The following is a 54583-nucleotide window of genomic DNA, read 5'->3' on the forward strand; positions in this document are numbered from 1 at the left end:
GTCTCGGTGCTCTTAAGAATCGCGGCCGCCCGGTCTGGCGATAGGGGCCAAAGCAAGAGCTTACAGGCTGGGTCGTCCCTGATGTCCGGTGGTGGAGGAGGAGCCTTCTCCGCGTTCCCAGTCGTCAGGCTTGCCGGCGGAGCGACAGCTTCTACCGTGCAGGCCAACAATGCTGAGGCAACGATGACCACGACGATGGTCCGCATAATGTCCTGTCCGGCTAACGCCCCGGCTAAGCTGCGGCGCGCGTGCTCAGCCTCTCACTCCGCCACCGGCCTCCCGCGCGCCGCCAGCTTCAGCCGGTTGTTAGACCGCTCCGCCTACGCATAGCCATTTGAGTCGAATTCCATGAACTGACCGGTGTCCACATCGTACTGAATGCGCCAATAGCGGAACCCGCCATCAAGAACCAAGACTGGTTGCTGGCGCCAATAGGCGTAGAAATCTGATGGGTCAACACTCGGCCCGGGAAAACAATTTACTAGAATCCTTCTGCTCCCACCGTCTACGACGATGCCGATGTACTGTCGCCTGTACGTGACAAGCTCATCAAGAATCTTGCCAACCTCCCGTGTCAGGTATGAACGGCGCTGTGGGGAGGCTTCGGAGGATGGGTCAAGCAACTCGGGGTCCGTCAACCCAAGCTCTAGGGCGCCTCGAAGGCTCACTTCGAGACTGGCGATCATATCTGGGCTGGGGGTCCAAAAAGCTGATGCTCGGACGCCCAACACCGTCGACCTGCCTTCCAAGCTCTCCTTCGGAAAGATGACTCCGGTGTATGAGGGCCCCTCAAGGACCGGAAGGTCATGCGCGAAGCCTGTACGGACGGGCGACACAACCGCGGGCGCACAGCCCACGCTAATGAGAATCGCAGCCAATCCGACACGAAGCACTGTTCCCCCGCGACCAAATGATTTGTCGGTCTAACGCTCCGGCTAAGCTGCGGGCCGCCCCGGCGCGGGCCTTGCGATTTCTGCAAGGCACGTGACGGGGTGGACCGTCAGCTTCAGCCGGTTGTTAGGCTGCAAGTCGTGCATAGACCCGCCGCCACGCGTGAACAGCCCACCAATGGAACCCACCGAGTAAGAAAGCAGCACCAAGTGCCTGCACCAGTGCGACCCGGAGTGTCGCGTCAGGTCGCACGGTGCCGCTGACCAGACCAGCCAGCCCACCGGCCACGATGAACCAACACACGCTCGGAGCCTGTGACACCGTCACGGCGCGCCGTCCGATCGATGGCCCACCAGCGAGTACGACGAGATAGATTGCACTGGCAAGACCAACGCGTAAAGCCTTCGGCCAGTTCGCATCGACAATCAGCAGAAGCGTCGCCGTGAAGCCCAACAAAGCGAATAGGCCGAGGCTCGCGGCAAATTCGATCGACCCGATGTTGGCTAGTCGGCCGCTCAGGATGCACCAACGAGTCGCCTTACTATGACCACCGTCTTGACTCGCGAACATGTTGATCGACTTCCCCTGATCCATTGCAGCCTAACGCCCCGGCTAAGCTGCGGCGCGCGTGCGCCGCCTACCACTCCGCCACCGGCCTCCCGCGCGCCGCCAGCTTCAGCCGGTTGTTAGCCGGCATGTCTCGACTTACTCGGTTCTTTGCCGACATTCTAGCTCTCGCGGCGCGCAGGGACGAGATATTCCAAGCATAGTGCTATCGCCACGTATTCACCGCCAGCGAGAGCGCCCAAGAGGATTAACGGGAAGGCCGAGAGTCGCCATACCACATAGATGCCCATCGCGAGGTGGCCCACTGCTAGCACGCCCAGTGCTACCCAAAATTTCGGGTTCCGCCAATTTCGACGCTGCCCCTTAATCACGTACCCGAAGGCTATGGCGGTTACAGCTGCGAACGCGAACCACTTCATCGGCGGGTCGGGCGGGCCGCCTGTCTTGGCTTGATAATAAGCCCACCCGATCATCGCCCCGACGGCCGCTACGCCAATCAGAATGTAGAGAATGAAGTCCCTGGCGCGTGCGAGCGTTGCGCCGCGATTCACTTTTCTATCCGTCATAACTATCTGTCCGGCTAACGCCAATTATCTCGTTCGAGAAAAGCCAATAAATCTGCGAAATTGCGATCTAGTTCGGAAAAGGGCGGTCGGCCTCTTCCAGTTATGACTGCAGGACTGTCGATTCGTTGACGAGTTGCGTGCCATCCACGGGCGCGCCTGAGCCCCGAACCTCTCGCTGACCACGGGGAGATTCATGGAATCACGCTCCTTGAGGACGCTTGGCCGATGGCGCTTGGGCGTGATTATAGGCCCGGCGGAGGCCCTTCATCAAGATTCCGCTCTGCCCGGGCCTTGAGGGCGGCGTTCATCTGCTCGAAACCGGTTCGCGTGGCGGTGAGGTGTGTCCGCCTCAATATCGGAACGAGCAGGCCCCGGAACCTCTCTCGCTGGGAAAAGCGCACGCGGCCCGGCTCGAGGGGGGCGATGTTGAAGACGTGCTCCCCTTCGAACATACCCGGGACGCGCGAGCGGCCCCACCAGCGCAGTTCCCGGCGCGGGTCGGCTCGCAGGATGAGCGGACTGAATCTCATCAGGCGGCCGTCGGGGAATCGCGTCGCAACGGCGAGTCTCGTCCCGGGCCGGAGATCGCCTTGAATGGCGATCAGGAACGGGTTCCAATCCGGATAGGCGGTGAAGTGGGTCAGCACCTCCCACACGCGGCGAGCGTCGGCGGCGATCTCGATGTGGGTATGGATGGCGCCGGACCAGAGCCGCGCGGGCGGAGCGGGGAGGACGGGGAACGCGGCGGGGTCGTGATCGATCGCGCCCGTCGCCGCCATCCGGCGGGCCATGTCCTGCCGCGCCCCGACCGAGGCGAGCAACGAACGAAGATCGAGGCGGCGCGCGAGGTCCGGACCGACGGCGGCCAGCTTCTCCGTCCCCTTGCTGAAGAGGGCGACGGCGCCCCCGGGCCGTCCGCACTGGAGCTTGTGAAACCCTGCGGCGACCTGGATCAGGCCGTGAAGCAGGAGGCGGTCTTCTCCATCTGCGGTGCGCCAGGCGTCCTCCCAGACTTCATGGGCTTCGAAGAACTGGCGCTCGTTGAACAGGGCGATCCCTTCATCCAGGGCCTCGATGAGGGAAGTTGGCAAGCGGGAGCCCTCGGCCGGCGGCGCGCGCGACGTCCATCGCACGGGTCGCGGCGGATTGTATCAGGAGGCTCCTGGGGCGGCGCGACCCGATCCTGATCTACAATCAGCGCACCGTGAGACGCCACTTTGTACTGACCGCCATCGGAAAAGACCGGCCCGGGATCGTCGCGGACCTGGCGGAGATGGTGTTCGATCTCGGCTGCAATCTCGAGACCAGCAGCATGATCAATCTCGGGAGCGAGTTCGCCACCATGATGCTGTTCTCGGGCCAGGGCGACGACCTGGGGCAGCGCCTGCACATGGCGTGCAAGCACCTGGAATACGAGAAGGAGATGACCATCTTCGTCAAGCCGGTCGGGGAGGGGGCGTCTCCCGCCTCGCCTCCGGGGGGGCGCGCCTTCCGCATGCGAACCATGGGGGAGGACAAGGCGGGTATCGTGGCGCGCACGGCGCGGCTGATCGCCGATGCCGGCGGCAACATTCTCGAGCTGACGTCTCATCTGAAAGCGGCGCCCGCGTCGGGGACGCCGCTGTACGAGATGGAGATCTTCTTCGAGCTGCCGCGCACGGCCGATATCGAGTCGCTGCGCGGGCGCCTGGCCGCCATCGAGCAGTCCCTGCACATCGACATCACGCTCTCGCCCGCCTGATCGCTGCATGACGAGCGACGGGGTTCCGGCGCCGGCGGAAGACCGCGGCGCGCGGCCTGGGCGCTGGTACACGCACGGCTGGAACCGCGACCTGTCCTGGCGCCTGATCCACGCCATCATCCCGCGCGTGCCGCGCGTCCTGCGGCCCCCCATCCACCTCGTGACCACGCTCATCTGCTTCGCCGCCATGTCGCGCGAGAGGAGTGCGGTGCGGCGGAACCTCGAGCGGGTCACCGGACGCACGGGGCCGGGATCCATGCTGCAGGCCTTCCGGCTGTTCTACAACTTCAGCAAGTTCATGGTCGGCTACACGGATCTCATGCGCCTGAGTCCCGAAGAGCTCCGTCTCCGGATCGAGTGCGGCGAGGAGCTGACCCGCCGGTTCATGGCACTCCTTTCGGAAGGGCGCGGCCTGATCGTGCTGACCCTGCACCTCGGGAACTGGGAGGTGGGGCTGGCGCACGTGGCCGGCCTGGGGCCGCCGGTCAACGTCGTGCTGCGGCAGGAGGACTCGGAGGCGGCCCCCTTCGAGGCTGAGGCGCGCGCCCGGGCCGGCGTGCGCGTCGTGTCGGCGGGGGAGTCGGCCTGGAACGGGCTCGACCTGCTCCTGTCGCTCCGGCGCGGCGAGATCGTGGCGATCCAGGGGGACCGGCCATTCGGCCCGCAGACCGAGCGGATCGATCTGTTCGGCGCCCCGGTCGATCTGCCGGCCGGTCCGTTCGTCCTGGCGCAGGCGAGCGGCGCGCCGATCCTTGCCGTCAGCGTGCCAATTCGGGGGCACTCCCGCTACCTCATCGCCCTGGAAGGGCCCCTGCGCGTCGGGCCCGGCCCGGAAGGGGTGCGCGCCGCCATGGAGGCGTTCGCCCGCATGATCGAGCGGTTCGTCGGCGCCTGGCCGACGCAGTGGTTCAATTTCTATGAAGTGTGGGGCGGGCCGCGCGCTGACGGACCGGAAGGACGGCGCTGACGAGCGCCCGGTACTCGGTCTTGCCCCGGGCGTTGGTGGGGATGCGGTCCAGGAGCTCGATGTGGCGCGGCACCTTGAACGGCGCCAGCCGCACGGCGCAGGCGGCCAGGAGCGCCTCGCGCGTCAGGCCGCGCGCTCCCACGATGCAGGCGCAGACGGCCTGCCCGCGATGGCGGTCGGGGACGCCCAGGACCACCGCCTGGCGCACGCCGGGCACGGCGCGGAGCACCGACTCCACCTCCGCCGGATTCACCTTGCGGCCGCCCACGTTGATCATCCGATCGACGCGGCCGACGATTCGAATGCGTCCCTCGGCGTCGATCCGCCCGAGGTCGGAGGTCAGGAAGCGCCCCGGCTCCAGATCGGTCCCATCCTCGGGGTAATAGCACTCGGCCACGGCCGCGCTCCGGACGCAGACGCGCCCCGTCCCCTCCTCGTGGCCGCGCTCCGGGCGCACCGTGACCTCGACTCCGTCGAGAGGAGTGCCGACCCAGCCGTCCCCGACGATCCCCTCACGCGATCGATCGTACGAGATGCCGCCGCACTCGCTGGCGCCATAGAAGGTCCGGAGCGGCAGCCCGAAGCGCTCCTTGAAGGCGCGCGACAGCTCCTCGGGCAGGAGGGCCCCGGCCGACACGCACAGGCGCAGCCCCTTGAAGCTCTTCCGCCCCGCGGACTGGAGCAGCAACTGGAACAGGTACGGCGTGGCCGGCATGACCAGGGGGCCCGGGGACGACAACGCCTCGACGAGGAGCGCCGGCAGGGGCTGCTCCAGGAGGATCGGCCGCGTCCCCTGCAGGACCAGCATCATCAGGACGTGCGTGAACCCATAGGCGTGGCCGAGGGGGATGGCGGTCACGAGCGTGTCGTTCGGCCGGATGCCGACGGTGCGGGCGATGTGCTCCGCGTCCGCCAGGAGTTGATCGGCGGTGACCACGATGCCGCGGGGCCGGCCGGTCGTTCCGGAGGTCAGGCGGACGATGGCGGCGCCGGGACGGCCGTCGGGCCGCGCCCCGTCGCGCCCGTCGTCCGGCCTGGCGCCGCGGCGCGGAGGGATCCAGGCGTGCAGGCCGGGGAGGGAATCGCCCAGGGGCTCGGTCTCGCCCCCCTCGGGGTCGACGCGCCGATCGAACAGGCAGAACCCGGGGCGGAAGGCGCGGACGAGGCGGGAGACTTCCTCGCGCGCCAGGTCCGCGTCGGCCAGAAGCGGCACGAAGCCGCGCTTCCAGAGGGTCGCGATCGCCACGAGGTAGGCGTCGATGTTGCGGCAGGAGAGCAGGACGAGCTGACCGGAGTCGGGCTCGGCCACCTGGCGCCCCGAGGCCGTGCCGGCGCGCACCAGGCGCCGCTCGGCCCCCAGGACCAGCCGCTCGAACGAATCGACGTCGAACGCGCGTCCCGCGGGCAGAAAACGGGCCGCGTCCCTCCGGGGGGAGGCCGCGAGGCCGGTCATCAATTTGTCGTGGAGCGCCCTCGTGGGCACGCCGGACATGGGGCGCATTATAGGGTATTATCAGCCGGTGAGCGAGATCTCCAGCGGTCCCCTCCACGCCTCCGCGCTCCGACGTTGCGACCTCCACGTGCATACCCGCCACTCCTGCTGGCGGTCCGGCCGCATCCTGCGCGCCCGGGATTCGCATGCCGATCCGATCGAGGTCTACGAGCGCGCCAGGAGAGCCGGCATGGACTTCGTGGCGATCACCGACCACGAATCGATCGACGGCTGCCTGGCCCTCCTCGATGCGCGACCCGAGCTGGAGCCCGAGGTCATCGTCGGGGAGGAGGTGGAGACCCGATTCCCCGATACCGGGCAGTGGGTCCACGTCAACGTCTTCGGCTTGGACGAGGCGTCGCACCGCGAGGTGCAGCGCCTCCGCCCGAGCGTCTACGACCTCGTCGGCTACCTGCGCCGGCGGCGCTTCCTGCACGTCCTCAACCATCCGTTCCTGTCGTACCGTTTCCAGAAGCGGCCGCGGGCCTATGTCGAGGAGATCCTGGATCTGTTCGATCACTTCGAGGCAGGCAACAGCACGATGTCGCCCGGGCACACCGAAGCGGCCGAAGCGATGCTGGCCTACGCGCGGGCCGTCGGTCTGCGCAAGACGGCGGTCGCCGGGAGCGACGCGCACCAGCCGGACGACATCGCGACATCGTTCACCCTCGCTCCCGGCGTCACGGCGGCGGAATGGCTCGCGAGCGTGGCGCGCGGCGAATGCTTCATCTCGACCGCCCCCATCGGGTTCCCGCGCCTCCTCGGCAACGTCTACCGCGCGGTGGGCTCGTACTACCTCGATCTCGCACGGGGGCCGGGGCGCGCCGGCATGACACCGGGCAACTACCTGGCGGCCGCCACCTTCCTTCCCGCCGCGACCGTCCTCGGTCTCCCGGCGATCCTGACCTGCCTGAACGAGGCGAGGCAGCGCAGCGTCCTGGCGCTGACGCGCAGGAGCCTGGCCCGGATGGCCGCCTCCGAGTCGCCGGCCCCCGCCGAAGCGCTGGACTGATCCGCTGTCCGTCAGTACAGGTAGGGGTGTCTCCCGGCCCGCTGCATTTTTCGGAAGATCAGGTTCGCCGTCAGGTAGTGCATCTGGATGGCGAGGTTGCGCGGGGCGGGCGGGAAGAAGCGGCGCAGGATCGAGCGCATGCTGAAGAAGTCGCGGTAGGTGGCCCAGAATTTCAGCTCGGCCATCTCCGGCGTCATGCGGTTCGGACGGATGACGGCGCTGCCGTAGTGGTAGCGGTTCCAGTCCCGCGTCAGGATCCGCCCCTCCTTCTCCATCCGGTCGTGGAACGGCGTCCCGGGATACGGGATCGGCAGGTGGAACTTCGCCATCGGCACCTTGTTGCGGATGAGGAACTCCAGCGTCCGGTCGAAGTCGGCGGGGTCGTCGTCGTCCAGGCCGATCATGATGAGGGCGACGATCTGGATGCCGCGGCGGCGCAGCAGGCGGATGAGGCGGGCGTACTCGCGCGCCGTGGCCCACGGCTTGTTGATGCCGTCGAGGTTTTCCTGCTTGATGGTCTCGAAGCCGATGGAGAGGAGAAAGCATCCGCTCTTCGCCGCGAGGTCGAGCATCTCCTCGTCCTCGGCGACCTGGACCGTGCACTGGCTGCACCAGCGCATCTCCTTCGGGATCATGGCGCGGAACAGCTCCTTCGCGTACCGCCGGTCGGCCACGGGGTTATCGTCCATGAACAGGATGTTGCGCGACCCCCTGGCGCGGATGGCGTCGACGTCCTGGAGCACGTCGCCGATGGGCCGCTTGCGATAGGTCCCTTCGTGGAACTGGGTGATGCAGCAGTAGTCGCAGCGGAACGGGCAGCCGCGCGTCACGTAGAGCGGGAACTGGAAGTAGTAGTCGCGGTACACCTTCTCGCGCATCAGCTCGGGGCGCCAGAGCGGCAGGTGGTCCAGGTTCGGCCGCGGCAGGCCCGCGAGGTCGTGGAGCTTCTCTCCCCGGTAGACGCGGCGGGCGAAGCCGCCGCTCTGGAAGTCGGCCAGGAGAGCCGGCCAGGCGAACTCCGCCTCCCCCTTGACGACGGCGTCGCAGTGCTCGAGGGCCTGCTCCGGGTTGAGCGACACCCATTCGCCCCCCATGACGACGGGGATGCCGCGCGCGCGGTAGCGATCGGCCAGCCGGTAGGCCCGGCCGATCTGGAGCCCCATCGCCGTGATGCCGACGAGGTCGGCGTCGGTGTCGAGCGGGGGCTCGCGCATGAAGTCGTCCACCATCTCGACCGCGAAATCGGGCGGGGTGAGCGCCTCGAGGTGCACCAGCGTGAGAGCCGAGGTCCAGTAACGCTCGACGCGCGCCACCCGGCCGTCCGCCTCGAAGTGGCTCGCCGAGATGAGGAGGATTCTCGGCCGGCCACGGCGGGCGTTCATCGGCGGCCCATCCAGAGACGCAGGACCGTCCCGACGATCCGGAACGTGTCGCGCAGCGGGCGATAGTGGCTGGTGGCCCTGCCATCCACCACGCGCAGCCGGATCGGGACCGAGGCGATCGGGAGCTTTCGGGCCGTCGCCTGCATGAGGGCCTCCATCTCCGCCTCGTAGCGCCGTCCCGAAAGGCGCAGGTCCTCGAGAAAGCCGGCGTCGTAGAGGCGGAAGCCGCTCTGCGAATCGGGCAGGTTGGCCCCGGTGAAGAAGCGCAGCGACGCCGAGGAGAATCGGTTCATGGCGCGGCGCGGCCCCCACATCTCGGCGAACTGGCGGTCGCGCGATCCGACGATGATCGCGGGGCGCTCGCGGCGGTGGAGCTCGACGAACGCGGGGATATCGTCCGGATCGTGCTGGCCGTCGGCGTCGAGCGTGATGACCGCGTCGAGCGCCCGCTCCCCCCCGGCCCCGCCGGGCCGCGGGGCGCAACTCTCCGCCCGCAACGCCTCGAAGGCGGTCGTCAGCGCGGCCCCCTTGCCGAGATTGGATGGATGGCGGATGACCTCGGCCCCGGCCCGGCGGGCGGCCTCCGCCGTGTCGTCGGCCGAGCCGTCGTCCACCACGATGGTCCGGGGGACATGGCGCCGGGCCGCGGCGACCACGGGGCCGATGGTCTCCTGGGCGTTCAACGCCGGAATCACGACCACGAGGTGTCTGTCCGCGTGGGGCCTGCGGCCGGGATCAGGAATCGGCGCGCTTCCCGGCCACGAACTCGGCGAGGCTGTCGACCGATTTCAGGATGCGCCGGCCCTCCGCGACGTCGGCGATCTTCAGGCCGTACTCCTTCTCGATCCCCACGACGAGCTCGAGGAGATCGATCGAGTCGAGGTCGAGCCCGCCGCCGACCAGGGGCGCGTCGTCCGCGATGGATTTCGGATCGACCTGCTCCAGGCGGAGCCGGCGGACGATGAACTGCTTGAGCTCTTCGTGGAGCGCACCGTTGTTGCCCGACATGGCGGAATCGCCCTTATACCAGAGACGGCGGGCGGTTGCAATGACGCCGACCGTCGTCTAGACTGGCACGCGCCTCTCCGAACGCCCGCACAGGCTCCGGCCGGGGCGCGGGAGGTCCGCGCTTGAGCCAGGCCGCCGGTCCGCCGCACGCCCACCCGTTCCGGATGATCGACCTCGTGCTCGAGCTCGATCACGGCATCTGCACCACCGTGAAATCGGTCACCTCCGGCGAGGGGGTGCGGGACGACCCCGCCTCTCCCGCGGGCTACCCCTTCTCGCTGCTGCTCGAGGTGATGGCGCAGGCGGCCATCCCCCTGGCGGGCGAGGACGGGACCGGACATCGCGGCGAGCGCCCTCCGGGGTCTCCGGCGGGCGGAGCCCTGGTCGCCATCGACGAGGCGCGGCTGCTGGGGCCGGTGCACTACGGCGATCGACTCCTCGTCACCGCGTCCCTCGTCGGGGAATTCGGCGACATGATTCGCCTCAAGGCCCGGGCCGAGCGATCGGACGCTCCGCCGGGGGAGGGGATCGTGGCCGAAGCGGAGTTCACCATCGCCCTGGAGGGGGCGTCTTGACGCGGCGCGTGGCGATCACCGGCGCCGGCGTCGTGTCGGCCCTCGGCGCGACGGCCGCCGCCACGTGGGAGGGGATCGTCGCCGGCCGGACCGGCATCGGCCCCGTGACGCTCTTCGACACCTCGGCGGATCGCACCCACACGGCGGCCCAGATCACCGGCTTCGATTTCGACGGGCCGTTCACTCCGCGGGAGCGCGCCCGCCTGTCGCGCGGGGACCGGCTCGGGCTCCACGCCGCGCTCCGGGCGCTCGAGGACGCCGGGCTCGACCCGGCCCGCGTCGGCGGGCGCCGATCCGGCTTGCTGATGGGGGGCGGCGGGACCGGACTCCCGCAGGGGGAGGAGTACTTCAGAAGGACGCTCGCGGGGGTTGAGCCGAGGCCCTCGTCGGCCCTCGGGTTTTTCCAGGCGGCCACCGCCGACGTCATCGCCCTGCGGCTCGGCCTGCGCGGCCGGGTGCAGACGATCATGAACGCCTGCTCCTCGTCCACCATCGCGATCGGGGTGGGCGCCTCCCTGATCGCCCGCGAGGTCCAGGATCTCGTCGTGGCGGGTGGAGTGGAGACGCTGTCGCGCACGACGTTCTCGGGATTCAACTCCCTGCGGCTCGTCGACCCCGATCCGTGCCGCCCCTTCGATCGCGACAGGCGCGGGCTGTCGCTGGGGGAATGCGCGGCCTTCCTGATTCTCGAGCCGCTGGACGCTGCGCGGAAGCGCGGGGCCCGGGTCTACGGCGAGGTGGCGGGAAGCGGCATGTCGGCGGACGCCTATCACCCGACCGCGCCCGACCCCGGTGGGGCCGGCCTGGTCCGCTCGATGCGCGCCGCGCTGCAGTCCGCGAGGGCGGGCCCCGGCGAGGTCGACCACATCAACGCCCACGGAACCGGCACCGAGCAGAACGACGCCGCCGAGGCCTGCGCCATCAGGGCCCTGTTCGGCGCCCGGGCGCCGCGCATCCCGGTCGTCTCGATCAAGGGGGCTGTCGGTCACTGCCTGGGGGCCGCGGGGGCGATCGAGGCGTTCGCCGCGGTGATGTCGCTCCACCACGGGATCATCCCGCCGACGACCGGGCTGCGCGAGACCGGTCCCGACTGCGATCTCGATGGCGTCCCCGGAACGTCGCGCCCGGCCGCGCTGCGCCTCGTCCTGTCGAACTCGTCGGCCTTCGGCGGCAACAACGGGACCCTCGTCCTGCGGCGGACCGAATCGTGAAACCCAAGCAGCGGCCGTTCACCGTTCTGTTCGTGTGCACGGGAAACGCGGCCCGCAGCCAGATGGCGGAAGGGCTCGCCGGGCACCTGGGGAAGGGGCGCATCGAGGCGCACAGCGCCGGCACGCGGCCGGCCGGCATGGTCATGGCGGCCGCCCGGGCCGTCATGAAGGAGCGCGGCATCGAACTGGTCAGGCACTTCTCCAAGGGGCTCGACGCCGTGCCGGGGCCGTTCGACCTGGTCATCACGCTCTGCGACTCGGCGGTCCAGGAATGCCCCGCCGCACTCGTCGACGGGGCGCACGAGCACTGGTCCACACCCGATCCGACCTTCACCGAGGGCGGCCCGGACGAGGTCCTCGAGGCGTTCCGGCAGGTGCGCGATCGCCTGGAGGCGCAGATCACGGCGCTGATCCAGAGGGTGCGGCCCCAGGAGAAAAAATCGTAGGCGATCGGGGCGGAGCCATGAGACCGATCGGATGCCGGGTGATCGTCACGGGGGGAGGTGCGGTCAGCCCGTTCGGGGCCGGCGTGGAGCCCCTCGTCCTCGGTGTGTCGTCTGGCCGGAGGGCGCAAGGGCGGACCGACGGCGGGCGCGTCGCCCGCGTGCCACCGGCCGCGGTCGCCGCCTGTCCGTTCGGGGCGAACGCCTGGCGCCGCCTCGACCTCGGATCGAAGATGGCCGCCGCCGCGGCGTACGAGGCGCTGCAAGCGGCCGGATACCCGGCGGAGATCCCGCGCCCCGCGGACGACGCCGGGATCGCCACCCTCCTCGGAACGATGACCGCCGGGATCGAGACGCTGCGCGCCTTCCTCGGGGCCCTCTTCCGCGAAGGGCCCGAGAGCGTCTCTCCGATGCAGTTCCCGTTCACGGTCCCGAACGCTCCGGCAAGCCAATGCTCGATCCTCCTGGGACTCCAAGGGCCCAACCTGACGATCTGCGAGATGGAAGCCTCGGGACTGGCGGCGGTCGCCACGGCCGCCGACCTGATCCGCAGCGGCGCGATCGAGGCGGCCGTGGCCGGCGGCGTGGACGAGCAGTCGGAGACCTTCGGCCGCGCCTGGGCGCGTCTCCGCCTGACGCACCGCGGCAACCCGGAGACATTCCCGGGCCCCTTCGCCAAAATCAGGCGGGGCTTCATGCCGGGGGAGGGGGCGTACCTCCTGGTGCTCGAATCCATCGATCGGGCGCGCCGGCGCGGCGCCGAGCCCTGGGCGGAGGTGGTGGGGGAGTCGATGACCCACGGACGCGCGGCGGCCCACGCCTGGTCGCGCGACGCCGAGGAGGTCGCCTCGGCGATCCGGGAGACGGTGACGCGGGCCGGCCTGCGGCCGCGGGAGATCGGCTATGTCGCGGCGAGCGCCAACGGCACCCGCGACATCGATGCGGCCGAGGCGCGCGCCCTGCGCCTGGCGTTCGGCGACGAAGCGCGCCGGGTGCCGGTGACCTCGGTGAAGGGGTCGATCGGGGAATCGGCCGCCGCGTCGGCCTGCTCCGCGCTGGTGGGGGCGGTGTCGATCCGGGACGGCTTCATCCCGCCGCTGGCGGGCCTCGTGGAGCCCGACCCGGACCTGGGGCTCGACCTGGTCACACGGGACGCGCGTCGTGAGCGTGTGCCGTCGGTCCTGGTCCACGCGCTCGGAACGGGCGGCAGCGCCTGCTGCGTCATCCTGACCCGCGCCGAGGCGTAGGGCTTCTAGGAGCGTGTCCTCGGGGCGAACGAGTCCTCAGGTCCCCGCCTCGGTGTCGGGCCGCTCACGGCGGGCGTCTTCCAGGATCTCCCCCGAGTCCTTCGCCTCCCCCTCCGGCACGTAGATGGCGAACGAGGTGGTGACCGGGACCATCAGGCCGGCGGACAGGAGGAAGTTCTCCTCCGCATCGATCGGATGGGGGACGCCGCTCTCGTCGTAGTAGGCGAGGACGGGGTGGAGCCCGGCGCTCTGCAGGAGACCGTAGGCGACGGCGGCCTCCTCGCGCAGCGACTCGACGGCGATCGGAAGCGAGCCTGCCAGCAGGCTGCCGCAATCAGGGCAGGGGGTCACGCTGCGCGGAATGGAGGCATCGCAGGTGGGACAGCGGCTGCCATTCTCCATGGACCGCATGCTACGCCGCGCGGCGCATCACGTCAATCGGAAGGCCCGCTCCAGGTTGCGGGTGGTCGCCTCGCCGACCTGCCCGGGGGAGAGGCCCTTCAGGGCCGCGAGCTTCTCGACGACGTGGACGACGCGCGCCGGCTCGTTGCGCTTGCCGCGAAAGGGGTGCGGCGTCAGGTACGGCGCGTCGGTCTCGCACAGGAGCCGATCGATCGGGGCGCGGGCGGCGGCCTCGGCGAGGCTCCCCGCGTTCTTGAAGGTCAGGGGCCCGGCGAACGACAGGTAGAAGCCGAGGTCGAGGCAGCGCGCCGCCTCGTCGGGCCCGCCCGAGAAACAGTGGAAGACGCCGCCGATCTCCGAGCCGCGCTCGTCGCGCAGGATCGACAGCGTGTCGTCCCACGCCTCGCGGGTGTGGATGACGATCGGCAGGCGCACCTCCCGCGCCAGGGCGATCTGATCGCGGAAGGCCCGGCGCTGGTCCTCGCGGGGCGAGAAATCGTAGTGATAATCGAGGCCGATCTCGCCGATGGCGACCGCCTTGGGGCGCGCCGCCGCCTCACGGATCGTGGCCGCGATCGCGGGCGTCCAGTGCTTCGCCTCGTGCGGGTGGACCCCGGCGGTGAAATGGATGAAGTCGTGCCGCGCCGCCAGGTCGGCGCACGCCGCCGCGTCGCCGATGAACGAGGAGACCGTGACCAGGCGCTCGATCCCCGCCGCCCGAGCGCGCGCGATCACCTCGTCGCGGTCGGGGTCGAAGTGCTCCAGCGTCAGATGGGCGTGGCTGTCGCTCAGCAACGGGCGCTACTTCACCTTCCAGCCGGGCGGCACCGGCTCCTCGGTCGTCAGGATGTAGGGCTGGCCCCCCGCGTCGGAGGCCGCGAGCAGCATGCCCTGCGAGACGACGCCCCGGAGCTTCGCCGGCTTGAGGTTCGCGACGACGACGATCGTCCGCCCCACCAGGGACTCGGGGCTGTAGCGGGCGGCGATGCCGGCCACGATGGTGCGCGTCTCGCTGCCGATGTCGACCGTGAGCTTGAGCAGCTTGTCGGCCCCCTGGACCTTCTCGGCGGCGACGATCTTCGCCGTGCGCAGGTCGACCTTCGCGAAGTCGTCGATGGCGATCTGGGCCGCGCCTGTCCCCGCCGCCTGCGGGCCGGGCGCCGCCGGCATCGCGGGAGCGGGTGCGGGGGGTTGCGGCGTCGTGCCTCCGGGCGTGTCCATGGGTGCCTCCTTCAGGTACGCGGCCTTGTCGATGCGCGGGAAAAGCGATTCGCCGCGGGCGATGGCGATCCCCGGCTTCAGCTCGCCCCAGGTGACGTGCTCCAGGCTGGCGGCCCCCGGGTCGGAGCCGAGGCCGAGGCGTTTCCACAGCTCGGACGCCGAATGCGGCATGACCGGCGCCACCAGGACGCCCACGATCCGGAGCCCCTCGGCGACCGTGTAGAGAACCGAGTCGAGCGCCCAGCGTCGTCCGGGGTCCTGGGACAGTTTCCACGGCTCGTTCTGCACGATGAAGCGGTTCAGCAGGCCGATGAAGCTCCAGACACGCGCCAGGCCGGTGCTGAAATCGAGCGCCTCGAACCCCTTCACCAGCCCGGCGACGGTGTCCTTCGCCGCCCCCTTGAGCGGCTCGTCTTCGCGGAAGCGCGGGTCGGACCGGGGGATCCGCCCGCCGCAGTAGTCCTCGATCATCTTGAGCGTCCGGCTGAGCAGGTTCCCCAGGTCGTTCGCCAAGTCGGTGTTGACCCGATCGATGAACGCTTCGTCGGAATAGTTCGCGTCCTGGCCGAACACCATCTCGCGCATGAGAAAGTAGCGCACGGCATCGACGCCGAAGGCCTCGATGAGCGGGATCGGATCGACGGCGCCGCCGCGCGACTTGGAGATCTTCAGGGCGTCCCGCAGCCACCAGCCATGGGCGACGATCCGTCGGGGCAGGGGCTCGTCGGCCGACATCAGGAAGGCGGGCCAGTAGACCGCGTGGAAGCGCAGGATGTCCTTGCCCACGAGGTGCATGTCGGCCGGCCAGTATCGCGCGTACAGCTTACGGTCCGAGCCATAGCCGAGCGCGGTGATGTAATTGCTCAGCGCGTCGAACCAGACGTAGAAGACGTGCTTCGGGTCGCCCGGAAGCGGGATCCCCCAGGTGAAGCTGCTGCGGCTGATCGACAGGTCGCGGAGCCCCGACTCGACGAACGACACGACCTCGTTGCGCCGCGACTCGGGGAACACGAAGCCGGAGTTCGCCCGGTAGTGCTTCAGGAGCGGCTCCTGGTATTTCGACAGCCGGAAGAAATACGACTCCTCCTCGGTCCAGTCGACCTTGTGCCCCTGATCGGGGCAGCGCCCGTCGACGATCTGGCTTTCCGGGAAGAAGGACTCGCACGACGTGCAGTACCAGCCCTTGTAGGCGTCCTTATAAATGTCCCCCTTCGCCACGATCTTCTGGTACAGCTTCTCGACACCGCGGCGATGGCGCTCCTCGGTCGTTCGAATGAAGTCATTGTGGCTGATCCCGAGCGTCCGCCAGAGGCCCCGGAATCGTTCGACCACGGAGTCGGCGAGCTCGATCGGCTTCAGCCCCTTCCCCCCGGCGGCGCGCTCGACGTGCTGACCATGCTCGTCGGTGCCGGTCAGGAAGAAAACGTCCTGCCCGACCATGCGGTGAAAGCGCGCGATCACGTCGGACACCACGGTCGTGTAGGCGTGGCCGATGTGGGGAACGTCGTTGACGTAATAGATCGGCGTGGTCAGGTAGAAGTACTTGCGGGCCACGACAATACCCCTCTCCGGGAGGCGACGGCGACTACGAGCGGTCGCCCGGCTCCAGGTAGATCTTGAACAGACGGTAGAACTCCGACTCGAAGCTCTTGTGATGGTGCCGCTCGAGGCTCGTCCCGAGCGTCGGCCCCAGCCGCAGGAGCTGGAGGTATTCGTTGTACATGGCGTCGACGTCCCCCTTGGCGGCGAAGGTCCGCATCGTCTTTTCCGCCTCCATGGCGGGCAACCGCAGCGCCATGTCCCCGCCCGCCCGGGTCGCCAGGTCGAGCGCCCCCTCGGTCACGTCGAGAACGACCCGCATCATGCGCGCCGCCCGTGTCTTGTCGTAGATCACCGGTTCCTCCTGCGATGCTCTCCGCGGTCCCGGCCCAGGGGCTCGGGCGGCAGGGCCCAGGCGGCGAGCGTTGTGGGCGTCCCCCGCGGGGGCGTGTAGGCCGCCGCGGCCTGCCGCATGACCTCCTTGAGCGGCGCGCCCGCCTTCAGCGCCGCGCGGCGGCAGTCCTCGTATTCGGGCGTGACCTGCACCACCTCGCCATTGTAGACGGACACCTTCATCCGGATCGGCCCGTAGGGCGTCTTCGCCGTCACGGTGCGCCGCGCCAGCTCGATCCGCCCCATCGGCTGGTAGCGGAAGCCGATCGTCGTCGTCTCGCGAAAGATGACCGCGGAGACCTCTTCGAGCTGTTGCTCGGGACAGATGATTTTCACCATGGTGCCGGGGCGGCTCTTCTTCATCTGGATCGGCGTGTAGAAGACCTCCAGGGCCCCCGCGTCGAACAGGCGCTCCATGAGATGGCCGTACAGCTGGGGGTTCATGTCGTCGATGGTCGTCTCCAGCACCAGGACGGTCTGGCGCAGCACCGCTTCCTTGAGCAGGTCGCCGTACAGCGCGCGCAGCAGGTTCGGGTGGTGATCGAACTGCTTCGAGCCGGCGCCGCAGCCCACCTTGATGATCCGCATGGGCGGCAGGGGGCCGAAGTCGGCCGAAAGCGACGCGGCCAATGCCGCGCCGGTCGGGGTCACCAGCTCCCCTTCGACGTGGGTGGCGTACATCGGGCGTCCCTTCAGGATCTCCACCACGGCGGGTGGAGGGACGGGAAACGTGCCGTGCTCCATCGTCGTCATCCCGCGCCCGACGTGCAGGGGGGAGCAGACGACGCGAGGCCAGCCGAGCTTCTCCAGCCCGATCATCGTGCCGACGATGTCCACGATGGCGTCGGTCGCCCCGACCTCGTGGAGGTGGACCTTCTCCCTGGAGATCCGGTGCACGCGGGCCTCGGCGTCGACCAGCGTCGTGAAGGCCGCCATGGCGCGGCGGCGCACTTCGGGCGAGAGCCGGCTGCGCTCGACGATGCGGGCGATGTCGGCGAGGCGCCGCTCCGGCTGCCGTCCGGCCGCGACCTCGACGTCCACCTTCGTCCCCGACAGGCCGCTGCGCGTCACCCGGCGGGCCGACAGCGTGTACCCTCCGACTTTCAGCAGGCGGAGCCGGGATCGCAGCCAGGCCGGCTCGACCCCCAGGTCCACGAGGGCCCCGAGGAACATGTCGCCGCTGATGCCCGAGAAGCAGTCGAGATACAGTCCGCGCATCATCAGGCTCCAAGCAGATCCGGCAGGGCTTCGGCCGCCGGCGCCCTGATCACCTCGTCGGCCAGCGAGGACAGGGGCGTCGGCTCGATGTTGATCTCCACCAGGTAGGCGCCGCTCCCCCCGGCGATCTCCGGAAGTGACGCGGCAGGATACACTACCGACGAGGTCCCGACGGAGAGGAAAAGCTCGGCCTGCCCCGCCGCCAGGGCCGCGTCGCGCACGGCGTCTTCGGGCAGGCGCTCCCCGAACCAGACGACGTCCGGGCGCAGGAGCGCGCCGCAGGCACAGCGGGGCGGGATCTCGGGAAGCGGCACCCGGCGGTCCTCGCCCGCCGTCCCCTCGCGCGTGCAGCGGACCCGGAAGATGTCGCCGTGCAGCCGGATGACCTCGGCGCTCCCCGCCGCCTGGTGCAGGCCGTCCACGTTCTGCGTGATCAGCCTGAAATCGGGATGCCCCGCGCCATAGCGCGCCAGGGCGAGGTGCCCGGCGTTCGGCGCGCAGGCGCTGATCTGCCGCCGCCGCGCGTCGTACCAGGCCCAGGCTCTGGCCGGATCGCGCGCGAAGCCTTGAGGGGTCGCGAGGGCCATGAGAGAGTCGTTCTCCCAGAAGCCGTCCTGGCTTCGGAAGGTCGGGATGCCCGACTCGGCCGAGATCCCGGCGCCGGTGAAGGCGACCACGCGCCGTCCGCGGGCCACCAGATCCCGCAGACGCTTTGATATGGCGACCATGGGTCTACCCCGAGCCCAGATCGCCGGCGCGCAGAGGCAGACGGCGGACGCGCTTGCCGGTGGCGGCGAAGATGGCGTTGAAGACGGCGGGGGCGACGACCGGGACGCCCGGCTCGCCGACGCCGGTGGGGGGCGCGCCGCTGGTCACCACATGGGTCTCGACCTGGGGCATCTCGTCGATGCGCAGCATCTCGTAGTCGTCGAAATTCCCCTGGGTCACGTGCCCCTTCTCGATGGTGATGCCCGACTTCAGGGAGGCGGTCAGGCCGAAGACGACGCCCCCCTCCATCTGCGCCGCGATGATGCCGGGGTTGATCGGCCGCCCGCAGTCGACGGCCGAGACCACGCGGTGGACCCGCACGTTCCCCGGGCCGTCGACAGAGACCTCGGCGACCTGGGCGCAGTAGCTCTGGTACGAGAAGTGCGCCGCGATGCCGCGGGCGCGGCCCTTGGGAAGCGGCGTCCCCCATCCTGACTTCTGGGCGGCCAGCTCGATGCAGGCCCTGAGGCGCCCCGTCTCCAGGACCAGGTGCCCGCCGGCGGAGCGGACCTTGCGGCCGCCGGAGAGAAGGTCGAGGCGCAGCCGGCAGGGGTCCCTGGACGCGGCGGCGGCCAGCTCGTCCAGGAAGCACTCGACCGCGAAGGCGTTGAACGAGTTCTCGACCGATCGCCACCAGCCGCGCGGCACCATCGATTTCGCGGCGGCATACTCGACCCGCACGTTGGGGATGGCGTACGGCAGGTCGTCGGCGCCTCCGGTCTCCTGCTCCTCGGGGTTCTTCGCATCCGGCTCGTAATACGTCTGGATGGCGGTCGAGACGATCCGGTGACGCCACGACACCGGGACGCCCGCGGCATCCAGGCCGCCGGCGAGGCTGTGAAGGCTGGCGGGGCGGTAGAAGTCGTGCTGCAAATCCTCCGTCCGCGTCCAGGTCGTCTTGACCGGAGCCCCCACGGCCTTGGAGATCTCGACCGCCTCGACGACGTAGTCGGGGTTGATCCGCCGGCCGAAGCCGCCGCCGAGCTGGGTGATGCGCAGCGTGATGGCCGACTGGGGAAGCCCGGTGGCGCGGGCCACGTCCTCGAGCGCCCAGCTCGGCGTCTGGACCGGGGCCCAGATCTCGCATCGATCCTTCTGGACGAAGGCCGTGGCGTTCTGCGGCTCCATCGTGGCGTGCGCCTGGAACGGGAGCTCGTAGACCGCTTCGATTTTCCTGGCCGCCTTCGCGAGCGCCGCGGCGGCGTCACCGTCGCTTCGCACCGCCCGCCCCGGCTTGCGCGCCAGGTCGGCGAGCTGTCGCCCCAGCGACTCCGTGCTCTCGGTGACGCCGGGCCCTTCGTCCCATTCGACCGTGAGCGCCTCGCGCCCCTTGAAGGCGTGCCAGGTGGAATCGGCCACCACCGCGACGCCGTTCGATATCGGGACCACCGCCTTGACCCCGGGTGAGGCCCTGGCCTTGGTTTCGTCGAAGCGGACCATTTTGCCGCCGAACACGGGGCAGCGGGACACGACGGCGTGGAGCATCCCCGGGACCCTGACGTCCATCCCGTAGATCGCGCTGCCGTCGACCTTCGACGGCGTGTCGCTGCGCGGCAGGGGCTTGCCGATGATCCGGAAGTCCCGCGGGTCCTTGAGCAGCGCGTCCTGCGGCACCGGCAGCGCCGCGGCCCTGGCGACGAGGTCGCCGAAGGGGATCCCACGGCCGCTCGGCGAGTGGATGACCCGCCCCTTCTCCGCGCGGCAGGTGTCGGCGGATACCCTCCACGCTTTCGCCGCGGCGGCGATGAGCATGGCGCGCGCCGCCGCCCCCGCCTTGCGCATCGGCTCGTACTTGGTGCGCACGCTCGCGCTGCCGCCGGTGTCCAGATCGCCGAATTTCGGATCGGCCCAGGCCTGCTCGACGCGCACGCGGCTCCAGTCGGCGTCCATCTCCTCCGCCACGATCATCGGCAGGGCCGTCCGGACGCCCTGGCCCATTTCCGACTTGCTCGCCCAGATCGTCACGTCTCCCGTCGCGTCGATCTGGAGGAACGCGTTCGGCGCCAGCGATCCCGCCGCCGCGCCGGCCGCCTCGGCCCCTTCGAGATCGCCGCCAAGGCGCACCCCCAGGACGAGGCCGGCCCCCGCGGTGGGGACGATGATGAGAAAATCGCGGCGGCTGACCCTCGTGAGGGCGCTCATCGTGTCCGTCCCCGGGCGGCGCGGTGCACCGCCATGCGGATTCGCTGGTACGTGCCGCAGCGGCAGATGTGGGTGCCCAGCACCGCGTCGATGTCCTCGTCGGTGGGCTTCGGCTTCTCCGCGAGGAGCGCCGCGGCCGTCATGATCATGCCGGATTGACAGTAGCCGCACTGGGGCACGTCCTCCGCCACCCAGGCCTGCTGCAGCGGATGGCTGCGGTTCGACGACAGTCCCTCGATGGTGGTGATCTTCTTTCCGCCGGCCTCCGAGATCGGCGTCACGCACGATCGGATGGCCCGGCCGTCCAGGTGAATGGTGCACGCCCCGCACAGCGATGCCCCGCAGCCGAACTTCGTCCCCGTGAGGCCCAGGCTGTCGCGCAGGACCCAGAGGATCGGCGTCTCCGGCTCCGCCTCCAGGGTGCTCTTCTTGCCGTTGATCGTGATGTTGAACGAAGCCACGGAACCCTCCTGCCCGCGTTGCGCCGTGTGAACCAGGTTCCCCGCGCCGTCCGACTGTGGCAAGGATGGGCTATCGTGTCAAGTGACGCGACCGCCGGGCGATCCCGCGGTCGGGAGGTCAGCGCTTCCTATGATCGCCGCCCGATGTAACGAAGTTACCCTCTTCGCCCGGGCAACCCTCTTCACACGATGAGGGCTCGGAGGGCATCGGCACCACCTCCGTTCCGAATCCGGTCGGTCCGTGGCCGTCCCGGTACTGAACGAGGTAGAAGAGCGCCCGACCGGCCGACGGAGTCGCGCCCGAATCCTCGAACGAAGTTAGGAGAGTTCGCCGCGCAGGGACGCGCACAGCTCCCAGGGAGATTCGGTTGCTCTCCGCCCGCAGGGAGGACACGTCTCCCGCGATGAGGTCGTACGAGGCCGCCCCAGTGACGGCATTCCAGTAGATCCGGGCCGTGCCCGCGGATGCTCCGGGCTCCAGCCGGAGGTGCAGCGGCTCCGGCCCATCCCCCTCATCGTGGGGCACCCGCACCACGGAGAGCGCCGTGGTGGAGTTCCCCGATGCGTCGGTCGCCGAGTAGAGCAGCTCGTATGTCCGTCCCGCACCGTCCCCCGAACGCTCGGCGCGCAGCAGAAGCTCCGCATCGGGCAAGCCGGCGTCCATTCCGGCGACGTCCCCCGTCGTCCGACCGTCTCCGTCGCCGGGGGCGTCATCCGGCTCGGAGCCGGCCACTGAGACGAGTCGCACGCTCACCGCCCCGTCGCATCGGTCGCCGGCCTGCCACCCCACGCGCACAGGGACGAGACGGTGATTCGGCGGCCACAGGACCGACGGGTCCGTGGCCAGCGTGAGCGAAGGGGGAATGGTGTCCTGCACGACGATCTCCGTCTGGACCATCCCCGTCGCGCCCGCGTGGTCCGTGACCCGGACCCCGATCGCATGCCTGCCCAGCGGCAACGTGGTCTGGAGGACCTGGCCCGTGCCGATAGCCTGCTCGTCCGCCTGGCCAGGGTTTCGCAGCCACTGGAACAGCACGATGTCGTCGTTCGTGCCGGGAGTCGAGTCCGCGTCGGTCGAGGCCGAACCGTCGAGAGTGATCGCCCCGCCCGCCGGGCCGGTGCACTCGATGGTCGTGGGCGCAGCGATGGCCGCGAGGGGCGGGGCGTTCGGTCGCACGAACACCAGGCGCGACTCTCCCTGCGACTCGAAGGTTGTCTCGACCTTCACGGGGACCGTGTTGCCGTCGGTCAGCGTGAGCACCAGGTGGTAATGGCCGCCCGCGTGAAGGCTCGAAATGTCGATCTGCGACGGCAGTCCGGAGTCCAGGATCACGCCGAGGACGCTCGTCTCCTCCTGGGTCGTCATCCGGAGCGAGGAGTCGTCGAAGCTTTCGATGATCAGGTCGATGTCCGCCGCGCTGCCACTGGTGGCACGCGCGCAGATCGCCGCAGGCAAGGGCCGATCAGTGAGGGGCATGACTGGGTCGAACACCGCGCCCGGGTCGCCGCATGGGCCGGGCGCCAGGAGATAGTCTGGGACCCGATCCCCGCAGCCGAGAATCGAATCGAGATCGAACAGGTACGGCGCTCCCGTCGCGCCGAAGGTGAATCCGATGCCTTGTCCCGAGACCCCCGACGGAAGGAGTCCGTGGCTGCAATCCGGAATGGCCAGGACGTCCGGGAGGACCACCGTGTGCGGAGCGAACGCCAGGATGTCCAGCGATCCTCGGAGCGTCTCGTTCTGTGGATCGGTCGCGGTCAGGGAGACTTTCAGGGCGTCTCCCGCGTGCTCGATGCCGAAGAGGACGAGTGTCGGCTGGCACGCGTCTCCGGACCCGTCTCGATCGGCATCGGCCTGATCGGAGTTGGCGGCCGCTGCGCAGTTGTCGCAGGCGTTTCCCAGGCCGTCGCCGTCCGTGTCGAGCTGGTCGGGGTTCGGCACCGGGCAGTTGTCGACCTCGCCGCACGCGCCGTCGCCGTCCTTGTCGTCGAACGGGTCGTGCGGGCAGGGGTCGCACGCATCGCCGAGGGAATCAGAGTCGGCGTTCTCCTGGCCTGCGTTGGGCACCAGAGGACAATTGTCGGATGGGCAGGAATTGTTGATGTACCTCGGGTCGTGCAGGCCGTCCCCATCCCTGTCGGTGCACGGGTCACAGGCATCCCCGAGGCCGTCCAGGTCTCCGTCCATCTGGTCCGGGTTGTAGTGCTGCGGGCAATTGTCGGCAGGGCAGGTGTTCGCGGGAACCGAGGGATCACCACGTCCGTCCCCGTCGCTGTCCGAGCAGGAATCGCAGGCGTCACCGATCTGGTCATGGTCGCCGTCGGCCTGGTCGGGGTTCGGCACCGTCGGGCAGTTGTCGCGTGCGCAGGTCATCCCGATAAAGCCTGGATTGCCGAATCCGTCACCGTCGGTATCGGTGCAGGAGTCGCAGGCATCCCCAACACCGTCACGGTCGTTGTCGTCCTGGGACGTGTTCCTGACGTTCGGGCAGTTGTCGAGGTTGCAGGTTCGTCCGGTGGACGGATTTCCGAACCCGTCCCCGTCCGGGTCGGTGCAAGGGTCGCAGGCGTCCCCGATGGTGTCGTGGTCGGTGTCCTCCTGCTGAGGGTTGGTCACGGCCGGGCAGTTGTCGAGCATGCATGTCCGGCCCGCGCCCGGGCTGCCGAACCCATCGGCGTCCTGGTCGTTGCAGGGGTCGCAGGGGTCCCCCGTGCCGTCCTGATCGGCATCCTCCTGCTGGGGATTCGCAACCTCCGGACAATTGTCCGGCGCGCAGGTCAGGCCGGGGCCGGGGCTTCCGAGACCGTCGCCGTCCGGGTCGTTGCAGGAATCGCAGGAATCTCCCGTGCCGTCGTGGTCCGAATCCTCCTGTCCGGAATTCGTGATGGCGGGGCAGTTGTCGCAGGCATCGCCTGTTCCGTCACCGTCCGTATCGGCCTGCGATGGATCCGCCGCCGTAGGGCAGTCGTCCGCTGGACATGTATTGGCCGGGAAATCCGCATCGCCGAATCCATCTCCGTCCTGATCGGTGCAGGGGTCCATCCCGTCCGGCAGACCGTCGTGGTCGGTGTCCGCACCGTTGTTGACGAGCACCATTCGAGCCTCGTCGCGATAGAGGAAGGACTTCTGCGAGGTTATCGCGGGGGTCGTTCCCTCGAGGAGCGTGATCTTCAGAGAGACGTACCCGGGGGGTGTCATGCCGGCCCTAAGGGCGGAGAGGTCGACGGTTCTGGGTAGCCCCGAATCAAACTGGATGCTCACGTACGGATCGAATCGCGTGAGGGAAACGATCCCGGAAGGGTTGTTGGGGTTCGTGTCGATCCTGAAATCGTATGTCCCGCCGTTTGGCCCAAGCTGCTTGATGCAGAACTGCTCGCGAAGGGACGCGGCCGTCGAGCCGAACGTGATATTGGTGCTGTTGGCGCAGGTCTGGGAGGTCATGACGAAGTCGGTCTGGCCGTCTTGGCAGATCACGCCCCGTGTCGCCAGGAGCGCATCGATGTCGAACAGCGTGTAGACCGTATAGCCGAACGAAGTGTCCTTGCTCAGCCCGATCCCTGCTTTTCCGCCATGGGGGAAATACCCCGTCGTGCAGTTGGGGCTGACGAGCCCCTGGGTCGGCATCTGGAAGGCCCCCCCTCCGGTCGACAGGATTGACAACGACCCCTTGAGGGGACGCTGGTACGGGTCGCGCGCGAACACCGTGACTTCCAAGTCGGAACCGCCGTCCTCGTTGATGCTCTGGATGACCAGGGTCAGGTGGCACGCGTCACCGTGGCCGTCGTGGTCGGTGTCAGTCTGGTCGAGGTTGGCGACGTCCGGGCAGTTGTCGCAGGTGTCTCCGATGAGATCGTGGTCGGTGTCCGTTTGCGAGGGGTTGGCGAGCAGCGGACAGTTGTCCACATCGCCGCAGATTCCGTCCTTGTCGGTGTCGTTGAGGCGGTCATGAGGGCACGGATCGCAGAGGTCACCCAGGCCGTCATGGTCCTCGTCCGCTTGATCGGGATTCCCGATCAGCGGGCAGACGTCGCATTCGTCGCCGAGTCCGTCCGCATCACCATCCCGCTGAGCCGGGTTGAATGCCGACGGGCAATTGTCCACGGCGCAGGTATTCGGCGGGAAGAGCGGCGAACCGAACCCGTCACCGTCGGCGTCCACGCACGGGTCGCACGCATCCCCCAGGCCGTCGCGGTCCAGATCCTGCTGCGAGGAATCCGGATCAGCGGGACAGGAGTCGCACGCGTCCCCGACACCATCGTGATCGGCATCCGCCTGGGAGGTGTTCGACGTCCCGGGGCAATTGTCCGGCGCACACGAAAGGGGGGAGTAGGCGGGATCCCCGAAGCCGTCGGCGTCGGTGTCGGTGCAGGAATCGCAGGCGTCTCCCGCCCCATCGCCGTCGGCGTCCTTCTGGAGCCGGTTGGAGGCGCCCGGACAGTTGTCGCACGCATTTCCGAAGCCGTCGGTGTCGGTATCGTCCTGGGCAGGGTTCGCGACACCCGCGCAGTTGTCCGGCGGGCAGGTATTCGCCGGGAATCCCTGGTTGCCGAATCCATCGTGATCGGCGTCCGTGCACGGGTCATCCGGATCGAGGATTCCGTCACCGTCCGTGTCGCCCGGGTGGACCGTGTTCAAATGGATCGAGACGACTCCCTCGTCTCCAAATGGCGAGGTCGCAATCGCCAGGTCCGGTCTCCCGTCCAGGTTCAAATCGGCGGACGTCATGAATCGACCGCCGTCCCCGGTGACGAACATCGCCGGACGGCCGAAGTGCCCATCTCCTGTTCCGAGGAACAGCGCGATCTCGCTCCGCGGGTTGTAGCCCCCGTCGGAAGCGAGGACGGCCAGATCGTCCCGGCCGTCAAGATTGAAGTCACCGACCGTCACCGACCAGGCGAAACGGTCCACCGAGAGCACCAGTCCCGGGACGAAGGTTCCGTCGCCGCGCCCCATGAGGAGAGTGATGTCGCCCGATCCTGACTGATACGGCCCCCCTCCGCAGGACACGGCCAGGTCGACGGAGCCATCACCATCGAAATCGCCCACGGCCATCGAGGAGGGACTCCAGCGCGCCTCGTACCTGACGGGATCGGAGAATGTCCCATCTCCCAGCCCCATCAGGATCGACACGCTGCTCGATTCGGCGTTGGCCAGCGCGAGATCGATGCGACCATCCCGATCGAAATCATAGGCCGTGGCGAAGCTCGGAGCGTCGCCGTCGGCGGTCGGTAGCCGCAACCGCGCCTGGAACGTGCCGTCGCCAAGGGCCAGAAGGATCCACGCCTCGATCCCTGACTGGAATCCGCTCAGGGCCACCAGGTCCGATTTTCCGTCCCCGTTGAAGTCGGCCGCCGCAACGGAGAAGGGGTTGGTTCCGGCCAATACGCGGGGCGTGGGGGTGAAGATGCCATGGCCGTCACCGAGCTCCACGGACAGGTCAGCGGAGAGGACATTGGCCGTGGCTACGTCTTCATGACCGTCGCCGTTGAAATCGGCCACAGCAACGGAGAACGGATTGTCGCCGGTCGGGGGGGCCTGCGGGTGGTCAAACGTGCCATCCCCTCTGCCGATCAGAATCGAGAGGCCTCCCGTGGTGTACTCGCCGCCCAGGCCCGAGTTCGATACCACGAGATCAGGAACACCATCGTGGTTGAAATCTCCATTGGCCAGGGCAATCGGACCGATCCCCGCTGCCTCCTCGCGCAGGGACCCGAGGGCCATGTTCCCCAGGTTCAGGAAGCTGACGAGTCTCCAGTGGCTGTCCGATGCGCCAGCCCAGACAGCCGCCACGTCCCTTCTTCCGTCGCCGTTCAGGTCGGAGATCGCCAGCTCGCCCAGATATCCGCCAACGGGGAAGCGGCCCGTCTCCTCGAAGGTTCCGTCACCCACGCCACGCAGGACGACCAGGTCAACGGGAAACCTCGTGCTCAGGACCAGATCGATCGTTCCGTCTCCGTCGAGGTCACCGGCTGCGGCCGAAATGACATATCCATTGAACACCACAGAGGGCGGGCCGAAAGTCCCGTTGCCGTTGTTCATCGATACGGCGTTGTACCCGGGGAGTAGAGAATCCGGTGCCCCGTCGCCGTTGAAGTCGGCAAAGATCACCGGCTGTCCATTGTCCCCCCCCCAGGACGCATGGGGACCCAGGGTTCCATCACCTCGTCCAGGGAAGAACAGGACGTTCCGCCCGAAGATACCGGATTGTTGGCGAGGTGCGGCCACGACGTCCTCCGCCCCATCAAGATTCAGGTCGATGATCGTGAGGGAATCAATCGGGTCCTCGGCGTTGAATGGCCCGACGGAATGAAACGTCCCGTCCCCCTGGCCCAGGAGGACGAGGATTTCGGCGAGCAATCCACCGCTCGTGAACACACCGGAAACCACTAGGTCTTCGTTGCCGTCACGATTCAGATCGCCTGCCGCGACCGCGTACGGTGGATACAGCGATACTGAGATGGGGCGGGGATCCTCGAGTAAGCCCGATGAGGTTCGTAAATGGAGCCTGAGCTCATTTGACCACTGGGCGACGACCAAGTCGATCCTCCCGTCTCCATTGAAGTCCCCGCGCGCCGCGGAACTCCCAGGCAACGACTGCCGGGGCTGGAATGTGCCGTCGCCATTCCCAGCGAGTAGAGAGATGTTCAAGACGTAGCCCCCGTAATATTCCCGATTCAACACGAGCCCATCCTCGGCGCCGTCTCCCACAGCATCACCCAGCTGAAGTCGATAAGGCTGGATCCCGGCATCGAATGCCGGAGCGGGGAACAACGGGCCCGTCAGCGCAGGTTCGCAGGCGTCTCCGATTCCGTCGGCGTTGTCGTCCACCTGGGCCGGGTTGAAGTCAGCCGGGCAGTTGTCGCACGTATCCCCCTGGCCGTCGCCGTCCCGATCCTCCTGGCCGGCGTTCGGCTCATCCGGACAGTTGTCCTGATCGGAGCAGGCGCCGTCCGCATCGGCGTCGTTGCCGGGGTCGAAGGGGCATACATCGCACGCATCCCCCTTCCCATCCAGATCGATGTTCTGCTGCTGGGGATTGGCGAAGGTCGGGCAGTTGTCGCAGATATTCCCGAAGCCGTCCTGGTCGGTGTCGGTCTGGGTCGTGTCCTGGACGCCCGGACAGTTGTCTCTCGGGCACGTGTTGGCCGCGTATCCCGGATCTCCGAACCCGTCCCGGTCGGAATCCGTGCACGGGTCGCAGGCATCGGCGAGGCCGTCGGAGTCGAAGTCCGACTGGGAGGGATTGAAGGCCGAGCAGTTGTCGCAGGCGTCGCCGACCCCGTCGCCATCCGAGTCCGACTGCGAGGCATTGGCCCTATACGGACAGTTGTCGGTGGCGCAGGTGCTGGCGGGGAAGCCGGGCTCGCCGAAGCCGTCGCCGTCCGGATCCGTGCAGGGGTCGCAGGCGTCGCCCGTACCATCATGATCCCGGTCGGCCTGCGAGGGGTCGGAGGCCTCGACGCAATCGTCGCAGGCGTCTCCCACGCTATCCCCGTCGCGGTCGGCCTGCGAAGCGTTGCCCAAGGACGGGCAGTTGTCGCGCGGACAGGTGCTGGCCGGGAATCCGGGTTCCCCATATCCGTCGCCGTCGAGGTCGGTGCATGAATCGGATCGGTCGTCCACGCCGTCGTGGTCGCCATCGGGGAACGGTCCGCGGTTCAGAAGGAGCGAAATTCCATTCTCGTGCGCGACGACGAGGTCGGCCCGGGTATCGGTGTTGAAATCGGCCGAGAAAATTGCCGCGGCCCCAGCGGAAACCGCGTAGCGCGCGTTCGGATTTAACGTACCATCTCCCTGTCCGAGCAGGATCGGGATGTCTCCGGATACCGTATCGGCCAGGGCCACATCGAGCGTGCCGTCGCCGTCGAGGTCGGCCACGACGATCCCCCGCGACGACCCTGCCAAGGGATACTGGACGATGGGGTCAAACGTGCCACCGCCGCGGCTCAGGAATACGGAGACCGTCGAGGCGACCCCGGCGATGTCCGAGCTGGAGACAATAAGATCGAGCAGGCCGTCCGAGTCGAGATCGCCCAGTGCCGCGCTCCGGGGAATTGCGGGCAAAGGGATGAGGCTCGCGGCTGCGAATTGCCCGCCACCCATCCCGGGGAAAATGGCGATCGCGTCACCCGGCGAATTGATGGCGACGATATCCATGCGGCCGTCCCCCGTCACATCGCCGAGAGTCACGGAGCTTAGAAAGTTGCCGGCCGCATAGTCGACTCGCGGCATGAACGTCCCGTCCCCCCGGCCAAGGAGGACGGAGACCGTGTTCCTGCTCGTCCCCGAGCCGGACGTCCCGCCGTTGGCCGTCACCACGTCCGGAGCCCCATCTTCGTTCAGGTCACCGACCGCCAGGCCGATCGCCGTCGCCGGGACGATTGAATTGCCGTATGGCGAGAAATACTCGTCGCCGCGGCCGAGCGAGACCTGGATGTTCTTGGGTGATCGCTGCAGCGTCACCACGTCTTGATGGCCGTCCCGGTTGAAATCACCCGTTCCGAGCGCATCGAACGAGCTCGAATAGAACTGGAGCCCGGGGGATCGGAAGGTGCCGTCCCCGTTGGAAAAGTGAACGAAGAAGAAGTTCCCACTCCCCACGACCAGATCGAGCCGGCCGTCAGCGTCGAAATCAGCGGAGGCGATCGATGCAAGGATGCCCTTGAACGTCAGCAGGCGCCCCTGGTCGAGGTGGCCGTCAGCAGTCGCTGAAAGAATGAAGACGTTGTTCGAGACCAGGTTCGAAACCGCAAGGTCCGCATGCCCATCCAGGTTCCAGTCCGCCACGGCCAGGGAGATGGGGCCCCTTCCGGTTAGAATGGAGTCAAAGTCATCGAAGGAGCCGTCGCCTCGCCCGATGAACACTGTGCCCGAGTTGTCACCCGCACCGACCGTGAGCAGATCGAGCTTGCCGTCCGCATTCCAGTCGGTGGCGCGACAGAAGGTCGGAAACTCCCCTGAGGAAAGCGGCAGCAGCGATGCGTACGAGCCGTCGCCGCGCGAGGTCAGCACGAGAATCTGTCCCTGAACTGTGGCGAGCGCGACGTCCAGGAGTTCGTCGGAATTGAAATCGCCCCCCGCAGCGCACGCCGGAGGCTGGAACGTGATCACGCCGTTCCCCGGTCGCAAACTGCCGGTCCCGTCCCCGATGAAGACGGAGAGGGTCCCACGATTCACCGTGACGAGATCGGCCTTCGAATCACCGTCCACGTCACCGATCAACGCGGTCACGGGGCTCACGCCGACAGGGAAAAGCGACGGGGGCCCGAACGTTCCGTCGCCCTGTCCCAACAGGACGGAGACGCTCCCGTTCGCGCAGGAGGAGTCCGCGCAACCCTGCAACAGCACCAGGTCGGTGTGCGCGTCGGAGTCGAGATTTCCCGCAACGAGGGCGGCGGGCATCCGGTCGGCGGCGATCAGATTCACCGGATCAAAAGTCCCGTCCCCCCGGCCCTGAAGGATCGCGACGACCGGTGCGTTCGACACCATGTTGCTCACCGCCAGGTCGGGCCTGCCGTCACCATTGAAATCGGCGGATGTCTGAACGGCGGATAGGGTTGCGAGAGCGACTGGAGGGCGCGAGGTGAACGAGCCGTCGCCGTTTCCGAGAAAGATCAGGACCTGGCCGAAAGTGAAGGACTGGTCCAGGCTGAGCACGGCGAGATCGGGCACGCCGTCCCCATTGAAATCAGCGGTGAGCGTGGCGCTCGGGCGGGTGATCCCCTCGAGGACCGGGTTCGCGAAGAGCCCGGTTCCCTGGCCACCGGCCGAGGACCCTCGAGGGGAAGTGAACAATGCCAGCGAAAGGCAAAGTGCCGCCAAGGCCGGCCTACGGAGCCTGGGTCCCATGAGTCCTCCGCTCTGCGGGGCACTGCCGCGCGGGCTTTATTCCTCGGGAGCAATGATTCAGGATGACCTGGAGGGAATCTACCCCGTTTCCGGTCCGCTGCAAAGGGAAATCAGATTGGCCTGCCCTTGACCTTCCGGAATGGCAGCGGCTAGGCTCCGGCGCGGACGTGGAGGCGCGTGGCGTGGAAGCGAAGGATCGGACGGTCAGAGTCTGGGGAGCGTCGCCGGCCGGGGCGATCTATGCCGGCGGGGCCGAGCCGGGGACGCGGGAGTTTTTCGAGACGGCGCGGCGGCGCCGGAACGATTACGAGATTCCGTGGCTGGCGGAGCTGGTGCCGTTCGGCGCCACAGCCGGGCGGGACGTCCTGGAGATCGGCTGCGGCGCCGGCTTCGACGCCTACGATTTCTGCAAGGCGGGGGCGCGCTACACCGGGATCGACATCACCCCCGAGAACCCGCGGCGGACGCGGGCGCACCTGGCTCTCTACGGACTGAAGCCGAGGGTCGCGCGGGCCGATGCGGAAGACCTGCCGTTCGGCGCCGACGGCTTCGACGTGGCGTTCTCGAACGGGGTGCTGCACCACACGCCCGACATCGCGAAGAGCCTGCGCGAGCAGCACAGGGTCCTGAGGAGCGGGGGGGAGATCTGGGTCATCCTGTACCACAGGAACTCGGTCTACTACTGGTTCACGCTATTCCTCGTGGAGCACCTGCTCTATCGCGGCTACAGAACGCGGAGCTTCCGGGAGCGTCTGTCGATGATCGAGTTCACCACGAGCGATGCCCGCCCGCTGGTCAACGTCTACAGCCGGGGGGAAGTAAAAAGACTGCTGCGGGACGCCGGCTTCGCGGTCGAGTCGCTCCGGGTGAGAAAGCTCGTGGTCGAGGACCTGCCGGGCCTGCCGCTCGTGGGAAGGCTCTGGAGGCACGTCCCGCGATCGTGGCTCGACGCGCTCGGAACGCTGTTCGGCTGGTACGTCATCGCTCGGGGGCGGCGGCCGTGATGCCCGAGGCGAAGAGGGTCCACACCAGGGCGGCCGGAAGCAGGTAGCGCCCCTCGAGGTGCAGAAGGACGGCCGTAGAAATGAAGGCCGCTGCGACGCCGAGAGTCGGCAGGAGATCCCGCCAGCGCCGCTGGTGCATCCACAGGGATAGGCACGCCATGCCGAGCAGGAGCGGGCCCCACAGCCGCTGCAACGCTTTCACCGCGGCCGCCAGCGGCTCGGCGGCGGCGTAGGCGAGCGGGCCTCCGCCCGTGCGGGCGCGGAACTCGGCGAGACTGTGGCCGGGTCGCTCCGCGGAAGGGATCCCCCAGCGAGCGTCGGGCATCAGGAGGCCGCGGAGCAGCCTGTGCACCGCGAGCCGGACGAGAAAACCGGGCCGGGTCCTCAGGACCTCGAGCACGTGCGGACGGATCAGATCGTCGTACTCGGGCGAGGCGTAGGCGATCTCCGGATGGCCGGCGGTCATCGCGGCGTAGGTCGCCCGGTCGTCCAGGACGGCGCCGAAGTCGTTGCCGATCTCCCCGAACCCCTCCCACACCGTCGCCCAGAAGAAGGTGTTCGTCAGGATCGGCCGGTGGTAGATCCGCTCGTTGCGCACGGCCCACGGAAGAAGCGCGAGGAGCGGCAGACCCGCCGCCAGGGCGCCGCGGAGCGCCGCCCGGCGCAGGCCGAGTCGCGGTATCGTCGCGGCCGCCACGAGCGGCGGCAGGATGAGAAAGGTGGACTTGAAATAGACGCCGGCCGCCGCGGCCACGCCGATCCACGTCCAGTCCACGAGCGGCTGGCCGCGCCCGTGGGCTCTCGCCAGAAGCCAGATGACCAGTCCGGCCACGAGCAGGACGAAGCCGTCGTAGAGCGGTACGACCGACAGCCACGCCAGGGGCGGGTTGAGGGCGGTGATCGTCCCGGCGATGACGCCTGCCGTCCCGCCGAAGAGCCGCCTGCCGGCCCCATAAAGAAGAAGGGGCAGCATGGCCCCCAGGACGACCTGCACCCACTGGGCCGGCAGGTACGTTTGTCTCCCGGTGAGACGCCACACCGAGGCCAGGAAGAGCGGATATCCGGGCATCCTCTGGATGAGCGGCTTGGTCGGCGGATCGGCGGGGTCTGGAAACTCCTCGATGTCGATCAGCCGCCCCTCCGCCTGCTGGCGGTCGTACAGGCGCAGGATCTCGTCCGGGCCCATCGTCTCGACGAGCCCGCGGCCGGCGAGAACGTTCCGGGCCACGAGCCCCATGGCGGTGGTGATTCCGCCCGAGGCGTAATCGTCGTGCTGCGTGAGGAGCATGGGGACGCGGACGGCGAGCGCCAGGAGGAAGAGCAGAGCCGGAATGCGGCGGCTCATGTCGCGGAGTTCCGGCCGTCCTTGCGCGCGACGGCCAGAAGGGACACTCCGAAAGGCAGGTCGATCAGCCGCAGGAAGACCCGTTCGCCGCCGAACAGCCCCGCCAGGAAGGCGTTGAGGGGGCCGGGGACCACCTTGAAATCGGACTCCCCTTCGGTCGACGCGGCCGCGTCGCGGCGGAGCAGCCGCGCGAGCAGCACGGCGGGAAACAGGAACATGTTGAAGTAGGAGACCCGCTCGACGCCGAGCCCGGCCTCGCGGATTCGGTCGCGCAGCTCGCGGCGAGCGTAGCGGCGGCGATGGTGATTGATGACGTCGTGCGGGGACCAGAGGAAGCGGTGCGCCGGCACCGTGGCGATCAGCAGGCCTCCGTCCGCCAGGAGCGATGCGGCGCGGCGGAGCGCCAGGACGTCGTCATCGAGGTGCTCGAGAACGTCGAACAGGGCGACGACGTCGTAGCCTCCGCCCGGCGGCATCTCGGCGGGGAAGTCGACCCGAAGAAGCTCGGCGTCCCGCCCGTGTCGCTGCGCCGAGTAGCGGATGGCGTCTTCGGAGGGATCGATCCCGGTCACCCGGCCATGGGCGGCAAGAATGGGGAGCATGCCGCCGGTGCCGCAGCCGATCTCGAGGAGCTTCAGGTCGTTCCGGCCGCCCAGAAGCGATCGAAGGAGCGAGGCGACGATGCGGCGTCGCCCCTTGAACCACCAGTGGCGTTCCTCGTGGACCTCCGCGAAGTCGCGGTACATCGAGAGGTCCATTGAGGCGGGCTCCTAGGATCGAGTCTCGGTCGTGTGCGACACCGGCTGGGGCGCCTCGTGGGGAAAGCCGATCGCCTCCTCGACGATGTAGAGCGGGCGCTGCTTGACCTCCTCGTAAATCCGCCCGACATATTCGCCCAGGATCCCGAGCAGGATCAGCTGCGTGCCCCCCAGGAACAGGACGATGGCCGCCAGGGACGTCCACCCCGCCGGGGTCTGGTACAGGAGATGGCTGATGAAGGCGAACAACAGGTAGAGGAAGCCCAGCCCGGCTGCCATGAACCCGATCCAGGTCGACACCTGGAGAGGCACGGTCGAAAAGGCGAAGAACCCGTCGAGCGCCAGCTTCATCAGGTGCCGGATGCGGTATTTAGGCTCGCCCGAGCGCCGCTCCATCCTCTCGTACTCGATCTCGGTCCGCCGGAAGCCGACCCAGGAGCGCAGGCCGCGCACGAAGCGGTTGCGCTCGGGGAGCGAGCGCAGGTGCCCCACCACGCGCGCGTCGAGGAGCGAGAAGTCGCCCGAGTCGAGCGGGATGTCGATGTTGCTGATGCGACGTAGCAGGCGGTAGAAGATCGCGTACGCGGCGCGCTTCAGCGGCCCTTCCTTGCGCTGGCGGCGCACCGCGCACACGACGTCGTACCCCTCGCTCCACCGCGCCAGGAGGTCGGGGACCACCTCGGGAGGGTCCTGCAGGTCCGAGTCCATCACCACCGAGGCGTCGCCGTCGGCGTGCGCCAGCCCGGCGCTGATCGAAATCTGGTGGCCGAAGTTGCGGGAGAACGACAGCACCCTCACCCGCCGGTCGGAGGCCGCAAGGGCCCGCAGCCGATCGAGGGTGCCGTCCCGGCTGCCGTCGTTGATGAAATAAAAGACGTACGGGATGCCGCGGCCGTTCAGGGTCTCCGACAACCTCCGGTACAGCTCGGCGACGTTCTCCTCTTCGTTGTAGAAGGGGACGACGACACTGAGGTGCGAGGCCAGTCGGCGCGGCGGATTCATCCAGGCTCCTAGGCTCCCGGCGAAGCGGCTGATTATAGCGTGCCGTCCCTGCGGACTCCCCCTGTCTATCTTGCTTCACCGGGGGCGAAGGCCTATCTTGAACGGGCATGTCGCCGGCTCCCTCCCCGTCGCAAGAGAGATTCCCCGGGATCCCCGGGTTGTCCCTGCCTTCCCTGTGGTCGGCGGGGGCGGCCTTCTGGCAGCGGGCGTTCGCCTCCGACTTCGCCTGGAAGGTGGGGGAGACCTTCGCCACCCGGGTGTTCCTGCTCGGCGCGGGGGTCGCCGCGGGCGTGCTCGTGGCCCGGAGCCTCGGCCCGGAGGGGCGAGGGCTGTTCGCGGTGGCGACGGCGCTCGCGGGGATGTGCGTGCAGTTCGGCAATCTTGGCCTGCACACGGCCAACGCCTACTATGTCGCCCGCGACCGCAGCCTGATGCCGCGCCTCGCCGGCAACAGCCTGGCGGTGAGCGCGGTCGTGGGAGGCCTGGCGATCGCCGGTCTCTGGGCCCTCGCGTCGTTCCGGCCGGACATCGCGCCGCTCCGGGGGGCCCTCCTGGTCCTGACCTGCGTCTCGGTCCCGGTCGCTCTCGGCTACATGCTCCTGCAGAACCTGCTCATGGGCGTCCAGGACGTGCGCTCCTTCAATCGCATCGAGATCCTGGTGCGCCTGGTGTCCCTCACCCTCATCGTGCTGGTCATCCTCGAAAAACGGGTGACGCCGGAGGCCATCTTCGCCGCCGGGCTCCTGGCTTCGGGCGTCGGCCTGGTCCGCGTCCTGAGGCGGCTCGGCCGCTTCCTGCCGGAGCGGCCGAGCCCGTCCCTGGGGCTCCTCCGCGAGCACATGGTGTACGGCCTGAAGTCGTACCTGGCGTGCTTCTTCGCCTACCTGGTCGTACGCCTCGATCTCCTGATGGTGTCCTCCATGCTCGGGACGAAGGAGGCGGGGTACTACTCCATCGCGGCCTCCATGGCCGACCTGGTCTACATGCTGCCGTCGGTCATCGGCACGCTGCTGTTCCCCAGGCTGGTGGCGCGCCCCACGCAGGAGGAGAAATGGCGGCTGACCGCCGGCGTCGGGGCCGCGGTCCTGGTGGTGATGGTGGGCGTGTCGTCGTTGTCGGCCCTCCTGGCCCGGCCTCTCATCCAGATGCTCTTCGGCGCCGATTTCCTGCCGGCGACCCCGGCGTTCGTGGTCCTCGCCGTCGCCATGATCTTCTACGGCGTGAACAACATCGTCTCGAGCTACCTCGCTTCGATGTCGTTCCCCTGGTTCTCCGTCGGCGTCTGGATCGCGGCCGCCGGGCTGAACGTCGTCCTCAACCTGCTCCTCATCCCGGCCCGCGGCATCCTGGGCGCGTCGATTTCCTCGCTGGTGTGCTACGTTCTCGTCCTGGTGGCGCATGTCCTCTATTGCGCGAGGACGGCCACCTGGAGGCGGCGCCCGGCCCATGAGAGTTAAGCGGGACTTCAACCAGATCTACCGGGACGAGGACGATCCCTGGGCGATCGGCGCGGCCGACTCCGATCGCTATGCCCTGTACCGCAGCTACATCCGCGAGCGCAAGCCGTCGGGGGGCGCGGTGCTCGACATCGGCTGCGGCTTCGGGGCGTTCCTGGCCCACTACAAGGACGCGTTCCAGAGGCTCGACGGTGTCGACGTCAGCGCCCTGGCGATCGAGAAGGGGCGGCGCCGCTTTCCGTTCCTCCGCTTCTTCCAGGGCTCCGCCGCCGGGCTCGATCGGATACCCGGCCTCGCCGGACGCTACGACCTGATCGTCTACAGCGACGTCATCTGCTACCTGAACGAGGCCGACCGGAACGCGTCCCTCCGCTGGATCGCCGATCACCTGGCGGACGACGGCCTGGCCTTCGTGGCCGCCTGGACCCCCGGCGGCAACTACCTGGCCCCCGACGAGCTCGAGCGGCTGGTGCGCCGGCACCTGCGGCTCGAGCAGGAACGCATCCTCCGGACCGGGCATGCCGTCTTCCTGGCCCGGCGCAGGCGTCGCCTGGTGGCCGTGACCCTGGACTACGAGACCTGGCACCCGATCCCGGAGGGGCGGACCATCGACTGGGAGTCCGACGTCTTCCGCCCCACGACCGAATTCCTGAGGGTCGCCGGCGGCGCGAAGGCGCCTCTCACCCTGATGGCCGAGGCCGGGGAGTACCTCTGGCTGCGAAAGAACGAGCCCGCCATCGCGAGAAGGATGGAAACCCAGTGGCAGGAAGCCCTTCGCGGAGGGCACGACGTCCAGCTGCACCTGCATCCCTCCTGGCTTCCCGAGCTCGGGGCGCGGCATGAAGGGGACGTCTGGACCTGGGACTGGTCGAAGGCGAAGGCGGCCGACTACCCGTTCGACCTGGGGGCGAAGATCGCGGAGTGCCGGACGGCCCTCGAGTCGACGCTCCGTCCGATCGATCCCTCCTACCGCGTCGTCGCCTTCCGGGCCGGCGGCTACCAGGCGCAGCCGTTCACCCGACTGTACGACGTCCTGACGGCCGCCGGGATCTCCTGCGACTCCTCGGTGCACGCGGGCGGCCACTCGACCGAGCGCGGCTACGATTACCGCCTGGCCTTCTCGCGCCACCAGCCGTACTTCGCGGCCCGGCACGACCCGCAGCTCCTGGCCCCTCCGGACGAGCGGGGCATCGTCGAGCTGCCCCTGTTCGCCTGGCGGCCGGGGGAGAGGTGGTCGCTCGACGGCCCGGAGGGAGGGCGGTTCGCCGACCGACTGCTGCAGCATCTCGAGGACGAGAGCGCGAGCTTCCGGCCGACCGAAGCCTATCGGCGGGCCCGAAGAATCCGGGCCTGGCTGGGCCTCAGGTACGCCTCGCTGAGGCCGCTGCGCGGCGTGCTGAACCGCCTGATCCCGCGCGGGCTGGCGCACCTCCTGCCCGACTATCCTCCGTCCGCCGTGGGGCACGAGTACTTCGTGCTGATCGGACACACCAAGGGAGAGCACGACTTCGAGGCGATCGCGGCCGGGTTGCGGCGCCTGGAGCGCGATGGCGGCGCCGAGATCGTGTCGCTGTCGGACATGGCGCGCATCGCCCGGGCCGAGCTCGTGGACTCGTCGCCCGACGATGCGAGCGACAGCGCCGCCTGGCAGGTGCGCCGCGAGTACCAGTCGATCATGGGGAGCGATCGCAACGAGACGCAGTCCCGTCGGCTGCAGGACATGATCCCGCTCGATCGGGAGAGGATCCTCGACCTCGGCTGCGGCGCGGGCTACTGGACGTCGGCGATCGCGCGGCGTTACCCGTGGATGCAGGTCGAAGGGATCGATTACGGGGCGGAGTTTCTCGCCAAGGCGGGGCGGGAGCAGCGCCTCGACCGCGCCCGTTTCCTGCGCGGGGACATCGCGCGGCTGCCGTTCCGGGACGGCGCCTTCGATTGCGTCTACGCCGACAACACACTGGAGCACTCGTTCTCGGTGAGCGCGACGCTGTCGGAGTCCCATCGCGTCCTGCGCCCGGGCGGAGTCCTGGTGGCGGCGCTGCCGAGCGACGCCCGGAATCCCCGGCGCATCTGCGACAACCACACCTGGAAGACCGCCCCGGACGACGTGCGGACACGGCTTCTCGTGGCGGGGTTCCGCGATCTCTTCATCGAGGAGGTCGACACCTACCGCGACCTGGGCATGCCCCCCTACCCGCCGGCGGACGACCGGATGATCTACCTGCGAGCCACCCGAAGGCCCTCGGACGCGACCCGGCTGGAGCGAGCCAGGGAAGCGACCGCCTGGGTCTACCGGGCCCTCAGCCCCGAGAAGTCCTCGGAGGGGAACGATCCCGTCGCCATCCTGTCCGGCGGCGTGGCCTTCTGCTGGGGGTACGCGGTGGTCCTGGGCGCCCTCCTGCGCCGGGAAGGGTTCGACGTGCGCTGGCTGTCGATGCTCGCCCGCGATCACCCGCGAGGCCGCGGGAAGGAACGGACCGACTCGCACGAGGTGGTCCTGGCGCGCTGCGACGGAGCCGAGGTGATCCTCGACCCGATGTCGAACACCGTCATCCCGCACCCGTTCCTGGAGGTCCTGCGGCGTCCGGCGCTGGCCGCGCCGAAACCGGACCCCGACGAGCGCTATGCCGCCCGCGGCTACTCTCTCTATTCGACCGCCTTCTGGTACGAGCGGATCTTCGAGTACGCCCTGCGATCCGATACGTCCGAAAGGCCCCGCTGGCGCCGCCGTCCCATCGAGGCGGCGCCGCGCTGAAGCGGTCCCGCCGCCGGCGCCCGGCTGATTGTTGACTCCCCCGGGGCCCTCGCGTATATTTCCGCGGCCATTCGCTTTCCATCGACAAGAGATGCTTGGGGGATGCAGGGGATGAACGTCTCTGCCCTGTTCCGCACGAAGAGCGTCGATCGGATCACCCGCGAATCCGAGGCCGGCACCGGCCACACCCTGAAGCGCACCCTCACCTGGCTCGACCTGACCATGCTCGGCATCGGCGCCGTCATCGGCACCGGGATCTTCGCCGCCATCGGCACGGCGACGGCGGGGAACGCCGACCGTCCCGGGGCCGGGCCGGCGATCATCGTATCGTTCGTCCTGACGGCCGTGGCGTGCATCTTCTCGGCGCTCTGCTACGCCGAGTTCGCGGCGATGATCCCGATCTCCGGCAGCGCCTACACCTACGCCTACGCCACGCTCGGCGAGATGATCGCCTGGATCATCGGCTGGGACCTGATCATCGAGTACGCCGTCGGGAACATCGCGGTGGCCATCTCGTGGGCGAAGCATTTCAACGACGTCCTGCAGCATGCCTTCGGCCTGCGCATCCCCGAGTGGCTGACCATCGACTACGAGACGGCGACGCGGACGCCCGAGATCATCGCCGCGGCGCCGAGGATATTCGGCATACCGGTCGTCATGAACATCGCGGCGGTGGCGATCGTCGCCCTGATCACCTGGGTCCTGGTCATCGGCGTGAAAGAGAGCGCCGTCTTCAACAACGTCATGGTCGGGATCAAGCTGGTGATCCTCCTGATGTTCGTCTGGGTCGGGTTCAAGTACGTGAAGCCGGAGCACTTCACGCCGTTCATGCCGAACGGCTGGCTGGGGGTGCAGGCCGGGGCGGCGCTGATCTTTTTCGCCTACATAGGATTCGACGCCGTCTCGACCGCCGCGGAGGAGACGCGCAACCCGAAGCGCGACATCCCGATCGGCATCATCGGGTCGCTGTTCATCTGCACGGTCATCTACGTGGCGGTGGCCGCCGTCCTGGTCGGCATCATTCCGTGGCAGGACCTGGGGGTCGCCGACCCGCTGCCGAAGGCGCTGGCCTTCATCAAGCTCGACTGGGCCGCGGGAGTGGTGTCCTTCGGCGCGGTGGTGGCGATGACGGCGGTGCTCCTGATCTTCCAGTACGGCCAGCCGCGCATCTTCTTCTCGATGTCGCGCGACGGCCTGCTGCCGAAGAGGTTCGCCGCCATCCACCCGCGCTACCGCACGCCGCACGTCACGACGATCTGGACCGGGGTGTTCGTGGCCTTCTTCGCGCTGATCTCGCCGCTCGACAAGATCGTCGAGCTGACCAACATCGGCACGCTCTTCGCCTTCGTCCTGGTCTGCCTGGGCGTCATGATCCTGCGGCACACCGATCCGCACCGCCACCGGCCGTTCAAGACGCCGTGGATCCCCCTCCTGCCGATCTGGCTCGTCATCGTCTATTACCTGCCAGGTGAGATCCTGCACGCCGACTGGAGCAAGCGCGCCGAGTACACGGTAGTGCTGCTGCTGGCGGTGACCGGTGCGGTCTTCTCGGTCATCGGGCTGACCGCGTGGATACGCCGCCGCAAGATACCCGAGCTCGTCAAGACGGAGTTCGCACTGGCCGGGATCGGTTCCTGTGTCTGGCTGATGGCCGGCCTCCCGGCCCTCACCTGGTGGCGCTTCGCCGGCTGGCTGGCGATCGGCATGGCGATCTACACGCTCTACGGCTACCGCCACAGCAGGATGGGAGACGGCGTGACGCCGATGCCGAAGCAGCTGAACTTCCTCGCGCCGATCGCCGCGGTCGCCGCGTTCGCGACCTGGTGGGGCTGCCCGCACCCGTGGAGCCTGATCGTCCCGATCCTGATCCTTCTCGCGATGTCCTTTTATGCGCTGCACGTCACCCAAAGACGGACGGCTTAGCAGGCCGGAGGTTGCCATGAGGAACGCCCTCGGTGCGACACTCGTGCTCGGCGTACTCCTTCTCGCCGCGTCCGCGTCGAGCCCGGCCTCCGCCGCCCCGCCCCCCGCGCCGGCCGCCCCCTTGCGGACGATGGTGATCCGCTGCGGCCGCCTCCTCGACGTGCGCACCGGGGCCCTCAAGGAGGGGGCCCAGGTGGTCGTCGTCGGGGATCGGATCGAGCGCGTCCTGGACGCCTCCGCGAAGGCCCCGGACGGCGCCGTCGTCCACGACCTGTCGGCGTACACCGTCCTGCCCGGCCTGATCGACGCGCACACCCACACTTTCCTGCAGCCCGGCGATTACGACGTGCAGCTCCTGAAGCAGTCGCTCCCGCGCCGCACCCTGCAGGCGGCCAACTCGGCGCGGGCGCTGCTCCTGGCCGGGTTCACCGCCATCCGCGACCTCGAGACCGAAGGGGCGATGTTCGGCGACGCCGCCCTGCGCGATGCGATCACCGACGGGATCACGCCGGGACCCAGGATGCAGGTGGCGACCCGCGCCATCTCGACCACCGGGAACTACGCCCTGCTCGGCTATGCCCCGGGCGTCGCGGTGCCGAAGGGGGTGCAGATCGCCGACGGCCCGTGGGAGATCCGAAAGGCGGTGCGCGAGCAGATCGAGGGGGGCGCAGACTGGATCAAGTTCTACGCCGACTACCGCAAGTTCCAGCCGACCGGCGAGATCATCGACCTGCGCGTCACCATGACCCAGGAGGAGATGGACGCATTGGTCGACGAGGCCTCCCGCCGGCACCGCCCGGTGTCGGCCCACTGCTACGGCGACGAGGCGACTCGCGCCGCCGTCCGCGCGGGAGTGCGATCCGTCGAGCACGGCCTGTTCCTCGACGACACGACACTCAAGATGATGCTCGACAAGGGGGTCTACTACTGCCCGACCCTGACCGCCTACCAGACGTCCTACGACGAGACGCCGACCCCCGCCTGGAAGAAGGTCGTGGACGGCCACCGCGACACGTTCCAGCGCGCCCTGAGGATGAAGCTGAAGATCGCCTCCGGGAGCGATGCCGGCGACTTCCCGCCGGGGGACGCCGCCCGCGAGCTCGTGCTGATGGTCGAAGCCGGCATGCCGGCGCTCAAGGCGATCCAGGCCGCCACCATCGTGGACGCCGATCTGCTCGGCTGGCAGGACCGCATCGGCGCCGTCGAGCCGGGTAAGCTCGCCGACCTCATCGCCGTCGAGGGGAACCCGCTGGCCGACATTTCCGCCGTCCGCCGCGTCCGCTTCGTCATGAAGGGCGGCGAGGTCTACCTGAATCCCTCAGGAATTCGCTAGCCTCGATCCGCCGCCGGCCGGTATCCGGGGCCGCGCAGGATGCGGCCGGGCAGGCGGTCGGTGATCTTCCCCTGGTCGACGACCGGCGCGCCGTTGACGAAGACGTGGACGATCCCCGCGGAGTACTGGTGCGCGGCGTCGAAGGTCGCGAGGTCGATGACCTTGTCCGGGTCGAACACGGTGATGTCGGCGAACATCCCCGGACGCAGCAGGCCGCGGTCGCGCAGGCCGAGTTTCTGGGCCGCGAGCGACGTCATCTTGCGCACCGCATCCTCCAGGCGCAGGACCTTGTCCTCGCGGACGTAGCGGCCGAGGATTCGCGGAAAGGTCCCGTAGGCGCGCGGATGGGTCGAGGACAATCCGAGGACCCCCTCCGGCGACACGCCGCCGGCGTCGCAGTTGAAGGCCACCCAGGGCGTCGCCATGGCCGTGCGCACGTCCTCCTCCGACATCGCGAAATAGACGCAGCTGACCGCTCCGTTCTCCTCGACCAGGAGGTCGAACATCGCCTCGAAGGGATCGACCCCGCGCATGCGGGCGATCTCGGAGAGGCGCTTCCCCTGGTACTTCTTGTTGGCCTGGGTGCTGACGCCGACGACCAGGACGCCTTCGGGACCGCCGACGTTGTGGAACAGGCTCTCCCATCCGCCCGCGGGGTTTTCGATCTCCTTGCGGATGCGGTCGCGCTCGGCCGGGTCCTTGAGTCGGGCCACGAGCCTGGCGACGCCTCCCTCCGACGCCGTCGGCGGCAGGCTGGCGGCGAGGCCGGTGGCCGCCGCGGGATAGGGATAGATGTCGGCGGTGATGTCGATGCCGCGCGCGCGGGCCGATTCGATTTCGGCGATGATCTCCTTCATCCGCCCCCAGTTCTGCCGGCCGGCCGCCTTGAGGTGCCAGACCTCGACCGGGATCGAGGCCTGCTCGCCGATGGTCTCGGCCTCCTTCAGGGCGGGGATGATCTCCTCCGCTTCGTTCCGGATGTGGGAGGCGTAGATGCCGCCGTACTTCGCGGCGACCTTCGCCATCTCGACCAGCTCGTGCGTGTCGGAGAAGCTGGCCGGCGGGTAGATCAGGGAGCTGGACAGGCCGAAGGCGCCGGCCTCCATGGCGCGCGCCACGTGGCGCTTCATGGCTTCGAGCTCCTCGGCGTTCGGCAGCCGGTTGTCGCTCTTGATCACCGCCTGGCGGACCTGGGTGGCCCCGACGAGGTGGGCAAAGTTGATCGAGGATCCCTTGGTCTTCAGGCGCCTGAAGTAGCCGTCGAAGTCGCGCCAGTCGATGGTGAGCCCGTACTCGGCGATGCCCGGCATCATGTCCTCGATGGTGAACGCGGTCTGCGGCGCCACCGAGCCCCCCTCGCCGGTCAGCTCGGTCGTGATCCCCTGGGTGATCTTGCTCCGCACGTGCGGGTCGACCAGGACGGTGATCTCGGACTGGCCGAGGAGGTCGATGAACCCGGGCGCCACGACCAGCCCGCGCGCGTCGATCGTGCGGCGCGCCCGGGCCTTTCCGAGGCCGCCGACGGCGGCAATCCGATCGCCTCGAATCGCCAGGTCCCCCGTGAACCAGGGGTTGCCGGAGCCGTCCACGATCCGTCCTCCGCGCAGGATGACGTCGTAGGTCTCGGGGGGCCTCGCGGCGTCGGTCACGCCCGCACGGGCCGCGGCGGGAGCCGCCCCGGCCGGCGCCTCGGCGCGCGCCCCCCCGACTGTCGTCGCGGCGGCGAGCAGGACGAAGGGAATCACCGCGTTCGCTGTCCTTGGCCTCATAGGGTCTCCTTGTCGAACTTCGGGCCCGACACGACGAGGACATGGCGGCCGAGCGTCAGGTACCGTTCCGCCGCGTCCTCCACCTGCGCTCTGGTCACCTCGCGTATGAGGCGGGGGAGTCTCTCGGGATAGTCGATCCCCTGGCCGAAGAACTCGGCGTCGGCGAGGACCGACGCCGACTCGGGGTTGGTCTCCATGCGGCGCGGAATCGAGGCGGCGAGGGCGCTCTGCGAGTCCTTCATCTCCGCCGCGGTCACTCCGCGGCGCCGCAGCCGCCCGATCGTCTTGCGCATCAGATCGATCGCCTTTCTGATGCCCTGGGGCGCCACGCCGGCCCGGACCGCGAGCGGGCCCGCCCCGATCCCCGCGGTGAAGCGGGAATAGACATAGTAGGCGAGGCCGGCCCGATCGCGGATCGCGTTCCCGAGGCGGCCGCCGAGGGCGAACTCGCCCAGGATGTTGTTCAGCACCAGGACCGCCGGCAGGTCGGGCGACAGGCGCCTGATTCCCGGGAAGCCGAGGCCGATATCGGCCTGCGTCTTCCCCTCGATCGGGCGCGACACGACGATCTCGCGCGTCCGCGCGGGCGGGTCCGGGATGGCGGCGCGCACCACCCTGGCCCCCGCCCAGGAGCCGAACAGTCCGGCGACCAGATCCATGGCCCGGCGCGGATCGAGGTCCCCCACGAGGCTCAGGACGGAACCCCCGGGGCCGATCCGGGCGCGGTGGAAGGCGGCCAGGTCGCGACGCTCGATGCTCTCGATGCTGGCGCGCGTCCCGAGGCGCGGGCTTCTGTAGGGGTGCCCTTCGGGGAAGAGCGCCTCGGCCAGGGCCATCTCCGCCACGGCCGCGGTGTCCTGGTCGCGCTCGGCGATCGAGGTCAGGACCTGTCCCTTCTCGCGCCGCAGCTCCTCCTCGGGAAAGGTCGGCTCGGCGATCAGGATGCGCAGGCGCTCGAGGACGCCGGGCAGGTGCTGCGCCAGCAGGCGGATCTCGACCTCGAGCGTGTCGCGCCGTGCGCCGCACTCGAAGGCGACCCCGAGGTAGTCGAAGTAGTCGGCGATCTGCTCGGCGGTGAGCGACCCGGCGCCGCGATCGACCAGGTCCCCCGCCAGGGCCGCCGTCCCCTCCCTGCCCGGAGGATCGAAGGCGGCGCCGGCTTCCAGGACCAGCCGGATGGCGATCGACTTCGCGGCGGGGTTCTGGCGTGCGACGACGACGAGGCCGTTCGAGAGGGCGGCGCGCGACGTCTCGGCGCTCATCCGCGCGGTCCCCGGGACGGGCCGGCCGCCGGAACCTCCGAAGGGCCGGCCGGCAGGAGGATTCCCACGGTCCGCCCGTCGGCCCGCAGCCGGGCGCGGGCCAGCCGGGCGACGTCCTCGACGCGGACGGCGGCGACCCGGCGCGGCAGGTCCAGGAAGATCGTATGGCTGGCCACGGTCTCGAAGAAGCCGAGCTGGTGGGCCGCGTCGGTGGCGCTTTCCGACTCGAGCGCGTAGCGCGCCTGGAACTGGTTGACGGCCCGCTCCAGGTCGCGGGCGGGGATGTCTCCCTTCGACAGGCGATCGATCTCGGCCGAGAGGGCCGCCTCGATCCGCCCGGGATCGACCCCCTCCTTCGCCGTCGCCGCGATCCGGTAAAGATAAGGATGGCGCGTCGGCAGGACCGAAGTCGAGACGTCGCTCGCCAGGTTCCCTTCGATGAGGGCGCGATACAGGCGCGACGACTTGCTCGACCCGCGGCCGCCGTGCCCCGCCCAGGGGTTCACCGTCGGGCCGCCCGCGAGGATGCCGTCGAGGGCCAGCATCACGGCGAAGTCCGGGTCGGTCACGGCCGGGGCGTGGAACGCGACGTCCAGATAAGCGGCGCCGGAGGGGCGGCGAAGGGTCAGCCGGCGCTCCCCCTCCTGCCGCGGCTCGACGGTCCGGACCGCCGGGAGATCGGCCCCGCGCGGCAGGCGTCCGAAAAGGCGCCGCACCAGACGCAGAGCCTCAGGCGTTGCGAAGTCGCCGGCGACCACGAGGATGGCGTTGTTGGGCACATAGTACCGGCGGTAATGCGCGTACAGGTCGTCGCGCGTGATCGCCTGCAGGTCCGACAGGTAGCCGATCGTCGGCCAGCGGTAGGGATGCGCCTGCAGGGCGGTCCCCGAGATCTCTTTCTCGAGAAAGGAGCGCGGGTCGTTCTCCCCCCCCTGCAGCTCGGAGATCACCACGGTGCGCTCGCGATCGACCTCGGTCTTCGAGTACAGGCACTCGGTCATGCGGGACGCCTCGAGTCGCAGCATCGCCTCCAGGGAGTCGCTCTGGACCGTCTCGAGATAGGTCGTGACGTCGAGCCAGGTGTATCCGTTCCAGGTGCCGCCCGCCAGCTCGATCAGGCGGGTGATGTCCTTCTTGGGGATCGTCCTCGTTCCCTTGAAGTTCATGTGCTCGACCCAGTGGGAGATGCCGGTGATCCCGGGCCGTTCGTCGCGCGAGCCGACGCGGTACCAGCACCAGACCGAGACGACCGGCGCCTGGCGCATCTCGCGCAGGATGACCGTCAGGCCGTTGGGGAGCCTGGTCGCGGTGATCCCGCCCGGCTTCCCGCGCGGTTTCGCGGCCCTGGCCCCCGCCCGCAGGCCGCCGCGTCCCCTCGTCCGCCTCCTGCGGCTGGTCATGGGTGTCTCCCCGTCGGGGCCGTGGCGAAGCGGGCGGCGCCGCTGCGCCGCGCCAGCACGCCGGCGTGCAGCGTCAAGGCGAAGTAGATGCAGCCGCCGATCAGGAGCGTCGCTCTCAGGTCGATCGCCGTCAGGGCCCCGCACAGGATAGGCCCGAGGGCCCCGCCGAGCATCGCCGTGCTCGACAGGACGCCGTATCCCAGGGCGCGCGAGGCGCGCGGGATGAGGCTGCCGCCGAGCGTGTATCCCAGGGTCATGGCTCCGCCGACCGCCAGCCCGAGCAGGACGCGCAGGATGGCGAACGAGACGATCGAGCGGCAGAACGCCATCGGCACGATCAGCAGGGACGCCGCCCCCAGGCTGAGGCGCAGCAGGCCGGCCGGTGCGGCCTTGCCGGCCTTGCGGCCCAGGGCGTAGGCGGACGCGGCGCTGGCGAGGGCCCCGGCCGAGACGACGATGCCCGTGAGCGCCTCGGCCCCCTCCCGTCCGCCTTCCAGGGCCGGCACGAAGAGGGGCACGACCAGGAACAGCGACCGGTCGACCAGGTTGATGAGGAAGAGCTGCGGCAGCAGATGCAGGAACAACGGCAGCGCCAGGATGCGGCGGAACCCCAGCGGGGCGGGGGAGGCCGCCGCGACGGCCGGCGCCCCGGACACGACGGCGCGCACGCCGGCCGAGACCGGCCCCTCCTGCTGGACGACGATGGTCTCCGGCTCCGCCGGGTCGGTCTCCGGGCCGGTGTCGCGATAGAGCGCCAGGACGAACAGGAACGCGGTCGAGCAGAGGACGCAGGTGATCAGGAAGGCGCGCTGGATGCCGATGGTGTCCGCCAGGACCCCGCCGACGAGCGGCCCGACGGCGGTGCTGACGATCTGGGTGGCCTGCAGGAGCCCGACCGCCCGGCCGATCCGGTCCCCCGGGCAGCCGTGCGTCACGAGCGCCACCGACATGGTGCCGAAGCCCGAGAACAGCCCCAGGAAGATTCGCAGCCCGAGCATCTGCCAGACGTTCGTCACGAAGTACATGAGTCCCCAGTGGATCGCGATCACCAGGAGGATTCGCTGCACCATGATCTTCATCCCGACGCGGACCGCCAGGCGGGCCCACAGTGGCCCGAGGATCGCCGCGAGGAGCGGCGTCACCGTCAGCATCACGCCGGACCAGAGGGCGACCTGCCGGACGCCGTGGATGCCGAGGGTCTCGATGTAGAACGGCAGGAAGGGCGTGACCAGCGTGAAGCCGAGAAAGACCATCGCGGCGGCGACGTTCACCGCCACCTGGTTGCGGCGCCACGGCTCGCGCGGCAGCAATGTTCCCGCTCGGGCGGGACTCGATCGCGTACGGGTCAACGGGCTCCCTGGACCGCGGCCCCCGGGCTTCGGAGTCGCGGGGCTGCGAGGCGGGCGCATGGTATTACACGGGCCTCTGCACCGGCAACCAGCGGTCGGCGGCCAGCGACTCCACGCACCTTGCCGGTTCAGATGCCCTAGAATGAACCTCGCTCTGGGGAGATTGGGATGCCGGGTTCGTCGAAAGTTGCCGGAGAGCCGGGACATGGCTATGTCCCGCTGGTCGAGGTGCGCCGCGGCGGGACCGTGGAATCGCTCCACTTCGGGGCGATCGCGGTGGTCGACGCGGAGGGCCGGGCCATCGCCTCGGCCGGCGATCCCGCGATCCAGGTCGTGCTCCGCTCGACGGCCAAGCCGGTGCAGGTCCTGCCGCTGCTCGACGCCGGCGGGGCGGAGCGTTTCGGCTTCAGCGAACCCGAAATCGCCGTGATGATCGGCTCGCACGGAGGGGAGCCAGTCCACGTCGAGGCCGTCCGCTCGATCCTGAGGAAGGTCGGACTGGACGAGACGGCGCTCCTATGCGGCTCCCACGCGCCGACCCACAGGCCGGCGGCACTCGCGTTGCGCCGGCTGGGCCAGGAGCCCTCGGTGCTGCACAACAACTGTTCCGGGAAGCATGCCGGCATGCTGGCGCTGGCGGTCCACCTGGGCGCTCCGGTGGCCACGTATCTCGATCCCGGGCACCCGGTCCAGGAGCGCATCCGGGCTCGGCTCGAGGCGCTTGCAGGCCTGCGTCCGGGAACGGCGGCGATCGCCATCGACGGCTGCTCCGCCCCGACATTCAGCATGGCGCTCGGCAGCCTGGCGCTGCTCTACGCCCGGCTGGTGGCGGGGGCGGGCAGGAGAGGGGCCCCGGACGCCGCCCTGCCCCGCGCCGTGGGGGCGATGCGGCGCCACCCGGAGATGATCGCCGGCACCGATCGCCTGTGCACCGAGCTGATGCGGCGGGGCCGCGGAGGCCTGATCGCCAAGATCGGGGCGGAGGGGATGTACGGCCTGGCCTTCGAGCGGAAGGGGCAGGACATCGGGATCGCCCTCAAGATCGCCGACGGCGACGGGCAGCGGGCCCGGTTCAGCGCGGCCCTCGAGGCGCTGTCCCAGCTCGGGGCTCTCGCCGCAGGGGACGCGGCCGAGCTCGGCGGACGGTTCGTGGGGGAAGTGCGCAACCACCGGAACCTGAGGGTCGGGGAGATCGCCACCACATTTCAACTCGCCGGATGAATGCTATAATCAGTGCTTCCGCCACAAGCCCATGGAGGCCCGGCTTTCGTCGGCGGGGAAGGTGCTGCCCATGAAAGGCGCGGTCGAAGTCGACGATACCAACTTCGAGAGCGAGGTGTTGCTCTCATCCCTGCCGGTGCTCCTCGATTTCTCGGCGGAGTGGTGCGCGCCGTGTAAACGGCTCGCCCCCGTCGTCGAGTCGATCGCCGGCGAGTACTCCAGCCGCCTGAAGGTCGCCCATCTCGACATCGACCGGGCCCAGGCGACGGCCGTGAAATACGGCATCATGTCGGTCCCGACGGTCCTGTTCTTCAAGGGGGGGAAGGTCCTCGACCAGCTCCTGGGCTTCGTCCCCAGGGAGAAGCTGGTCGAGAAGATCGATCGCATCCTGTGACGACACCTCCAGCGTCCCCCGCCAGACGGGCTGTCGCCCGGTCGACCCGCGCGCTCCTGCTTCCGGCACTCGTCCTGCCATCGCTCCTCCTCCTGGCGCCCGGGACGGCCCGGGCCCAGAAGATCCCGGCGATACCACCCTCTCCCGGACACAAGGTCGGCAGCGTGGCGCACGATTTCGTCCTGAAGGACCTGAACGGGCAGAAGTTCAGCCTCAAGGAGATGCGCGGCCAGCGCGTGGTGCACGTGGTCTTCTGGGCCACCTGGTGCGCACCGTGCCTGCAGGAGATCCCCCACATCAGGGAGACGTACGCCAAGTACCGGGACCGCGGGTTCCAGGTCCTGGGGATCGTGGTCGAGATGAACCAGACGCCCGATGTCGTGCGGGGGGTGGCGCGCGATCTCAAGGTCAACTATCCCGTCCTGTGGGACGAGGGGGGCACGGTCCAGGACCGCTACAGGGTCTCCTACATCCCCCAGAATTTCCTGGTCGGCAAGGACGGCATCATCCGCTACGCCGGCACATCGCTGCCGTCCAACTACGATGCGCTCGTCGAGTCCCTGCTCAAGGACGGCGACTCCCGTCCCGCCTCCCGCTGACGGACGGGCTCCCGGGCCCCGATCCGGCCGCGCTCCGATTGACGATCCCCCCTGCCGAGATTAAGATCGCCTGGTGAATCGTCTCGAAAGGGCCATTCTCGCCGGAATCTGCCGTCATCGCCGGGAGCGGGCCGAGGTGGATGAGCACCTGCAGGAGCTCGGTCTGCTGGCCGGGTCGGCGGGGGCCCAGGTCGTCGGGACGGTGGTGCAGGACCGGGGGCCGCTCCACGCGGCCACCCTGGTGCGGCGGGGGAAGGTCGAGGAGCTGGCCGCCCTGGCCCGGGAGCAGGCCGCCGACCTGCTGATATTCGACGAGGACCTGTCGCCGGCGCAGATCAAGAACCTCGAAAACGAGATCCCCGTCAAGGTGCTGGACCGATCCGGGCTCATCCTGGACATTTTCGCCCGCCGGGCGCGCACGCGGGAGGCCCGCACCCAAGTCGAGCTGGCGCAGCTGCGCTACCTGCTGCCCCGCCTGACGCGGCATTGGACCCACCTGTCGCGGCAGGCCGGCGGCATCGGTCAGCGGGGAGTGGGGGAGACGCAGCTCGAGACCGACCGCCGGCTGATCCGGCGCCGGATCGCGCGCCTGGCGTCCGACCTGAAGGATATCGAGAAGGAGCGCGGCGAGCGCCGCAAGCGACGCCTGGAGCTGCCGCGTGCCGCCCTGGTCGGCTATACGAACGCCGGCAAGTCGACCGTCATGAACCTGCTGACCGGCGGCGGCGCGCGGGTGGAGGACCGTCTGTTCGTGACTCTCGATCCCCTGGTCAGGCGCTGCGAGCGTGGCGGGCGACCGCCGTTCCTGGTCACCGACACAGTCGGGTTCATCCGCAAGCTGCCGCACCACCTGGTGGCCTCGTTCAGGAGCACGCTCGAGGAGGCGGCGGAGGCCGACCTGCTGGTTCACGTGATCGATTCCGCCTCCTCCGCCCTGGAGGACCAGATGAAGAGCACGCGCGAGACGCTCGACGACCTCGGGCTCTCGTCGTATCCCGTCCTCCTGGTCTACAACAAGATCGACCTGGCGCCGCAGGGCGTCCTCGACCGGCTGCGGGGGGAGCATCCGCAGGCGGTCTTCATGTCGGCGATCGACGGCGCCCAGGCGGGCCGGCTCGAGGAGCGGGTCCGGGAGGAGCTCCGTGCCTGCCGGCGTGGCTCCGGCTCGACCCCCTTGCCTGAGCCCGAGCCGGCCTGGGTGGCGGCGCGCGGGGGAGAGGCATGACGGCGAAGCGGGCGGCCAGCGGACGATCGGGGCGGCGAGCCCCGCCGGTAAGGAGCGTCTCGACGGCGCGGCGCGGGCCGCGCGTGCGGGTGGGGGTCGTGTACGGCGGGCGATCGGTCGAGCACGAAGTGTCGCTGATCTCGGCGCGCGCCATCATGCAGGCCCTGGACCCCGCTCGCTACGACGTGGTGCCGATCGGCATCACCAGGCAGGGACGCTGGGTCATCGGGAAGGCGCACTGCGCGCTGCCGCCCGATCCTTCGGTGCGCGGCCTGGTCCGGCTGCGGGACGGCGCCGAGGCGCGTGCCCTGCCGGCCGCCCGCGGCAGGTCGGCCTTGAAGGCGGGTGGCCGCTCCGCCCGCGGAGCCGCGGGGGAGGGCCTGCGCGGACGGCTCGACGTGGTCTTTCCCGTGGTGCACGGCACCGGCGGCGAGGACGGCTCCCTCCAGGGGCTCCTGGAGCTCGCCGGGCTCCCCTACGTGGGCGCCGGCGTCCTCGGATCGGCTCTCGGCATGGACAAGGCGCTGATGAAGGTCGCCTTCGCCCAGGCGGGGCTCCCGATCGTCGACCACCGCGTCATCAGGAGCTCCGATCTGAGGACGGATCGCGAGCGCTTCATCCGCACGGTCGAGAGCGCCTTCGGCTATCCCTGCTTCGTGAAACCGGCGAATGGCGGCAGCAGCGTCGGCGTCAGCAAGGCCAGGGACGTCCGGGGCCTGGCGGACGCGATCGGCCTGGCGGCCCGCTACGACCGCAAGGTGATCGTCGAGCGGGCCATCGACGCGCGCGAGATCGAGTGCAGCGTCCTCGGCAACGACAGGCCCGAGGCGTCGGTGCCGGGTGAAATCGTCCCGGCGAACGAGTTCTACGACTACCGGGCGAAGTACATCGACACGGACTCGCGCCTCCTGATCCCGGCCCCGCTGGGCGCGGAGCAGACCTCGAGGATCCGCGACCTGGCGGTCAGGGCCTTCCGGGCCCTGGATCTGTGCGGCATGGCGCGCGTCGACTTCTTCCTTGATCGCACGACGGAAGCGATCTTCGTGAACGAGGTGAACACCATCCCGGGTTTCACGCCGATCAGCATGTACCCGAAGCTCTGGGAGGCCAGCGGCCTGTCGTTTCCGGCCCTCGTCGACCGCCTGGTGCGGCTGGCGCTCGAGCGCCACGCCGAGAAGAAGCGCCTGATCACGACGTACAGCCCGGAGCGGAACGGGCGTCGCACCTTGACAAAGGGCTGAGACGATCATATTTTTTTCCGTGTCGCGGGGAGGCTGCAGGCCCCGCGGCCCGATGCCTGGCCATGATTGATACCAACGTTCTCGTCCTGAACCGCCTGTTCCAGGCCATCCAGGTGACGAGCGTCCGCAAGGCGTTCTGCCTGCTGTACAAGGGGCATGTGCGGGCGGTCGCCCCCGACTACACGACCTACGACTGGGAGGACTGGGTCGACATCCCGCCCCAGTCGCACGAAGACTCGATCGTCACGCCGACGCTGCGCATCCGCATCCCGCGCGTGGTCCTGCTGGTGGATTTCGACCGCCTGCCGCGGCACGAGGTGCGGTTCACCCGCAAGAACATCTTCTACCGCGACCGCAACCGCTGCCAGTACTGCGGCCACAAGTTCCAGACGCGCGACCTGAATCTCGACCACGTCGTCCCCCTGTCGCGCGGCGGCAGGTCCACCTGGGAAAACGTCGTCTGCTGCTGCATCAAATGCAATTCCAGGAAGGGCGGTCTGCTACCCGAAGAGGCCGGCATGCACCTCGTCCGCTCGGCCGTGAAGCCGCGCTGGCACCCGCTGGTCAAGATTTCCTTCACCACCGGCCAGTACGAGGCCTGGAAGAACTTCCTCGACATCGCCTACTGGAACGCCGAGCTCCGCGAGGAGTAAGAGGCCGCGCTGCGGGCGTGCCGGGCACGCGCGGCACGCGCTCCCAGGTTGCAGTTCCCCGGACCGTGTGCTACCTTCCGAGGATGGCCTACTACCGCACGCCGTACAGCCCGCAGGTCGGCCTCGGCGGGCGGATCACCCCCGGCGTCAAGGCGCTCCTGATCGCCAACGTCAGCGTCTTCGCCCTCCAGGTCCTGGCGCAGTTCCAGGGAGTAGTCCTGGAGCCGTTGTTCGGCCTGAGCCCAGTAGCGGTCATGAAGAGCTGGTTCCTCTGGCAGCTCTTCACCTACATGTTCCTGCACACGACGGGCTGGCTCGGGCACCTGCTCCTGAACATGCTCATGCTCTGGATGTTCGGCACGGAGGTCGAGAAGGGCTGGGGGACGCGGCTGTTCTTGAAGTACTACTTCATCTGCGGCATCGGCGCGGGGATCACCACGTGCCTGTTCAATTTTCCGTTCGCTCCGGGGAGCCTGACAATCGGCGCATCCGGTGCCATCTACGGGGTGATGCTGGCCTACGGCCTGATGTTTCCCAATCGCCAAATCCTCTTCTGGTTCATTTTCCCGATGCGGGCGATTAGTTTCGTCCTGCTTTGCACCGGGATCCAGATGTTCTCATTGCTAAGCCTGCAAGACGGGGTGGCCTACATCACGCACCTGGGCGGGATGCTCTTCGGCTATCTCTACCTGAAGCGCGTCTGGAGGCTGAAGGATTTCTGGAACGGCATCGTATGGCGCCTGCGGCGCCGCCGTTTCCGCGTGATGCGGGACGACGAGAACTACCCTTTCCACTGA

The 54583-nt window shown here is 68.9% G+C and carries 42 protein-coding genes; 19 read left to right on the top strand and 23 right to left on the bottom strand.

The window, feature by feature from the left end; translation table 11 throughout:
* Window positions 1-1017: 1017 nt before the first annotated feature.
* The 3 genes from VGV60_01560 to VGV60_01570 all read right to left on the bottom strand — a co-directional run bounded on the left by VGV60_01560 (window position 1018) and on the right by VGV60_01570 (window position 3115).
* Window positions 1018-1485, bottom strand: a complete 468-nt coding sequence (locus VGV60_01560) for a hypothetical protein (protein ID HEV8699939.1) — start codon at window positions 1483-1485, stop codon at window positions 1018-1020.
* Between the two features lie 134 nt (window positions 1486-1619).
* Window positions 1620-2009, bottom strand: coding sequence for a hypothetical protein (locus VGV60_01565; GenBank protein HEV8699940.1), 390 nt, complete (start codon window positions 2007-2009; stop codon window positions 1620-1622).
* 257 nt (window positions 2010-2266) lie between these two features.
* Window positions 2267-3115: a DUF309 domain-containing protein gene (locus VGV60_01570; GenBank protein HEV8699941.1), complete on the bottom strand. Its 849-nt coding sequence runs from the start codon at window positions 3113-3115 to the stop codon at window positions 2267-2269.
* Between VGV60_01570 and VGV60_01575 the strand changes: the two genes are divergently transcribed.
* A complete protein-coding gene (locus VGV60_01575) occupies window positions 3109-3765 on the top strand; it encodes an ACT domain-containing protein (GenBank protein HEV8699942.1) in 657 nt (218 codons plus the stop codon). The genes VGV60_01570 and VGV60_01575 overlap by 7 nt on opposite strands.
* A gap of 7 nt (window positions 3766-3772) precedes the next feature.
* Window positions 3773-4732 carry a lysophospholipid acyltransferase family protein gene (locus VGV60_01580; protein ID HEV8699943.1) on the top strand — a complete coding sequence of 320 codons (960 nt, stop codon included), beginning with the start codon at window positions 3773-3775 and terminating at the stop codon, window positions 4730-4732.
* Here the strand turns inward: VGV60_01580 and VGV60_01585 are convergent.
* Window positions 4674-6185 carry a fatty acid--CoA ligase family protein gene (locus VGV60_01585; protein HEV8699944.1) on the bottom strand — a complete coding sequence of 504 codons (1512 nt, stop codon included), beginning with the start codon at window positions 6183-6185 and terminating at the stop codon, window positions 4674-4676. The two genes, VGV60_01580 and VGV60_01585, sit on opposite strands and share 59 nt — an antisense overlap.
* Before the next feature lie 127 nt (window positions 6186-6312).
* Between VGV60_01585 and VGV60_01590 the strand changes: the two genes are divergently transcribed.
* Window positions 6313-7236 carry a hypothetical protein gene (locus VGV60_01590; GenBank protein HEV8699945.1) on the top strand — a complete coding sequence of 308 codons (924 nt, stop codon included), beginning with the start codon at window positions 6313-6315 and terminating at the stop codon, window positions 7234-7236.
* An 11-nt stretch (window positions 7237-7247) separates the two neighbouring features.
* Here VGV60_01590 and VGV60_01595 read toward each other — a convergent pair whose 3' ends face one another.
* Genes VGV60_01595 through VGV60_01605 form a run of 3 tightly spaced genes read right to left on the bottom strand, consistent with a single transcriptional unit; the run spans window position 7248 to window position 9626 of the window.
* Complete coding sequence (locus VGV60_01595; protein HEV8699946.1) at window positions 7248-8618, bottom strand: radical SAM protein; 1371 nt, start codon at window positions 8616-8618, stop codon at window positions 7248-7250.
* Window positions 8615-9319 carry a glycosyltransferase family 2 protein gene (locus VGV60_01600; protein ID HEV8699947.1) on the bottom strand — a complete coding sequence of 235 codons (705 nt, stop codon included), beginning with the start codon at window positions 9317-9319 and terminating at the stop codon, window positions 8615-8617. Before VGV60_01600 ends, VGV60_01595 begins: the two co-directional genes overlap by 4 nt.
* Before the next feature lie 34 nt (window positions 9320-9353).
* Window positions 9354-9626, bottom strand: a complete 273-nt coding sequence (locus tag VGV60_01605) for a phosphopantetheine-binding protein (protein HEV8699948.1) — start codon at window positions 9624-9626, stop codon at window positions 9354-9356.
* 122 nt (window positions 9627-9748) lie between these two features.
* Here VGV60_01605 and VGV60_01610 point away from each other — a divergent pair, with 122 nt between their 5' ends.
* From VGV60_01610 to VGV60_01625, 4 genes are read left to right on the top strand one after another with little or no spacing between them, the layout of a single operon-like run.
* On the top strand, window positions 9749-10201 hold the full coding sequence (locus tag VGV60_01610; GenBank protein HEV8699949.1) for a hypothetical protein: 453 nt from the start codon (window positions 9749-9751) through the stop codon (window positions 10199-10201).
* Complete coding sequence (locus tag VGV60_01615) at window positions 10198-11412, top strand: beta-ketoacyl-[acyl-carrier-protein] synthase family protein (GenBank protein ID HEV8699950.1); 1215 nt, start codon at window positions 10198-10200, stop codon at window positions 11410-11412. The genes VGV60_01610 and VGV60_01615 overlap by 4 nt, the downstream gene beginning before the upstream one ends.
* Window positions 11409-11858 carry an arsenate reductase ArsC gene (locus VGV60_01620; GenBank protein HEV8699951.1) on the top strand — a complete coding sequence of 150 codons (450 nt, stop codon included), beginning with the start codon at window positions 11409-11411 and terminating at the stop codon, window positions 11856-11858. The genes VGV60_01615 and VGV60_01620 overlap by 4 nt, the downstream gene beginning before the upstream one ends.
* Window positions 11859-11875: 17 nt before the next feature.
* The gene (locus VGV60_01625) at window positions 11876-13102 is read left to right on the top strand and encodes a beta-ketoacyl synthase N-terminal-like domain-containing protein (protein ID HEV8699952.1); all 1227 of its coding nucleotides are present in this window, start codon (window positions 11876-11878) and stop codon (window positions 13100-13102) included.
* Window positions 13103-13138: 36 nt separating this feature from the next.
* On the opposite strand, the gene VGV60_01630 is transcribed toward VGV60_01625, so the two are convergent.
* The 9 genes from VGV60_01630 to VGV60_01670 form a co-directional block, all read right to left on the bottom strand.
* Complete coding sequence (locus VGV60_01630) at window positions 13139-13504, bottom strand: hypothetical protein (protein HEV8699953.1); 366 nt, start codon at window positions 13502-13504, stop codon at window positions 13139-13141.
* A gap of 27 nt (window positions 13505-13531) precedes the next feature.
* Window positions 13532-14299 (bottom strand): TatD family hydrolase, encoded by a 768-nt coding sequence (locus VGV60_01635; protein ID HEV8699954.1) that lies wholly within the window; start codon window positions 14297-14299, stop codon window positions 13532-13534.
* Between the two features lie 6 nt (window positions 14300-14305).
* The gene (gene metG / locus VGV60_01640; protein HEV8699955.1) at window positions 14306-16279 is read right to left on the bottom strand and encodes a methionine--tRNA ligase; all 1974 of its coding nucleotides are present in this window, start codon (window positions 16277-16279) and stop codon (window positions 14306-14308) included.
* Window positions 16280-16310: 31 nt separating this feature from the next.
* Complete coding sequence (locus VGV60_01645; GenBank protein HEV8699956.1) at window positions 16311-16619, bottom strand: hypothetical protein; 309 nt, start codon at window positions 16617-16619, stop codon at window positions 16311-16313.
* Window positions 16616-17878 (bottom strand): nickel pincer cofactor biosynthesis protein LarC, encoded by a 1263-nt coding sequence (gene larC, locus VGV60_01650; GenBank protein HEV8699957.1) that lies wholly within the window; start codon window positions 17876-17878, stop codon window positions 16616-16618. The genes VGV60_01645 and larC overlap by 4 nt, the downstream gene beginning before the upstream one ends.
* Window positions 17878-18603, bottom strand: a complete 726-nt coding sequence (locus tag VGV60_01655; protein ID HEV8699958.1) for an NAD-dependent deacylase — start codon at window positions 18601-18603, stop codon at window positions 17878-17880. The genes larC and VGV60_01655 overlap by 1 nt, the downstream gene beginning before the upstream one ends.
* 4 nt (window positions 18604-18607) lie before the next feature.
* Window positions 18608-20785, bottom strand: coding sequence for a xanthine dehydrogenase family protein molybdopterin-binding subunit (locus VGV60_01660; GenBank protein ID HEV8699959.1), 2178 nt, complete (start codon window positions 20783-20785; stop codon window positions 18608-18610).
* Window positions 20782-21246, bottom strand: a complete 465-nt coding sequence (locus VGV60_01665; protein HEV8699960.1) for a (2Fe-2S)-binding protein — start codon at window positions 21244-21246, stop codon at window positions 20782-20784. The genes VGV60_01660 and VGV60_01665 overlap by 4 nt, the downstream gene beginning before the upstream one ends.
* Before the next feature lie 118 nt (window positions 21247-21364).
* Entirely contained in the window at window positions 21365-31069 is a 9705-nt protein-coding gene (locus VGV60_01670; GenBank protein HEV8699961.1) for an FG-GAP-like repeat-containing protein, read from the bottom strand.
* A gap of 209 nt (window positions 31070-31278) precedes the next feature.
* Here VGV60_01670 and VGV60_01675 point away from each other — a divergent pair, with 209 nt between their 5' ends.
* Window positions 31279-32100, top strand: a complete 822-nt coding sequence (locus tag VGV60_01675) for a class I SAM-dependent methyltransferase (GenBank protein HEV8699962.1) — start codon at window positions 31279-31281, stop codon at window positions 32098-32100.
* Here VGV60_01675 and VGV60_01680 read toward each other — a convergent pair.
* Genes VGV60_01680 through VGV60_01690 form a run of 3 tightly spaced genes read right to left on the bottom strand, consistent with a single transcriptional unit; the run spans window position 32075 to window position 35205 of the window.
* A complete protein-coding gene (locus tag VGV60_01680) occupies window positions 32075-33445 on the bottom strand; it encodes a glycosyltransferase family 39 protein (GenBank protein HEV8699963.1) in 1371 nt (456 codons plus the stop codon). The genes VGV60_01675 and VGV60_01680 overlap by 26 nt on opposite strands.
* Window positions 33442-34203: a class I SAM-dependent methyltransferase gene (locus tag VGV60_01685; protein ID HEV8699964.1), complete on the bottom strand. Its 762-nt coding sequence runs from the start codon at window positions 34201-34203 to the stop codon at window positions 33442-33444. Before VGV60_01685 ends, VGV60_01680 begins: the two co-directional genes overlap by 4 nt.
* Window positions 34204-34215: 12 nt before the next feature.
* A complete protein-coding gene (locus VGV60_01690; protein HEV8699965.1) occupies window positions 34216-35205 on the bottom strand; it encodes a glycosyltransferase family 2 protein in 990 nt (329 codons plus the stop codon).
* A 158-nt stretch (window positions 35206-35363) separates the two neighbouring features.
* On the opposite strand from VGV60_01690, the gene VGV60_01695 reads away from it, so the two are divergent.
* The 4 genes from VGV60_01695 to VGV60_01710 all read left to right on the top strand — a co-directional run bounded on the left by VGV60_01695 (window position 35364) and on the right by VGV60_01710 (window position 42673).
* Entirely contained in the window at window positions 35364-36662 is a 1299-nt protein-coding gene (locus tag VGV60_01695; GenBank protein ID HEV8699966.1) for a flippase, read from the top strand.
* Window positions 36652-39417 carry a methyltransferase domain-containing protein gene (locus tag VGV60_01700; protein HEV8699967.1) on the top strand — a complete coding sequence of 922 codons (2766 nt, stop codon included), beginning with the start codon at window positions 36652-36654 and terminating at the stop codon, window positions 39415-39417. Before VGV60_01695 ends, VGV60_01700 begins: the two co-directional genes overlap by 11 nt.
* Before the next feature lie 111 nt (window positions 39418-39528).
* Window positions 39529-41340, top strand: coding sequence for an amino acid permease (locus tag VGV60_01705; GenBank protein HEV8699968.1), 1812 nt, complete (start codon window positions 39529-39531; stop codon window positions 41338-41340).
* A 16-nt stretch (window positions 41341-41356) separates the two neighbouring features.
* A complete protein-coding gene (locus VGV60_01710; GenBank protein HEV8699969.1) occupies window positions 41357-42673 on the top strand; it encodes an amidohydrolase family protein in 1317 nt (438 codons plus the stop codon).
* Here VGV60_01710 and VGV60_01715 read toward each other — a convergent pair.
* The 4 genes from VGV60_01715 to VGV60_01730 are packed head-to-tail and all read right to left on the bottom strand — an operon-like array spanning window position 42670 to window position 48414.
* A complete protein-coding gene (locus VGV60_01715) occupies window positions 42670-44442 on the bottom strand; it encodes a D-aminoacylase (protein HEV8699970.1) in 1773 nt (590 codons plus the stop codon). The genes VGV60_01710 and VGV60_01715 overlap by 4 nt on opposite strands.
* Complete coding sequence (locus VGV60_01720; GenBank protein ID HEV8699971.1) at window positions 44439-45704, bottom strand: pitrilysin family protein; 1266 nt, start codon at window positions 45702-45704, stop codon at window positions 44439-44441. Before VGV60_01720 ends, VGV60_01715 begins: the two co-directional genes overlap by 4 nt.
* Window positions 45701-47104 carry a pitrilysin family protein gene (locus VGV60_01725; protein ID HEV8699972.1) on the bottom strand — a complete coding sequence of 468 codons (1404 nt, stop codon included), beginning with the start codon at window positions 47102-47104 and terminating at the stop codon, window positions 45701-45703. Before VGV60_01725 ends, VGV60_01720 begins: the two co-directional genes overlap by 4 nt.
* Window positions 47101-48414 (bottom strand): MFS transporter, encoded by a 1314-nt coding sequence (locus VGV60_01730; protein ID HEV8699973.1) that lies wholly within the window; start codon window positions 48412-48414, stop codon window positions 47101-47103. The genes VGV60_01725 and VGV60_01730 overlap by 4 nt, the downstream gene beginning before the upstream one ends.
* A gap of 207 nt (window positions 48415-48621) precedes the next feature.
* Here VGV60_01730 and VGV60_01735 point away from each other — a divergent pair, with 207 nt between their 5' ends.
* From VGV60_01735 to VGV60_01765, 7 genes are all read left to right on the top strand, one after another.
* Window positions 48622-49674 carry an asparaginase gene (locus VGV60_01735; GenBank protein HEV8699974.1) on the top strand — a complete coding sequence of 351 codons (1053 nt, stop codon included), beginning with the start codon at window positions 48622-48624 and terminating at the stop codon, window positions 49672-49674.
* Window positions 49675-49744: 70 nt separating this feature from the next.
* Window positions 49745-50068, top strand: a complete 324-nt coding sequence (trxA, locus tag VGV60_01740; protein ID HEV8699975.1) for a thioredoxin — start codon at window positions 49745-49747, stop codon at window positions 50066-50068.
* Window positions 50065-50667, top strand: a complete 603-nt coding sequence (locus VGV60_01745) for a TlpA disulfide reductase family protein (GenBank protein HEV8699976.1) — start codon at window positions 50065-50067, stop codon at window positions 50665-50667. The genes trxA and VGV60_01745 overlap by 4 nt, the downstream gene beginning before the upstream one ends.
* A 73-nt stretch (window positions 50668-50740) precedes the next feature.
* A complete protein-coding gene (gene hflX, locus VGV60_01750; protein HEV8699977.1) occupies window positions 50741-51892 on the top strand; it encodes a GTPase HflX in 1152 nt (383 codons plus the stop codon).
* Window positions 51889-53133, top strand: a complete 1245-nt coding sequence (locus tag VGV60_01755) for a D-alanine--D-alanine ligase family protein (GenBank protein ID HEV8699978.1) — start codon at window positions 51889-51891, stop codon at window positions 53131-53133. Before hflX ends, VGV60_01755 begins: the two co-directional genes overlap by 4 nt.
* Before the next feature lie 62 nt (window positions 53134-53195).
* Window positions 53196-53786 (top strand): HNH endonuclease, encoded by a 591-nt coding sequence (locus tag VGV60_01760; protein HEV8699979.1) that lies wholly within the window; start codon window positions 53196-53198, stop codon window positions 53784-53786.
* A gap of 17 nt (window positions 53787-53803) precedes the next feature.
* Window positions 53804-54583 (top strand): rhomboid family intramembrane serine protease, encoded by a 780-nt coding sequence (locus VGV60_01765; protein HEV8699980.1) that lies wholly within the window; start codon window positions 53804-53806, stop codon window positions 54581-54583.

Source organism: Candidatus Polarisedimenticolia bacterium (genome assembly GCA_036001465.1).
Lineage (GTDB): Bacteria > Acidobacteriota > Polarisedimenticolia > Gp22-AA2 > Gp22-AA2 > Gp22-AA3.

What these genes read in the sequence shown, in the direction of transcription:
- VGV60_01700 (HEV8699967.1), top strand. Translation starts at nt 36,652, where the DNA reads ATGAGAGTTAAGCGGGACTTCAACCAGATCTACCGGGACGAGGACGAT.
- VGV60_01655 (HEV8699958.1), bottom strand. Translation starts at nt 18,603, where the DNA reads ATGGTCGCCATATCAAAGCGTCTGCGGGATCTGGTGGCCCGCGGACGG.
- larC (HEV8699957.1), bottom strand. Translation starts at nt 17,878, where the DNA reads ATGATGCGCGGACTGTATCTCGACTGCTTCTCGGGCATCAGCGGCGAC.
- trxA (HEV8699975.1), top strand. Translation starts at nt 49,745, where the DNA reads ATGAAAGGCGCGGTCGAAGTCGACGATACCAACTTCGAGAGCGAGGTG.
- VGV60_01605 (HEV8699948.1), bottom strand. Translation starts at nt 9,626, where the DNA reads ATGTCGGGCAACAACGGTGCGCTCCACGAAGAGCTCAAGCAGTTCATC.
- VGV60_01685 (HEV8699964.1), bottom strand. Translation starts at nt 34,203, where the DNA reads ATGGACCTCTCGATGTACCGCGACTTCGCGGAGGTCCACGAGGAACGC.
- VGV60_01580 (HEV8699943.1), top strand. Translation starts at nt 3,773, where the DNA reads ATGACGAGCGACGGGGTTCCGGCGCCGGCGGAAGACCGCGGCGCGCGG.
- VGV60_01680 (HEV8699963.1), bottom strand. Translation starts at nt 33,445, where the DNA reads ATGAGCCGCCGCATTCCGGCTCTGCTCTTCCTCCTGGCGCTCGCCGTC.
- VGV60_01560 (HEV8699939.1), bottom strand. Translation starts at nt 1,485, where the DNA reads ATGGATCAGGGGAAGTCGATCAACATGTTCGCGAGTCAAGACGGTGGT.
- VGV60_01625 (HEV8699952.1), top strand. Translation starts at nt 11,876, where the DNA reads ATGAGACCGATCGGATGCCGGGTGATCGTCACGGGGGGAGGTGCGGTC.
- VGV60_01705 (HEV8699968.1), top strand. Translation starts at nt 39,529, where the DNA reads ATGAACGTCTCTGCCCTGTTCCGCACGAAGAGCGTCGATCGGATCACC.
- VGV60_01710 (HEV8699969.1), top strand. Translation starts at nt 41,357, where the DNA reads ATGAGGAACGCCCTCGGTGCGACACTCGTGCTCGGCGTACTCCTTCTC.
- VGV60_01690 (HEV8699965.1), bottom strand. Translation starts at nt 35,205, where the DNA reads ATGAATCCGCCGCGCCGACTGGCCTCGCACCTCAGTGTCGTCGTCCCC.
- VGV60_01585 (HEV8699944.1), bottom strand. Translation starts at nt 6,185, where the DNA reads ATGACCGGCCTCGCGGCCTCCCCCCGGAGGGACGCGGCCCGTTTTCTG.
- VGV60_01755 (HEV8699978.1), top strand. Translation starts at nt 51,889, where the DNA reads ATGACGGCGAAGCGGGCGGCCAGCGGACGATCGGGGCGGCGAGCCCCG.
- VGV60_01720 (HEV8699971.1), bottom strand. Translation starts at nt 45,704, where the DNA reads ATGAGCGCCGAGACGTCGCGCGCCGCCCTCTCGAACGGCCTCGTCGTC.
- VGV60_01595 (HEV8699946.1), bottom strand. Translation starts at nt 8,618, where the DNA reads ATGAACGCCCGCCGTGGCCGGCCGAGAATCCTCCTCATCTCGGCGAGC.
- VGV60_01760 (HEV8699979.1), top strand. Translation starts at nt 53,196, where the DNA reads ATGATTGATACCAACGTTCTCGTCCTGAACCGCCTGTTCCAGGCCATC.
- VGV60_01735 (HEV8699974.1), top strand. Translation starts at nt 48,622, where the DNA reads ATGCCGGGTTCGTCGAAAGTTGCCGGAGAGCCGGGACATGGCTATGTC.
- VGV60_01715 (HEV8699970.1), bottom strand. Translation starts at nt 44,442, where the DNA reads ATGAGGCCAAGGACAGCGAACGCGGTGATTCCCTTCGTCCTGCTCGCC.
- VGV60_01725 (HEV8699972.1), bottom strand. Translation starts at nt 47,104, where the DNA reads ATGACCAGCCGCAGGAGGCGGACGAGGGGACGCGGCGGCCTGCGGGCG.
- VGV60_01660 (HEV8699959.1), bottom strand. Translation starts at nt 20,785, where the DNA reads ATGAGCGCCCTCACGAGGGTCAGCCGCCGCGATTTTCTCATCATCGTC.
- VGV60_01630 (HEV8699953.1), bottom strand. Translation starts at nt 13,504, where the DNA reads ATGGAGAATGGCAGCCGCTGTCCCACCTGCGATGCCTCCATTCCGCGC.